The sequence below is a fragment of the Alteromonas oceanisediminis genome, assembly GCF_018474025.1.
Taxonomy (GTDB): domain Bacteria; phylum Pseudomonadota; class Gammaproteobacteria; order Enterobacterales; family Alteromonadaceae; genus Alteromonas_E; species Alteromonas_E oceanisediminis.
This window is the reverse complement of sequence record NZ_JAHCTA010000006.1, coordinates 313891-370766: the sequence shown is the minus strand read 5'-3', so window position 1 is coordinate 370766 and position 56876 is coordinate 313891. Positions and strand designations below refer to the sequence as shown.

Below are 56876 nucleotides of genomic sequence, written 5' to 3'. Positions count from 1 at the left end.
GGCTGGGGTAGCTGGACTCGAACCAACGAATCGCGGGATCAAAACCCGCTGCCTTACCAACTTGGCTATACCCCAATAAAAAATTTCTAAGAATGACATTCACGACACTGGTGCTGCGCTTCCTTGACCCACTGTGCTCAACGCCGCTACTAGTGGCGATTCTGATAGCCCTTGAGCAACAAAACCTGACCATTTAGACGGTAACTGCTTCAGCGTTTCTTCAGCCTCAGACTGGCTGTTAAAGACGCTAAACACACAGGCACCCGTGCCTGTCATTCGAGACGGGGCGTAGTGTACCAACCACTGTAATAAATTTGCAACTTCCGGATAGCGATCAATCACTAAATCCTGACAATCATTGCGTGTGGCGCCAAAATCGTAATCCTCAACCCGAATTGGGGGCGTGTTACGCGTCAGCTCTGGCGATTTGAATACATCAGCTGTCGCGATGTGGCAACGTGGATTGGCTACTAAATACCATTTTGAAGGAAGGCTGATTGGATAAAACTTTTCGCCTACGCCCTCAGCAAACACCGTTTTGCCGTGAATGAAAACAGGTACGTCAGCGCCTAATGTCAAGCCGAGTTTACACAGCGATTGCGGGTCGAGACCGCATTGCCACAATTGATTCAATACGCACAACACCGTGGCAGCATTGGAAGAGCCGCCGCCGATCCCCCCGCCCATAGGCAATTGTTTGCGGATCGAAATATTAGCGCCAAGCCGAGTGTGCGTTGCCTTCTGCAACAGAGCGGCAGCTTTGTAAGCAAGGTTCGCTTGCTCAGTAACGCCTTCAATGGGTGTCATGATATTTATCTGACCGGATGGGTTTACTTCAATACCGACTTCGTCACCGAAAGACAGCATTTGAAACACGCTCTGTAGCTCATGATAGCCATCGCATCGACGTCCGGTAATATGCAGAAATAAGTTTAATTTGGCAGGACTGGGCCACCAGCGCATCTGAGTATGGTGTTTAACATTATTCATCGATTGCTGTTGCTTCCCAATGATTCACTTTAAGTTTTAAGCTGAACGTTCGCGCCGTGGCACCGGCGTTTTGCTGAATGGTCAATTGACGTGGCAGCACCACACTGACAGGTTGTTTGTCGTTATTGTTACCGATCACTTCTCGCGAGTACCCACTGAAGTCAACGCGCCATTTGCTCGCTGAACCGCTAGGCAAGATTTGTGTCAGTAAGCCTTCGGATGTGCGTGTGGTTTTATCCTGAGGGCGGGCTAAACCTTTTACCCAAATTGGCAGAAGATCGACCGGTATCTGCCATCCACTGACGTCCTCAAGTAGGCGTTGAGGGTCGGTGTCGCGGTAGTTTTTGTCATCAATCGTCAGCTCAGCCAGTTGCCCATCAAACGTCAGCGTCAGTAAGGTCACGCCAAGTACATTGGTTAACGTAAATTCGAATTGGTCTTTTTGCTGATGCCAACGCACGTAGGCGCTCACTGATTCTTGGTCTGTTTTTATCGCCATCCTTCCACGCAACTCCCACTTAACGAGTTTGATAAGCTTGGCGTCATTTACGCTTTGATTGACGGTCTTAACCGGCTGGTAGGCTGTGGTACATCCGGCCAACACCGCCGCAATCGCCACATACAGTAAGCGCGTGATAAAGAGAAATCGCGTGTTGATTCGTGGTAGGTTGTTCAGCGTCTTCATGCCATTTTAGTGTTGTCGGTTAGCGCGTTATAGGAACACAAAAAACCTGATGCTTTCAATCATTTTGGCTTTTTCGTACAATGCGCACCAATTCAGTCACTCCAGTATTCAATGACACTAATCGCCTTCGGCATCAATCATAAGACTGCACCAGTCTCGTTGCGTGAGCAAGTCGCTTTCACCGCAGACAGCCTTGTCGCTGCATTGGTGTCGCTAAAGGATCGCAAGCGTGCGCGTGAGGCTGTGATTGTGTCTACCTGTAATCGTACCGAAATATACGCGTTACCTCATGATGGTGACGAACAGTCAACAGCAGAAGAGTTACGCACATGGCTGGCAGAATTCCATTCGCTGTCCGATACATCACTCGAATCGCACAGTTATACATATTTTGGTGATGAAGCCGTGCAACATATGATGAGAGTCGCCAGCGGTTTAGATTCTTTAGTGTTGGGCGAGCCGCAAATACTTGGTCAGGTTAAGCAGGCGTTTAACGACGCAAAGCACTCTGGCGCCGTTGGCAACGGTTTAGAGCGGTTGTTTCAATATACGTTTTCTGTGGCTAAAAAAGTTCGTACCGAAACGGATATTGGCAATAACGCCGTGTCGGTTGCCTATGCTGCGGTTCAACTGGCAAAACACATTTTTGCCAAGCTGGAACAACAAACCGTTTTATTAGTGGGCGCCGGCGAAACGATTGAGCTGGTTGCGCGCCATCTGCAAGAGCAAGGCGTGCAGCGTATTCTGGTGGCCAATAGAACGCTAGCCAGAGCAGAAGAGCTTGCCGACAAGCTTGCCGCGCGTCCATTGACGTTGTCGCAGTTACCCTCGCACCTGCACGAAGCGGATATTGTGATTTCCAGTACCGCCAGCCAATTACCCCTGATCGGTAAGGGAATGGTTGAGCAGGCATTAAAGCAGCGCAAAAACAGGCCGATTTTTATGGTCGACTTGGCGGTGCCCCGTGACATTGAAGCGGAAGTGAGTGATTTAGATAACGCGTACTTATACAGTGTTGACGACTTGCAGGAAATCGTAGAACAAAACGTTGCACATCGTGAAGTTGCTGCGCAAGCTGCCGAAAAGCTGGTTGTAGAACAGTCCAGGGCCTATGAAGCCTGGTTGCAAAGTCGCAATAGTATTGACTTAGTGCGTAGCTATCGCCAACGGGGTGAGCTGCAAAGAGAGGTATTGCTAACCGCTGCGCAACAGCAAATAGAAGATGGCAAAGCGCCAGATGTCGTGTTGCAAGAGCTAGCCCATAAACTCACTAACTATTTTATGCACGCTCCGACTAAAGCATTGAATCAAGCGATCGAACGCAAAGATGAAGAACTCAAACGCACGCTGGTTGATGCGTTTGAACTTGAGCCGCCACGCAGCGGCTTATCAAAAAAATAACCACAGGAATATCATGAAGCAATCAGTTGAAAACAAACTTACAACACTTGTTGAACGGTTTGAAGAAGTTCAGGCACTCCTCAGCTCTCCTGATGTCATTGCGGATCAAGAGCGATTCAAGGCGCTTTCTAAAGAATATGCGCAACTGGAAGACGTGGTGAAAGCATTTAATCGTTTTCAGGAGGCGCAAAGCAACCTTGAAGCTGCCACGGAAATGCTGAATGAAGACGATGCTGAGATGCGAGAAATGGCGCAGGATGAGGTTAAGCAAGCGAAAGCCGTTATTGAGCAGCTAGAATCTGACATTCAAATTCTGCTGTTGCCCCGCGACCCTAATGATGACTGTAACTGCTTTTTGGAAATTCGCGCTGGGGCCGGTGGCGACGAGGCCGCGATTTTTGCCGGCGATTTGTTCCGTATGTACAGCCGTTATGTTGAGGCCAATGGGTGGCGCATGGAGCTCATCAGCGCCAATGAGGGTGAGCATGGCGGGTTTAAAGAGGTCATCGCCAATATCATCGGCGACGGTGTATACGGTGTATTTAAGTTTGAATCAGGCGGGCATCGTGTTCAGCGTGTGCCTGAAACTGAGTCGCAAGGCCGGATCCATACCTCTGCCTGCACGGTGGCCGTGCTACCGGAAGTGCCTGAGTCAGAGGCCATTGAAATCAACCCGGCAGACCTGCGTATTGACACATTTCGTGCTTCTGGCGCCGGGGGGCAACACGTTAACAAAACCGATTCGGCAATCCGGATCACACACATCCCAACCGGGGTTGTGATTGAGTGTCAGGATGAACGTTCTCAACATAAAAATCGCGCCAAGGCGATGTCGGTACTCAACGCTCGCCTAAACCAGATGGAGCAGGATAAGCGTGCTGCTGAAGAGGCTTCAACGCGTAAAAGCTTGGTGGGCAGTGGTGACCGTTCAGAACGGATCAGAACCTATAATTTCCCGCAGGGCAGGGTAACCGACCATCGTATCAACCTCACTTTGTACAAGCTTGATGATGTGATCGAGGGCGGGTTGGGCGCGCTGCTGGAGCCTATTCGTCAAGAACATCAGGCCGATCTGCTCGCCTCACTGGCAGACGAGTAACGCGTCGATGAACATTGCGCAAGCGTTGACCTGTGCGCGAGATGCTTTGCGCAAGAGCGCCTCTGACTCGGTACACATTGATGCCAGAGTACTGCTTAAAACGGTGCTACAGTGTGATGATGTTATGCTGTTTACGCACCCTGAAATCGAACTGGACCAAACTCAGCAAGAGCAGCTTAATGCGATGTTAGCGCAGCGGGTTGCTGGCGTGCCAATCGCGCACCTCACTGGCCAGCAAGCGTTCTGGGATTTCAGTGTAGCAGTCAATGCCAGTACGCTGATCCCAAGGCCTGAGACCGAGCTGTTAGTTGAAGCTGCGCTTAAGGTAATGACAGCCGATAGCGGGCATGCGTGTGACTTGGGTACGGGCACCGGTGTGATTGCGCTGGCACTTGCGAAGGAACGGCCTCATTGGCAGGTAGTGGGCGTCGACAAAGCGCCTGATGCGATTGCATTGGCGAAAGACAATAAACACGCGCTGGCGTTAAGCAACGTTGAGTTTACACAGAGCGAATGGTTTAGCGCACTTCAACAGCGGCAATTTGATTGCATCGTCAGCAATCCTCCTTATGTTGAAGAAAACAGTCCGTACCTCGCCCAGGGGGATGTCAGGTTTGAGCCGCGCAGCGCGTTAACATCAGGGCAGGATGGCCTTGATGACATTCGCAAGATTGTCGATACAGCGTGCAACCATCTTGCCTGCGGCGGGTGGTTAATGGTAGAACATGGCAATCTGCAAGGTGACGCAGTACGCGATTTATACGCTAAGGCCAATTTTGGTCACGTCAGTACGTTGAAAGACATACAAGGGCACCCTAGAGTCACCATAGGACGCTGGCAAATAACCGGCGCGTAAAATAAGGCAGGGTTAACATGCACGATGAGTTTTTGTTCAGTGACGAAGATGATGATACTCCGGGCCTCACCCAAACCGATGAATCAGCGGGCAGTTGGAAGATTCTCATTGTTGATGATGAGCCAGAGGTTCACGCGGTAACCAAACTCGCGTTGAGTGACTTCACCTTCAATGGAAAACGGCTCACATTTGTCAGTGCTTACAGCGGTGAGGAAGCAAAACTAGCGATTGAAAATCATCATGACGTGGCTGTCGTACTGCTTGATGTTGTGATGGAACAAGATGATTCAGGCCTAAAGGTAGCTGAATATATTCGTGATCATCTGCACAACCACTTTTGCCGCATTATTTTGCGCACAGGGCAACCCGGCCAGGCGCCCGAAAAAGACGTCATCATTAACTACGACATTAACGATTACAAATCGAAAACAGAATTGACCGCGCAGAAATTGTTCACGGTGGTCATTTCGGCATTGCGTTCTTATAACGATATTATTGTGATTGAAGAAAATCGCGCTGGTCTTCAGAAAATCGTCGAATCATCGGCGGATCTGTTTTGCTCGCGCTCACTGGAAACCTTTATTCAGGGTATCATTCAGCAGCTGGCGTCCATACTGGGCTGTTCTAAAGACGCAGCGTATATTACCAGCGCGGTCGCTACTCCACAGCCTTTGCACTCAGTGAACAATGACCAACTGTTTATCTTTGCCGGTAACGGCGAGTATGCGCATTATGAAGGCAAGCCCATGGAGGAGGTGATTGATACCGTTAAGCTGGCTTCCTGTAAAAAAGCATTGGCACACAAAGAAATTGTGTATGGCGATGACCATCTTGTGGCGTTTTGCCACAGTAAATCAAAGCGTGGCTCGTTGCTGTATTTATCTGGATTACCGCGAAAGCTCAGTCGCGTGGATCGCAATCTGGTCGAAATCTTTGCCCAAAATGTGCAAATTGCCTTCGATAATGTATTGGCCACCAGAGACATTGAAGACACACAACAAGAAATCATTGAGCGGCTTGGTGTCGCCATGGAAGACAATATCAACGGTAGCGAACAACTACGTTGCATGCGTGAAATGTGTGAATTGTTAGCCATTAAGGTGGGTATCCCTGAAGATCGCGCCAAACTGTTTTCGCTGGCCGTACCGCTGCACGATGTCGGCAGTAGTAAACTGCCAAAGGGTTTATTACAAAAGCCCAGTGAGTTAACTGATAAAGAGCGCGAAAGTATTAAGTCGCACACCGAGTACGGCTACAAAATGTTGAAGGGGTCACAACGCCCTGTAATCCAAATGGCTGCGACCCTAGCGTATCAGCATCATGAACGCTGGGATGGCAGTGGCTATCCCAACGGCTTAAAAAGAGACAGTATCGTGCTGGAAGCGCGTATTACCAGCATCATCGATGTCTTCGATGCTTTGTATAACGAGCGCCCGCATAAACCCGCTTGGCCATTAGAAAAGGTCATCGATTATATCCAAACCGAGCGTGGCAAGCATTTTGATCCTGAATTGGTCGATTTACTACTTAAAGACATGGATGAATTTGTCGCACTGCAATCACGCTATGCAAAATCATAAAATCAACGCGGTTGTCGCGTTTAAATAATAGCCATCGCGCTAGGAGCACACAATGTACATGATGATGAAGCACCTTCACCTAACGGCAATCGTAATCAGCATCTCGCTGTTTATATTGCGGTTTATCTGGTTGCAAATGGGCTCAGCACAACGACATAAAAAATGGGTGAAAGTGGTACCTCACATCATTGACACGGTGTTACTGGGCAGCGCAATCGCTCTTTGTATTATTTTGAGTCAGTACCCCTTCGTACACGGCTGGGTGACTTTTAAATTATTTGGCGTGATTGCCTACATCGTTACAGGATTGTGGGCTTTAAAATGGGCGGCTTCACGTCCGGCACAGTGGCTTGCATTTGCCTGTGCGCTCGTGGTGTTAGCCTTAACGGCAAAAGTGGCGCTGATGAAACAGCCTCTGTTTTTTTAACTGGAACAAGATTTTATGATTGAGCAAGTTTCTGTTAACGGTATCACCGTTGCTAACCATCAACCCATGGTTCTATTTGGTGGGATGAATGTTCTGGAGTCGCGGGATTTAGCCATGCGTATCGCCGAGCACTATGTTGAAGTGACCAGCAGGCTAAATATTCCTTATGTATTTAAAGCGTCGTTTGATAAAGCGAATCGCTCTTCCGTGCATTCCTATCGTGGGCCAGGACTTGATGCGGGGTTGGCTATCTTCGAAGAAATTAAACAACAGTTCGGCGTGCCAATCATTACCGATGTGCATGAGCCTTTTCAGGCGCAACCGGTTGCAGACGTTGTCGACATTATTCAGTTGCCCGCTTTTTTGGCGAGACAAACTGATTTAGTGGTTGCCATGGCGAAAACCGGCGCGGTGATCAACGTGAAAAAGCCGCAGTTTTTGGCAGCCCATGAAATGCGTCACATTATTAATAAATTTGCCGAAGCCGGGAATGAGCAAATCCTGTTGTGTGAGCGCGGTACGAGCTTTGGTTACAACAATTTGGTTGTGGACATGCTCGGTATGGATGAAATGCGCGGTTTAGCGCCGGTTATTTTTGATGCCACCCATGCGTTGCAAAAACCTGGAGGTCGAACTGATTCTGCAGATGGGCGAAGAGCGCAAGCGGCTCAGTTGGCGCGTAGCGGAATGGCCTTAGGGATCGCTGGCTTGTTCATTGAAGCCCACCCTGATCCCAATGCCGCCAAGTGTGATGGGCCTTGTGCCTTGCCGCTAGATAAACTGGCGCCGTACCTTGAGCAGATGAAAGCGGTGGATGATTTGGTGAAAGGTTTTGCCCCGTTGGATACCAGGGCACTGCCCTAAGGCAGGTGGATAAACCACCTGCCTGTCATCTTTTACTCACCAACCACAGTGCGGAACTGATGAGAAGGCAACTCTCGTTTGGCCTCGTTCACAACGTTGTCTACTTTACGTTTAAGTTGGGCTTGCGACAGCGTGGCAGCAATATCACTGAACAGATTATCCTGCGCAATGTTGCTAAGGTCTGCTTTTAATTGCTGGCGCACTTGGTCGTGAATGTCGAGTGTATTCACGAGTTGTGATGCCTGATTCCCTGTACTGACCGATTCAGATGCAATGGCAGCAGCACTGGGTAAGATAACTGAGCATAGAATGAGTGATCGGATTACGGTATTCATTTGTCGATTGCCTTTGACGTAAATTGATTAAATAAATTGAGCTAAATTTGTTAATTTCATGCGTTATTTTTAACAAGTCACTGTCATATAAAGTTCATAAGATTAATGACTTAGTGATTTTGTTGAATGAATTATACCCAGTTTTCTAGTTTTTATAATTGACTTAATTTACAAATTAAGATTAGAAAAAGTAATGAATGTGACGCATAATTGTCATATTGTCAGTCACAACCGAACGGTTGATATTTATGCAGCGAAGATTACCCCCGCTGAATGCCCTAAAAGCGTTTGAAGCTGCGGCGCGCTATTTAAGCTTTACCAGAGCGGCCGAGGAGTTATTCGTCACTCAAGCCGCCGTTAGTCATCAAATCAAATCACTTGAAGATTTTTTGGGAATGCGCCTATTTCTGCGTAAAAATCGTGCCTTGCTGTTAACAGAAGAAGGTCAATCTTATTATCTGGAGTTACGTGACATTTTTAGGCATTTGCTGGATTCCACAGAGCGGCTCTTGGCGAAAGGGGCCAAGGGCGCGCTGACGGTGGCGACACCTCCGAGTTTTGCCAGCCAGTGGTTGATCCCGAGGATCAGCCGGTTTTCAGCGAGCAACCCCGATATTGATGTGAAATTAAAAGCGGTCGATCATGATGAAGGCTTTTTGCAGGCTGATACCGATGTTGCCGTTTATTACGGCCGTGGTCGCTGGACAGGGTTGCATTCTGATCCACTGCATGCGGAATACTTAACGCCGCTGTGTTCACCTATTGTGCTCACCGGTGACAAACCAATGGAAGTGCTTGAAGACCTAAAGTTTCATATCCTGCTGCATGATTCCAGTCGGGAAGGCTGGAGTAGTTACCTGAAACACTTTGGCGTGAAGGGGGTGAATGTCAATCAGGGCCCGATGTTTAGTCACTCCATGATGGTATTGCAGGCAGCGGCGCTGGGGCAGGGCATCGCCCTGGGCAATACCGTGCTTGCTCGCCCGGAAATTGATGCTGGTCGCCTTGTTATTCCGTTTGCAGAGAAAATTAAAAGTAAACATAGTTTTTATCTGGTGTGTGAGGAAGGGCAAGCGGAACTCGGAAAAATAGCAGCGTTTCGCCAGTGGATGATTAATGAAGTTAAGGCAGAAAACGATGCAGTGCTTTGATTGCGCGTCTGAGGGAGTAGCGGTTCGCGCACAACTGCTGTTAGCACATGGGGCGGGGGCAGGTTCTCAATCTGACTTTATGCAACAGATCGGCAAGGCCTTATGTGGTGCCGGTATTACCACTTGGTTGTTTGACTTCCCCTACATGCGCACGGTTTACGCAAGTGGTCAAAAAAGACCACCAGATCGTGCGCCGCTACTGATTGAGGCCTTTCATGAAGCCATTCGCGCCGTGACGACTAGCGACAATTACCACGCCGAATTGGGGTTGTGGGTTGGCGGAAAATCCATGGGTGGGAGAATGGCCACACATGTGGTTTCGGATGTGGCCCACCCCGATTGCGCAACAATACCACTTCATGGCGCAGTGGTGCTGGGGTATCCCTTTCATCCGCCCGGCAAACCTGACACACTGCGCATCGATCATTTTAGTGAAAGTGGGTTGCCTGTTTTTATTGTCCAAGGCGCGCGTGACACTTTTGGCAGCTTTGATGAGGTAGAGGCTTTGTCGTTACCAAGTACGGTGGAGATAGTATGGCTGAAAGAGGGTGATCATAGCTTTAAACCGCGTAAGCGCAGTGGAATTAGCGTTGAACAAAATAGGCTCGCTGCGGCTGAGCATGTAAGGGCTCGATTATGTATATAAAACAGGTTAAGTGGGTCGGCGTCACCGCTGCACTGCTGGCTATGTTCGCGGTTGCGATGGGCGCATTTGCTGCACATGGCCTGAAGGCTATTTTAAGCGAACCCCAATTGGCAACCCTGCGAACCGCCGTTCTGTATCAATTTATTCACAGTCTCGGCGCGCTTATCGCCATCGGGCTGAGCGCGTTGGCCCCGCTGACGGCTTTTCGTCCCTCATTGGTGGCAGCCAGCTGGCTGTTTATTGCGGGAGTGCTATTGTTCAGCGGTAGCCTATTCGGACTGGTGTTGTTTGAAGCGCGTTTCTTAGGGCCCGTCACCCCCATCGGTGGGGTGTGTTTCTTACTAGGCTGGGGAGTTCTGGTCAGCGTATTTGCCCGCGTTGGTGGGCAATCTGATAAAAAAGAGAATGTGCAATGAGCAAAAATGCATTTTCTTCTTCAGTCATTGCACTGTGTCGCGCGGGTTTTGAACGTGATTGCGCAGCCGAATTAGCTGCTTTGTCTGCTGAGCAAAACTGCTATGGATTTGCAAAACATCTACCCAGTCAAGGTTGGGTTGAGTTTCAGTTTTACACAGAAACAGATGCCAGTAAATTTGTGCAACAGAACCCGGTGGCACAACTGATTTTCGTGCGTCAAATGATGCTACTGATCGCCACCATAGAGCCACTGCCAGAAAAAGATCGCGTGGGCAGCGTGCTGAATGCGCTTGATGAACATCATGACTCGATAGCCGCCGTGTTAGGCAAAACCCTTTCCGCACTAAAGGTGGGGGGCATTTCAGTTGACTACCCCGACACCGAAGAAGGCAAAAGTGTCGCTAAATTTGCAAAGAAATTCGTGGTGCCGATGCGCCAGGCGCTGAGGTCTGAGCAGTTACTCAGCCGCAAAGAAAATCTTCTTGCGCCACAACTTCACGTGTTGTTACCGCATTTTCAACAGTGCCTGATTGGCGTGACATTCGCGACGGGGCGAAGTGATTATCACAATGGTATTCACCGTTTAAAGTTTCCGCCAGATGCGCCAAGCCGCTCTACGCTTAAATTGGATGAAGCCATTCTCGATCTGCTAACGTCGGAACAGCGAGCCAGTTTATTTCGGGAAGGCGCACGTGCAGTGGATTTAGGCGCATGCCCTGGCGGATGGACGTATCAACTGGTGATCCGCGGTATGTCTGTCGAAGCCGTCGACAACGGTGCGATGGCGGAATCGCTCATGCGTACTGGTCTTGTGAGCTATGCCGCCGCTGACGGGTTTAAGTATCGACCTGAGTTTGGTTCGGTAGAGTTAGTGGTGTGCGACATGATTGAACGCCCCGACCGTGTGGCAACTTTGATCACCGATTGGCTAATCAATGGGTGGGCGCGCGCCGCAATATTTAACTTGAAGCTGCCGATGAAGCAACGCTACGAGACAACCGCAGAATTGCTGACACAACTAAAACAGCGCCTTGCCAATGAGTCTAATACTGCGTGGGTAGTACGCTGCAAGCAACTTTACCACGACCGAGATGAAGTCACTGTATCGATAATTCCACGCTAAATGGGTTCAATTCAAAGTTTTTTTTCGGTTATTGCCTAAAAAAGTATAAAAGTCACTCAGAAATACTTTATAATCCACGCCGTTTTTTTCCTTGAACCAAAATGAAGTAGGGCTATGTCAGACTTATCCAAATACAGAAATATCGGTATTTTCGCGCACGTTGATGCCGGAAAAACCACGACAACAGAACGTATTCTTAAACTTACTGGTAAAATCCATAAAACCGGTGAAGTGCATGATGGCGAATCAACTACCGACTTCATGGAACAGGAAGCTGAGCGCGGAATTACTATCCAGTCAGCGGCAACCACTTGTTTCTGGAAAGATCACCGCTTCAACATTATTGATACCCCAGGGCACGTTGACTTCACCGTAGAAGTATACCGTTCATTGAAAGTACTGGACGGCGGTATTGGTGTGTTCTGTGGTTCAGGTGGTGTTGAGCCGCAATCTGAAACTAACTGGCGTTATGCTAACGAATCAGAAGTTGCGCGTGTCATTTTCGTGAACAAGCTTGACCGCATGGGTGCGGATTTTTATCGCGTTATCGGTCAGGTTAAGAAAGTATTGGCTGCAAATCCATTGGTAATGACGTTACCAATCGGTATTGAAGATGACTTCGTCGGTGTGGTTGACGTTCTTGAGCGTAAAGCCTACGTGTGGGACGACTCTGGTCTACCAGAAAACTACGAAGTCAAAGATGTTCCAGCCGACATGGTTGATAAAGTCGAAGAATACCGTGAAATGCTTGTTGAAACTGCGGTTGAACAAGACGACGACCTAATGATGGCGTATATGGATGGCGAAGAGCCGTCGATTGCTGATCTTAAGCGTTGTATCCGTAAAGGTACTATCAACCTAGATTTCTTCCCAACCTTCTGTGGTTCTGCGTTTAAGAACAAAGGCGTTCAGAACGTGTTGGACGGCGTTGTCGACTACTTGCCAAGCCCGACAGAAGTTGTTCCACAGCCTTTAACTGACGAAGAAGGTAACGAAACAGGTGAAGTCGCGACGGTTACTGTTGACGAGCCATTACGTATGTTGGCGTTCAAAATCATGGACGACCGCTTTGGTGCGTTGACGTTTGTGCGCATCTACTCAGGTACACTGAATAAAGGCGACACCATCCTTAACAGTGCGACAGGTAAAACTGAACGTATTGGTCGTATGGTAGAAATGCACGCGGATGAGCGTACCGAATTGAGTAAAGCCCAAGCTGGTGACATTCTCGCGATTGTAGGCATGAAGAACGTACAAACTGGTCACACACTGTGTGATCCAAAGCACCCTTGTACGTTGGAAGCGATGGTATTCCCAGAGCCCGTTATCTCGATTGCGGTTGCTCCGAAAGATAAAGGTTCAACAGAAAAAATGGGTATTGCTATCGGTAAAATGGTTGCAGAAGATCCGTCTTTCCAAGTTGAAACAGATGAAGATTCAGGTGAAACCATTCTTAAAGGAATGGGTGAGCTTCACCTAGATATCAAAGTAGACATCCTTAAGCGTACTTACGGCGTTGAGCTAGTTGTTGGTCAGCCGCAGGTTGCTTATCGTGAAACGATCACGCAGCCAGTTGAAGACAGCTACACGCATAAGAAGCAGTCAGGTGGTTCTGGACAGTTTGGTAAAATCGATTACCGTATCCGTCCTGGTGAGCCAGGCAGTGGTTTCAAATTCGAGTCAACGGTTGTGGGCGGTAACGTTCCTAAGGAATTCTTCCCTGCGATTGAAAAAGGCTTTAAAGGCATGATGGAGCAGGGCGTACTTGCTGGCTTCCCTGTATTAGACGTTGAAGTTGAATTGTATGACGGTGGATTCCACGCAGTTGACTCATCAGCGATTGCATTTGAGATTGCAGCGAAAGGTGCATTCCGCCAGTCTATTCCAAAGGCCGGCCCACAGCTTATTGAACCGATCATGAAAGTTGACGTGTTCACGCCAGACGATCACGTTGGTGACGTTATCGGTGACTTGAACCGTCGCCGTGGCATGATCAAAGACCAAGAAGCCGGTGCAACCGGTGTACGTGTCAAAGCTGACGTGCCATTGTCTGAGATGTTTGGTTATATCGGCCAGCTTCGTACAATGACATCAGGCCGTGGTCAGTTCTCTATGGAGTTCAGCCACTATATGCCATGTCCGCAGAACGTTTCTGAGAAAGTGATTGAAGAAACTAAGGCACGCAACGCGAAGAAATAGTCTTTGCGTAGCGCGTGAAAAGGCCGGTGATTATTCACCGGCTTTTTTGTAAGTGACGCTTAAGTTTGCTGTGTAAATGTTTGAATTGTTTTTCGCTCTCCGAGCGGGTTTCGGACGGTCGGGCATAGTGATGTTGCTGATATCGTTGAGTGAGCTCGCTGAAGCATGTTCTGGCCAGATTGGGGAGTTTATCCTGCACCGCCTGAAAGTAGTGAGAAGGCGGCAAATGGCCGCGTGGCGTTCCGGTAAACTCAACCACGAGATCAGCACTTTTTTGGTAGATCATGGTGAGCTTGTCACCCTGCTTTTTTCGCAACTGGGGCATGATGTACAGCGCTAGCAACAGACCCACCGTTAATACCACGGTGACACCGATTAGCGATAACTTCAGCGGTGTAAGGCGACCAAACAACTGCTCGAGCAAATCGTCTTGCCGGTTCGCGTCAAACCCCAATACCCATTTGCTCCACTCATAGTCTAATTGCGCGAACCACAGGCGAAGATTGTTAAATAAGGCCACATTTTTAAATCGCGCTAGCGACAATGGAGAGTCTGCTAGAAAGCTGCCTTCGTCGCGCATGGCTTGTTCCAAACCGAAGTCAATTCTGTCTGGAGACACCCACGCCGTTGGATCAATGCGAACCCAACCTCGTTCATCGTACCAAGCTTCCACCCATGCGTGAGCGTCGTACTGATAGATACTCATCACTCCAGATGCTTGTAATTCGCCACCTTGATAACCAGTGACCATACGTGCTGGAATGTTTGCCAGCCGCAATATGTAGGTTAACGTGCTGGCATAATGAGCGCAAAATCCAGCTTGCGCATCAAACATAAAGCGGTCTACGGGGTCGCTGGGCATAGGGTCTGGCCTCAACGTGTAACGAAATTGCTGCTGAGAGAAGTGATCACGTAGTTGCGCGAGTATATACTCGGCTCTCTCTCTGGGGTGAGCGCTAGCATCAAGCTCCGCCAGCTTATCTTCCACCCAGCGCTGAGTGAGCGAGTTGCCTGATTGCGGAAGCTGTAGATTGATTCGATGGTCAATACTCAACAGTGTATGATTGAGCGGTTCAGTGTAGTAGGACTCCACATCATACGATAAGGCTGACACCAGTGGCCTTTGTGCAAGTAGTTGATACTCATGCCCCTGAATAATGGCGTTATTGCCGTTGCTGTTCGCCTGCGCGATGTCGAGGCCAAACAGCCAGCGTTGATGACTAGGCTCCGCAATCACCTGATATGACCATGTGGGTCCAGCCAACGAAGGGCTGAACTGTTTGTTTAAACTACGGTATTGGCGGTTAACCTGCTTTCGAGTCGGGCTGATTTGCCAGGTTTTACCGTCAAACTGCTCCAACGTCATGACACGCCAGTAGCGTTGTGGTGGCGACGGTATCTCGCTTGCGAAGGTGGCTCTGAATGCTAATTCCGATGATTGGCTTAAATCGGCAATATCACCGGGCGTGACGCTGTCGCTTAATCCGGTTTTCGCGCCTTTCGCGGTGGGCATTTGCCACAATGGCGGGAGCTGCGGCAGCACCAGAAAAAGCAATATGGCAATAGGTAAACCTTGAACTAACTGAATAGCAACATAGCGTATAGAGTGCTTGAGGGACTGTTGAGGTGCATTAAACTGGAGCAGCGCGACGAGCAAGATCAGTGCAACACTGACGTAAAGTCCGGTGTATACCAAGCTTTGCTGGAAGATAAAGCCACACGCCGTTAAAAATAACAAGGTAACAAATAACTGTTTAACATCTTTCTCATGGGCGATATGCATCAGTTTGAAAGCGCATGCCATCACCAACAGGTTCACCATCGACAGTAACAGGCCGATCGATAAACTAAACCACGCTAGCGCCAGTGCGCCCAAAATCGCGAGTAAGTTGATGGTGCGCATACGCAGTGGAGCGGTCTGCCACCTCAGATAAAAACTGATGCGTACCACGCAAGCACAGGCCGCTAAAATGACAATCCAGATCATAACGGGAGTTGTCATACTGGCGACTAATATGGCATAGGCCATACTCAACAATAACACAGCAGCGCGAGGCTGCTTTTGTGTTTCGATGGGGGGCGAGGTTTGTGAAGTAATCGCCAGCATTAATGCAGCCTAAATTCTGCGAGCGCCCGAAGACAGGCATGCCGGTGCTGATCACCGCTAGCCGGAGCGATACGTTGCCGACCCAGCAGCAAACCGAACTGGATCCCTTCTCGCGTGCATTGGTTTATCTGAAAGGCGAGTTTGGACAAGGCCGTTTCCAGTTGTTCGGTAGATACCGTCGGTAGCACAAGCCACCCCGTCACCGCATGATGACTGTCGAAGGATTTACTCACCCAATTCTGCTGTTTGGCAACCTGTTTCCAGGCAATACGATTAAGGCTATCGCCGACCACATAGGGCGTCAAACCTGCGAAATCGTCGTGGCCGACAACGGTGGTCAGTCCGCTGGCATCTTCGTTATCTACCCCAGTCTGATGCAGTTGCAGCGTACAGGGCAATGGCGTTGGGTACACAACAATCTCACGGTCAAAGTCGAGGTGAGTCCAGCACCGATATAATCCAAGCGGGTAAAAGCTGGAAAGGGTAATACGAGGAAACTGAAAAACGCCTCGTTTAGGTAAGTCCACGCTAAGCTGACAGACTTGTGTTGGGTTACCGGGTTGCTGGGGAATAAGATCAATGCTCAGGCTTTGAGGCTGATTAAAATTAGCTATCTGTAACTTACCCACTGCCGCCTGCTTAGCATTGGTGGGGTGAATGCGCAGTTGCAGGGGGGATTGCTCACCGGCATACCCGCTCGCGATAGGGTCGATACTGATGTCCAATCGAGCAAAGTTCCAATAGCTGGCATGTAAATTAATGAGAAAAATCGCCACCAGCAAATAGCAAAGCAACAACATGATATTGTTCTGATAATTGGTACCCAGAATAAATAACCCGACGCACAACAGCAGAAACATCCAGCCAAAACGACTTGGCAGGATAAAAATGCTGCGCATGGTCAGGCGATGCCGATTCGCGGGCGGAATACGCTGGCTTAGCCAACGTTTCACAAACCCGTCAATATGCGGTTTGATTGAGCCCTTCAGGCGCATGGGTCAGGCAGCGAGTGGGTCAACGGCAGCCATCAGTTTGCCGCTAAACTGGCTATTCATGTCACTGTCGGTTGCTGAACCGCGCAACCGGTGCTCAGCCACCGCGGTAAACACTTCCTGCACATCTTCAGGTATCACATGATCACGGCCATGCAACCATGCCCAGGCGCGGGCCGATACGAGGATCGCTTTACTGGCACGGGGTGACAGAGGATTGGCGAACTCGCCGGATTCTCGACTGTAACTCACCAAACGTAAAATATAATCAATAATCGCATTGGCACTATGTACTTGCGTTATTTCCTGCTGCCAGGCAATAAGCTGCTGTTTACTCACCGGTTGCGATGATGCCATCACACCGCTGGTGGTGCCTGAACGTTTCAGCATGGTGCGCTCTGCTTCCCAATTGGGGTAGCCTAAGGTGATGCGCATTAAGAAGCGATCCAACTGCGATTCTGGCAGCGGGTACGTACCGGCCTGATGCATCGGGTTTTGTGTCGCAATAACGAAAAATGGTTGTGGCAGGGTGTGAGTGGTACCGTCCAAACTCACTTGTCGCTCTTCCATGGCCTCAAGCAGCGCACTCTGCGTTTTGGGACTTGCCCGGTTGATTTCATCCGCCAGCACCACTTCATTAAAAATAGGGCCTGGGTGAAATGAGAACTGCTGCTTTTGAACGTCAAAAATATTCGCACCCAGCATATCCGCCGGCAAAAGGTCGGAGGTGAACTGAATACGCGAGTAGGCTAACCCGAATGCTGAGGCTAACGCATGCGAAAGGCTGGTTTTCCCCATGCCGGGTAAATCTTCAATCAGCAAATGGCCGTTACTTAACAGGCAGGTGAGCGCGAGTTTAAGTTGTTCTGATTTGCCAATAATGGTTTTGCCCAGTACATCGAGCACAGGTGTTATCGATTTATTCATAACATCGCAATTGGTTTTTTATCCCTTAACTGTAGACGATTGAGCCAGACTATTCATCACTGTGGGTAATACTTAGGTATGAAGGCTAAATTCGTGCTCAGAAAAACACGAAAATGGCCTATTTACACCGCCATCTTTGCGTATAATACGCGTAAACATGAGGTAAGGTTTTGTATGAAAACACTGATTATTGATGATGAGCTATACGCCCATATTGCCGCTCAAACCCAATACATCGGCGAGAATGCATCAGACATTTTGCGCCGATTACTGCTGCCCGAGAGTGAACAGACTATCGCCGCGACACAAGCCACTGAAGCGCAGCATGCGCAAGCCGTGGCGCAAGCAAGACAAGAGGCCGCACAAGCGCTCTCAGCTCAATCGGACACTGCGCCGACTAAATACGTCGTAGACAAAGCGCAGATCCTGGCGTGCAACACGGTGGTTGAACGCTTTCTTGTGTTGTTGTCAGGTTTAGCCAGCCAAACCAATGATTTTTCTGCGGTACTTGCAATTAAAGGCAAAGGTCGCGATTATTTTGCCAACAGCAAAGAACAGTTGTTAGCCACTGGCAGTAGCACCAACCCAAAGGCGATCCCAGAGACTCAATTCTGGGTGGTAACCAACAATAATACTGCTAAAAAAGCCGCTATTTTGCGTCAGGTTGCTGATACCTTAGGTTACAACGAGCAAGAACAAGAAAGCATTTCGCAGGCACTTTTCATTCAATAAAAGGAAGATAAACGATGGCATTGCATCCTCAAGCAGGGCAAGAAGCGGACCCGCAGCAGTTGATTAACGTCGCAAAACTGGTCAGCAATTACTACGCACTGTCGCCTGATGCAACGGTTCCAACGCAAGCCGTGAGTTTTGGTACTTCGGGTCATCGCGGAGGCGCTGATCTGGTCTCGTTTAATGATGCACACATCGCTGCCATCACGCAGGCCCTGGTAGAATACCGGCAGCGAGCCGGTATTCGTGGGCCGCTGTTTCTCGGCAAAGACACACATGCGCTCAGTGAGCCTGCGCACACCACCGCTATCGAAGTGTTGATCGCGAACGATGTGGATGTTGTCGTTCAAAAAGATAACGGCTTTACCCCCACACCCGCTATCTCATTCGCAATACTCAATCACAACCGAGAGCAAGCCAGTAACCATGGAGTACTGGCTGATGGTGTCGTGATTACGCCTTCGCACAACCCACCAGACGACGGTGGCTTTAAGTATAATCCTCCTCATGGCGGTCCTGCTGACAGCGACGTAACCAGTATCATTCAACAACGTGCGAATGAGCTTTTGTTAACCGGTAATGCGGATGTTCAGCGTGTGGCAATTAGTGATGCGCTGCTCAGCGATAAATTGCATCAAACCGACTACGCCACTGCTTATATTGCTGGGTTGGACGATGTGATTGATATGCAGGCGATAGCCAATGCAAAAATTCGAATTGGCGCAGATCCTTTAGGCGGTGCAGGCCGGTTATATTGGGCACGAATTGCAGAGCATTACGGGTTAGACATTACGGTGGTTAACACCGAATTTGACCAGCGTTTTGCGTTTATGCGCCGTGATAAAGACGGGAAGCTACGGATGGATTGTTCATCGCCTTATGCGATGGCGGGGTTGATTGAAATGCGCGACCGTTTTCAAATTGCTTTTGGTAACGACGCCGATTTTGATCGCCACGGCATTGTAACGCCTAAGGCGGGGTTGATGAATCCCAATCACTATCTGGCCGTGGCGATTGACTATCTCTACACGCATCGCCCGAGCTGGCCTCAGTCACTGAAAGTCGGTAAGACTCTGGTTTCATCCAGCATGATCGACCGCGTTGCAGCGGATCTGGGGCGTGAGTTGGCGGAAATGCCGGTCGGTTTTAAGTGGTTTGTCTCCGGGCTGGTGGATCAGACACTCGGTTTCGCCGGCGAAGAAAGTGCCGGTGGTATATTCTTGCGCAAAGATGCAACGCCGTGGGCGACCGATAAAGACGGTTTCATCATGTGTTTGTTAGGCGCTGAAATGACCGCTGTGACCGGTGTCGATCCCGCGGAGCGCTACGAGCAATTGGTCACTGAGTTTGGTCGGCCACTGTACAAGCGCATTGACGTTGCAGCGTCACTCGAACAGAAAGCTAAATTAAGCAAAATGGACAAAAGCGTGGTCACTGCGACAACCTTAGCGGGTGACACCATTACGGCTATTCAAACACATGCCCCAGGTAACAACGCTGCCATTGGCGGCGTTAAAGTGTCTACTGCGCAAGGGTGGTTTGCTGCGCGTCCGTCGGGCACTGAAAACGTGTATAAAATTTATGCTGAATCCTTCGTTAATGAAAGTCACTTACAGGCGATCTTGTCAGAAGCAGAAGAATTAGTGGGGCGAGTGTTCACTACGGTCTGATTAGCTGCGTTTTAATGCTTAAAAAAACCGCACATTGCAAACGTATTCAATGGCTAAATGTTAATTTTGTGTAAAAATAGCTCGTTAATTGGTCGTTTTCGGTGTCATTTAACAAATAAATAACAATCAAGCGTTGATTTGACTGCTATATTTTGTTCACGTTCGTGTGTAGATGGTGTTTTATTACACCAAATTACTGAAACCCTGAGAGCAAATCATGACGACTAAAAAAGTAGCAGCAAAGAAGAACACGCCCGAGACGCCGCAGTTGAGTAAATCGGCATTAAAAAATGCTATTGTTAAACATCTGCATAGCACGCTCGGTACCGATGAAAATAAAGCCAATAATCACGCGTGGTGGAAGGCGACCTGTGCCGCGATTCAAGAGCTTGTGCTGGAAGGGTTACGCAAAACGCAAAAGTCTCACTACTTCAATGATACTCGCGCTGTTCATTACCTCTCTGCAGAATTTCTGATGGGCCGGTTGTTATCCAACAACATGCACAATTTAAACTTGTTCGAGACCGCTGACGGTGCATTGAATGAGCTAGGCGTAAGTTTAGCCGATGTACTTGAAGAAGAACCGGATATGGCACTGGGGAATGGTGGCTTGGGCCGGCTTGCGGCTTGCTTTATCGATTCTCTTGCGACCATGGAAATGCCAGCGATTGGCTATGGTATTCACTATGAGCATGGATTGTTTCGTCAGGAAATTAAAAACGGTGCTCAAATTGAGCGTCCGGACAGTTGGCGTGATTACGGAAACCCGTGGGAAATTTGTCGACCTGAGTCCACGCAGGAAGTGTCACTGTACGGTTATGTTGAGACCAAGTATGGCGACAACGGTCGGATCCAAAAAGAATGGCATCCGGGCAGTATTGTTAAAGGTGTGCCGTGGGATATTCCTGTGGTGGGTTATGCCGGTAAAACCGTTAACGTATTGAGGCTGTGGCAGTGCCAGTCGTCAGCGTATTTTAACTGGGATGTGTTTAACGCGGGCGGTTATGTTGATGCGCAGCGTGAAAACGTACAGGCGGAAACGATCTCGAAGGTACTTTATCCCAATGATGAAACTCAGGCCGGTAAAGAGCTGCGCTTAATTCAGCAATATTTTTTCTGTGCCTGCTCATTAAAAGATATCATTCGCCGCTACAAGCGAGCTCATGGCGACGATTGGAGCCGATTCACTGATCAGGTGGTTATTCAGTTAAACGATACTCATCCCGCCATCGCGATCCCTGAATTAATGCGTATTCTGGTAGACCGCGCTGAATTGGATTGGGACAAGGCGTGGGACATCTGTACCCGTACATTTGCTTACACCAATCACACGCTGTTGCCAGAAGCGCTGGAAAAATGGCCGGCCAGCATGTTGGAAAAAATCTTACCGCGTCATCTTGAAATCATTTATGAAATCAATCATCGCTTCATGGCGCAGGTTGAGAAAAAATGGCCGGGCAACAACGTGGTCAAGGCGAAACTGTCGATCATTGAAGAAAGCGGAGAGAAGATGGTGCGCATGGGCAATTTGTCTGTGATTGGATCATTCCGCGTCAATGGTGTGGCAGAAATTCACTCCAAGCTGGTGAAGCAGAATTTATTTCCTGAGTTCGACCAACTTTGGCCAGAAAAGCTGACGAACGTCACGAATGGGATCACGCCGCGTCGCTGGCTTAAAGCTTGTAACCCCGCACTTTCTGCTCTGGTAGACAAAAAAGTTGGGGCTGATTGGCCGACTAATCTTGATAAACTGAGTGGTTTAACGGCGTCGGCGTCGAATAAAGCGTTTCAAAAGCAATTTATGCAGGTAAAGCGAAACAATAAAATCGCTCTGGCAAAAACGATCAAAGAACTGACTGGAATCGATGTCAACGTGGATGCGATTTTTGATGTTCAGATCAAGCGCCTGCACGAGTACAAGCGCCAGCACCTGAATCTGTTACACATACTCGCGCTGTATCGCCGCTTGCTTGAAAATCCAAATTACGACATGCATCCGAGAGTGTTTATTTTTGGTGCGAAGGCAGCGCCCAGCTACACCTTAGCCAAAGATATTATCTATGCAATCAACCAGGTTGCTGAGAAGATTAATAACGACCCACGTGTGAATACCAAGCTTCAAGTCGTGTTTTTACCAAACTATCGGGTATCGCTGGCTGAGAAGATGATCCCCGCTGCTGATGTGTCTGAACAGATCTCAACAGCCGGAAAAGAAGCCTCAGGAACCGGCAACATGAAATTGGCGTTAAACGGCGCGGTCACTATCGGAACGCTGGACGGCGCTAATATCGAAATCGCCGAGGAAGTTGGCGACGACAATATTTTCATCTTCGGCTTGACGGTAGAAGAGGTTGAAGCGCTGAAAGCGAAGGGTTATAACCCGCATGACTACTATTATGCCAATGCGGAAATCAAGGCCGTGCTTGACTGGTTGGAAACCGATTTCTTTACGCCGGGTAAACCGGGGGCGCTCGCGTCCGTCAAACACAGCTTGTTGAGTGGGGGGGATCCGTACTTGGTGCTCGCTGATTTTGAGGCTTACAGCGAAGCCCAAAAAGCCGTTGATAAGGCATACCGTGATCCGGCGCGTTGGGCTGAGATGGCGATAATGAATACGGCAAAGATGGGCAAGTTCACTTCGGATCGCTCGATTGCTGATTACGTTAACCGGATTTGGAACCTCACTCCATGCAACGTGGATGACTAACCGTATCTGACTTTCGGCGGGCTTGCTGGTGACTGGCTAGCCCGATTTACTTCCATTTACACTTCGGTTGTAGTCAGCGCGTGCATTAATCTATACAATTCAAGGCAACAGAGCTTGAGATTAAACCGTCGTACTCATGAGCCGTGTTCACCATAATTTATCCGCTATTCCGAATCGCTATGCGTTTATTCATTGCATAGAGCGTCTGGCTGAAGAGTCGGATGCGATTTCGCTATTGCTTATTGACGTTGTGCGTTTTTCAGACGTCACGACGAGCTATGGTATGCACATTGGCGACGAGTTTTTACTCTCTATCGCTAATCGTATTGCTTTGTTGTTTCGGGAGTCTGCCAGTATTGGTCGTCTCAGTGGTGATGTTTTTGGTGTATTGTTCGATTGCCAGCTGACCGCGCAGGAACAAAATCAAAAGTTTGAACACCTCGTAGAACATTTTAAAACCCCCATTCAACACGACGGTAATGCGTTTATTGCTGATTTTAACGTGGGTGCGGTGTCATCTTCTTCGGCCGATTTCAAGCTAACGGACTTCATCGCACGCGCCGAGGCAGCCTTAAAGCAAGCCAAGCAAAATAAATATGAAAATTTTTCAACATCGGATGTGCGCAAACAAACTCGCACGTCGCGAACGCTGACATTAAAAGCGGATTTACAGCGAGCGTTGGTCCAGAATGAGCTGGAATTGTACTTTCAGCCGAAGGTTGATCTGCAAACCCTTGAGATCATCGGTGCGGAATGCTTGTTGCGTTGGAATCACCCGTTAGACGGCATTTTATTCCCCGGCCCACTCATCGAAGCGGCCGAGTCCTATAATATGATGAATGAATTAGGCTACTGGACGTTAGAAAATGCTTTCATTCATATGCGCAAATTCTTAATGGTTGGGCTAGACATTGTCTTGTCGGTCAACATATCTCCAACGCAGCTATACGACTCGCAGTTGGTGAATAATCTTTTGCTGTTCGCCAAGACTTATGAACTGCCGTTGAATCGGTTTGAACTGGAGCTGACAGAAGACGTTGCGCTGTCGAACTCTTTGATGGTGAAAGGGCAGTTGGATGCGTTGCGTAATTTGGGGTTGTCGATTTCTATCGACGACTTCGGAAAAGGCTATTCAAACTTGTCATACATTCGCGCTCTGAATATCGACACGCTTAAAATCGACAAAACCTTTACCTTGGATATTGACCAAGCGGCGGTTAATCGAGCCATCATTCAGGCGGTTAAAATCATCGGCGACGCCAAAGAATGCAAAGTGATTGCCGAGGGGATTGAAACACTCAGCCATCTGCACGTTTTGAGAGAAATTGGCATACCACAGGGGCAGGGGTATTTATTTACCAAGGCACTGCCAGCGAATGAATTTATTGCTTTTTCTCAAACTGACATCATCATAGGCACCTCTGCGCTGCACAAAACGGCGGGATAGTCACCCGCATCGCGTGATCGCTTAGCGTCAGCGTAAAAATGCGTTACCCTATTGTTACTTAGATTACGCAATAGGTAACCATGAACGACTTAGTTCAACTTCAGAAAACGGGCTTCTTAACGCTCTCACGTCAGCAACCCAGTTGGTTCGATACGCCCAAGCTGCTGACTTTACGTACGCACACCCGTGTGGCGATCACAGCGCCAGGTATTATTGAGTTCACGCCTAAAGACTATCACGGTAAGGCTATCGTCTTATCCTGCGGCATTCACGGGAATGAAACAGCACCGATTGAGATCCTCGACGAGCTGGTTAACGACTTACTGAATGAGCGGCGTCAACCAGCCCAGCGGCTACTTGTGCTGTTTGGTAACTTACCGGCGATGGATATTGGTGAGCGTTTTTGCGAAGAAAACATGAATCGATTGTTTTCTGGCGCTCACAGTTTACCCCCCGGCTGTGTCAACGCTGAGCGACGGCGCGCTAAAGCGCTTGAAAATGCGGTATCAACATTTTTCCTCGCCAATACCGATGCAGAAACGCGTTTGCATTACGATTTACACACCGCGATTCGTGCCTCTAAAAATGAAAAGTTTGCGGTCTATCCGTTACTGCATAAGCGCAGGCATAGCCGTTCGCAACTGGCGTTTTTGGCTGCGTGTGGCGTGAAAACAATTCTGTTGTCTGAAAGCCCTACCACGACCTTCAGCTATTTCAGCTCGACTGAATTTAATGCACACGCCTTTACGGTTGAATTAGGTAAGGTACGGCCGTTTGGTGAGAATGATATGCGTCAGTTTGCCGCCGCGAAAAACACGCTTACTCAACTTGTTTGCGACGCATCTTATGCGCCTGAACCCGTGCCCATGGACGACCTATTGATCTACCGGGTAAATCAGGTCATCAACAAACAGCACGATGACTTTGCCCTCGTATTTGATGATGATGAAGCGAATTTTACTGATTACTCAAAAGGCACAATACTGGCTGAAGAGTCTGGTAACACTTATGTAGCCGAATACGACGGAGAAGCCATCGTTTTCCCCAACGCTAACGTTGCAATAGGGCAGCGTGCGCTGCTGACGGTTGTACCTACCACGCTGGAGCGACTCAGTGAGTAGTGTGTTTGAGCTGGATCCGCGATTGGCGGCAGATACGTTTCAGTTAGGTAACCTCGGCTTGTGCGAGCTGTGCCTGATGAACGATGCAACTTACCCGTGGTTTATTTTAGTGCCGCGAGTTCCAAATGCGACTGAGCTGGTTGACTTGGATGAACAGCAACAGCATCGATTATGGCACGAGTCAAATCAACTGAGTCGATTTTTGCAGCAAGATTGGTCAATGGATAAGCTGAATATTGCGGTGCTTGGCAATGTGGTCAAACAATTACATATTCATCATGTTGTGCGACACACCGGTGATCCCGCTTGGCCTAAGCCAGTATGGGGGCACGCATCGCCCGTTGCCTATACCGATACGCAGCGAATGGCCATTACGCAGCGAGTTGAACAGAAGTTACTTGCCAATATATCGCGCGGATAACGTGTCAGTGAAAGAAAACGGCACTTAAGCGGTCTTAACGATGAGAGCGACAATCGCAGAACAGTGTTTATTTACAGAGGAGTGATCATGACGACCAGTTACACGCCACCCAAAGTATGGGAATGGGATCAGGACAGCGGCGGCAAATTTGCCAATATTAATCGCCCGGTGTCTGGAGCAACACATGAAAAGCCATTACCTCGTGGTCAGCATGCGTTGCAATTGTATTCACTGGCGACTCCAAACGGCGTGAAAGTTACCGTCATGTTAGAAGAGTTGCTTGAACGTGGTATTGAGCAGGCTGAATATGACGCGTATGTGATTGATATCATGGAAGGCGATCAGTTCGGCAGTGGGTTTGTGGACGTGAACCCGAACTCAAAAATTCCGGCGTTGATGGATTTTAGCACGGCACCGCCAACACGCGTGTTTGAATCTGGCTCTATCCTAGTGTATCTGGCTGAAAAGTTTGGTCACTTGCTGCCAGCGGATCACGCTAAGCGCACGGAGTGCATGAACTGGTTATTCTGGCAGATGGGTAGTGCACCCATGCTAGGGGGCGGTTTTGGGCATTTTTATGCCTATGCACCCGAAAAATTTGAATACCCGATAAATCGTTTTGCGATGGAAGTGAAACGGCAGCTTGATGTGCTGGACAAAAGACTGGCTGAGCACCTGTTTTTAGCGGGCGACGAGTACAGCGTTGCCGATATAGCCGTATGGCCATGGTATGGCGCATTAGTGCTGGGGTACCTGTACGAAGCTGCAGAGTTCCTAGACGTTACCTCCTATGGGCATGTGCTACGTTGGGCGAAAAACATTGCCGAGCGTCCAGCGGTAAAGCGTGGCAAAATTGTAAATAAAACCTGGGGTGAGCCAGAGAAGCAGTTGCATGAAAGGCACTCTGCGTCTGACTTCGATTCCCGCACTGAAGACAAACGCTAAGCGTTAACTATTGCGACTTGGTTACCAGCAAACCGGCTTCTTTTTGCGGAGTGGGTTTGCCAGTGTAATAACCTTGAACCCGATCTATGCCAAGTAGCTTGCACAGTTCAAGTTGTTCTTGCGTCTCTATTCCTTCAGCGATAACCACGAAGCCTAATTTTTGAACCATGAGGGCGATTGCTTCAAAAATGGGGACTCGGTCGTTCGTTCTATGACTGGTTTGCATGGACTTATCGAGCTTTACCGTGTGAATTGGGTACTGCATTAAATGGCTTATGGAGGAAAAACCCATCCCGAAGTCGTCCAACGCGATCCGACATCCAAAGTTGGCTAAGTCATTCAATGCGACGCGAATCTTCTTATCATCTTCAAACAATGCAGTTTCGGTAACTTCAAGGGTGACGGCTCCGGGTTTAAGGTCAAGGCGGGAGATTTCTCGTTTCAGATAGCCAACGAGATCGCTGTGCATCAGCTGAACGGGCGATATGTTAATTGACATTGACAATGCCTCATTGTGCTGTTGCCACTGGCTGAGTTGGGTCAGTGCTGTAGTGACAATCCAATTGCCAATTTGATTGATAACCCGCGTTTCCTCTGCGACTGGTATGAACTCGTCTGGAGTGAAATAGTCATCCGTATCCCGCGGCCACCGGATAAGTGCTTCAAAGGAAACAGGCTGCTCTTTATTGTGATCAAATATTGGTTGATAATGGAGAGAGAATCTATTCTCACTTAGCACTTTATTCAGTTGAGTCTGGATCGTAAAGCGCCGGTTAAATTCAACCTGAAAGGCTTTTTCATAGAAACACACCTTGTTCTTACCACTTTGTTTCGCACGATACATCGCAATATCCGCGTATTTCATAAGCTCTTCGCTGGTGCACGCGTCTGCAGGATATAAAGCTGCACCGATACTGAGACTGCAAATAAAGGTATGCTCGCCAACCGCGAATGGCGCTTCCATCGCAGTTAGGATCCGGTTTGCGATATTGCTCACTTGGCCCACTCCAGTGATCGCGCCCAATATAATAGCGAATTCATCGCCGCCAAGTCTTGCAAACCCCTCATTACTACGCAGTAAGGCATTAATTCGAGATACGACCTTCTGAAGAAGAATATCGCCTGCTTCATGTCCGAGCGAATCGTTGACGTGCTTAAAATTATCAATATCCATCGCAATCAGTGCGACACTGTGCTGTGAACGCTTATTATTCGCTAACATCACTTTAAGTGTTTCTTCGAAATGGTAGCGATTCGATAGCCCAGTCAGAGAATCCTTTTCTGCCATATTCTTTACAGCGATATAACTAGCGTGCATTTTTCGTTCGATTTCGAAGCGCTTTTTTGCGTGTAGTATCGCTTTACTTAGCTTGCTATGAGAGATTTCACTTTTAGCCAAGAAGTCTTGTGCACCGGCTTCGATACATGACAACGCTAAGTCGTTTTCTTCGGCGGCGCTCATCATCACAATGGCAGCGTCGCCAAGGTTGGGGCGAGAACGAAGTTCAATGACCATTTCAATGCCATTGGCTCGTGGCATTTTGTAATCGAGCAGGACGACATCGAACTGTTTCTTGGCAAGAACTTCAAGGCCCTCGCCAACTGATTCCGCTTCAACCACTTCAATCGAACCCGGCTGTTCATCAAGCAGACGACGGATAATTTTTCTATCCGCCCGATCATCGTCAACAATAAGTATTTGCATCACATTACCTTGGTCACGGGACGGTTTGACTATAACCGTCAATCACTTTTACCACACACTCTACGATCTCATCAGTGTATTCGTTCAAAAATTGCTTGCCGCGTATTGTTTACCACTATCGGCTACATCATTTTCACCATTAGAAGTTATACAAACAAACCTGATTGATTGTGCGAACTCAGCAATGTTTCACCACGCGGTTAAAATTTCTCTACCGTTCGTGTATGGCATATTCAGGTTACCCAGATAAAGCGTAAACATCGTCCAACGCTTGAGTAAATAGTAGCCTGTTATAGCGTCGTCGTATTCAACGATTAACAGGGAGATTGGGTGCCGGTGCATTCTCCTGCCTCTGTCAAGACGTGCGATGATCAAACTTCAAGAATGTCTTCGGCCATTTAATCGTAAAGGTCGACCCCAATTTGCCATTTGAAGCAACCGTGATACTGCCCCCGAACGTGTTCATGTATTTATCAACTACAGAAAGACCAATTCCACTTCCTTCCTGCTGATCGCGAGATTTTAACGTCTGAAAAACACCAAAAATTTTATCAAAATATTGAGGCTCTATACCTGGCCCATTATCCGTTACGGAAACAATATAATCATGCTTGGTTTCGTAACCCTTAACAGAAATTTCTATTGCGTTTTTATCGTTATGCTTAATCGCATTGGAGATTAAGTTCAATAGTACCGTTGAAAAAGGCATTTCGGGTACTTTCAACGTTAGATCATTCACCTTAATCTGACAATGTTTTGGTGTATCCAACAACTGTTGCAAATCGTTCACTTTCTGCTGCAATTGCAACTCAACGGGCGGCGTTGATTCGCGTCCTGCCCGCGCATAGGTCAGTAAGTCACTTAATAGCTGATGCATACGATTGGTGCGATTCACTACCAGTTGGATATTTTCTTTAGACTCTTCAGGTAACAGGTCATAACAGTCTTCCTGTATCCACTCTAACAAACGCTTAATCGCGTTTAGTGGTGCTTTTAAATCGTGTGAAGCAATATTCGTGAATTCGTCTAGGTCGTTATAGGCACTTTCTATATCGCGAATAAGCATCTCTTTTTGCGTGATGTCGCGGCAAACACACAGTATAAACGGCTCTTGGTTGGCATCATGAAAACGCTGTTTTACAGTATTTACAATAATGCTGGTTCCGTCGGGCATGTGGATGTCTTCAATCGTTTCGCTGCGTCCAGACTCAAACGCTATTTTGTCGTGCTCCAAAAACTGCTCTACCTCGATAGCTTCGTACTCTTCAAATGTCGTGTACCCGATCACTTTATTACGAATGTTTTTAGGATAAACATTGAGGAACGATTCATTGGCATAGACAATGCGAAAATCTTTATCTTTGACGAATATCCAATCCTGATTATGCTCAAGCGCCAGAGTCAGCAGTTCGCTGTTTTCAATCAAGTGGGCAGCGCGCCGGCGAAGCTTTAACTGATTACTGATATCGCGGCGAAGCATGTCGATCAAGCGTTCTTGCTTGGCATCCAAGCCAGTCTGATTGACATGTTCGATGGCCAAAATACATGTTGGCGTGGCGGAATGACTGCTCAGGTTGGGTAATTCAATGGCGTACGTACAGTAGCGAGCTTGACCTATGGCCACATCAACAACGGACGAGTTACCGCTAGTGTCTTGATTGGTATAGTGTTCATGTGCCCGTTGTACTAAGGTTTCGTAATCAGCGATTGGCATGGCACTGTTACTGGCGACGACGATAGGTTCTACCGACATTTCGCCTTGAGAGCAGTGTGCATCAGCCCAACTTAAAATGCTGCCGGACGTTCCCTCCGAGACATACACGGCCATCTCCGTTAAGTCCAGTAGCAACTGGTGTTCTTCAGGCGTGAGACTAAGTTGATAGCAGTCTAGTTCTCGATTTTTTTCAATGTCGCCAAAGTAGGGGTGTTTGATCATTAGGCTTAATGCTCGGTGTCATTGTCTGAATCATCGGGCTTCTTCATTCCCCATGAGGCTGAATGTTTAACTAACATAATATTGCCGACGATGATGCCAAACACCAGCAGAACGATGATTATTTGCCAAAACGTGCTCACAACACAGGTATTCCTTTGTTTTGCACGTAGCGGAAAAAGATTTCATCAAAGTGCGCCAAAATACACGGTTTGCCGGGAAGGTGGCTTTCTTCAATTAACTGCTTAAGTTCCGCAGGATCGAACATTTTTTCAATTGCCTCAGCCGATTGCCGATGGCTAAGGTGCCAGGGTTCAGCACCAATCCCCCCGCAATATGTTGCATACGGGCGGTAGAAACCGAACTCATGCGCTCGCTCATCCAGCCATGACGATAGCGCGCCACACGGCCCACCCTGTGCGTACTCGGAATCAGTCAATTCGAATGGTTTGGGCCAAGCCTCTACCGCTGTTTTGTCGTACACATCAAAATCGGTACCCCAGTGGTGACGGCTTGCTCCGGGCAGTGCCGACCAGCGTAGGATGCTGTGCATTTTGTCAATATCGCTTAACGTGTGCGGATCCAGCGGCTGATTGTCAGCCGACAAAATAGGCAGGTGTCCATCCCACTTTCGCGCCCAAATACTCGACTGTTTTTCGAAACTGCGAAAACTGCTGAACAATTGAAGGTCGATACCATCCTGTTGCGCGGCTGATTGCATGTTGCTAAAGGGGGCAACTACCGCATGAGCCAATGCATGTTCGGAACCGATGGGGGTTAAATGCGATGAGGTCAGGCCAAGCCATTCTTTGTGGTTCATGAAGATAATAACTCCGTGAGAATGCCGCAATAAAGTACTGAGAGGGTATCTAGATCAGCGATACTGACGCACTCATCGACCTTGTGTATCGTTGCATTCACAGGCCCCAGTTCAACGACTTGTGCGCCGGTAGGCGCGATAAACCGTCCGTCTGACGTACCTCCGGCGGTTGAACATTCCGGCGCGTTGCCGGTAACGCGCTTAATGACCTTGCGCGTAGCGTCAATCAACTCCCCTTGACGCGTTAAAAACGGTAAGCCATTGAATGTCCATTGCAGTGAATAGTCAACCGCATGTTCAGCCAAGATGGCTTCCGTTCTTTGAATAAGCTGTTCAGCGGTGACCTCTGTCGAGTAGCGAAAGTTAAAACAGATATCGCAGTGCCCGGGGATCACATTCCCGGCACCTGTACCGGCGTGGATATTTGACACCTGAAAGCTTGTCGGTGGAAAATCCGCATTGCCCTTGTCCCACTCGGTTGAGCTCATCTGCGCCAAAGCGCCCGCCACAGCGTGAACCGGGTTATTCGCAAGGTGAGGGTAGGCCACGTGTCCTTGCACGCCATTGACCACCATATTGCCAGTGAGTGAACCACGGCGGCCGTGCTTAACCACATCACCGACATGGTGGGTGCTTGAGGGCTCCCCGACAATACACCAGTCAATTTTCTCGTTACGCGCTTCAAGCGTGTCAATCACACGCGTTGTGCCATTGATAAAGGGCCCTTCTTCATCACTGGTGATTAACAACGCGATTGAACCCTGATGATCCGGGTTTTGGTGTATAAAATGTTCCAGTGCTGTCACCATGGCCGCCAGGCTGCCTTTCATATCCGCCGCGCCACGACCGTGTAAATAACCGTCTTTTTCCGTGGCCTCGAAGGGGGGCGTCTGCCAACGCTCCTCCGGCCCGCTTGGCACAACATCGGTGTGCCCCGCAAAGCAAAACAGCGGCGCTTGAGTGCCGCGACGAGCCCAAAGATTGGTGATGTCTTCAAAGACAAGCGTTTCCAGCGTAAAGCCAAGCTTTTCCAGCCGCTCCCCCATCAACTGCTGGCAGCCTGCATCTTCAGGGGTTACCGAGCGGCGTTCGATAAGTGCTTTCGCCAAGGCCAGCGTATCACTCATGGTTTGAATTCCTGTTCATAGTGGTCGGCTTTAAAGCCGACAACCACTTTTTCAAGTTCCCCGTGCACAACCACAGGGCGCTTTATGAGAGTAGGGTGCTGACTCATCAACTGCAGTGCCTTTGCTTGCGTTAAAGCGGATTTGTTTGCATCGTCCAATTCACGAAATGTTGTGCTCCGTTTATTGAGCAAGGTTTCCCAACCTACTTTTGCTTCAACCTGAACGAGCCATTCGCTGCTTAGGCCGTCTGAACGAAAATCATGGAACTGGTATTCAACTCCATGCTGTGCGAACCATTTCTGCGCTTTCTTAACGCTGTCACATTGCTTGATGCCGTAAACGGTAATACTCATGTTGTCCTCTAAATATACAATGTCATCAGGGTATCCACATTACTCTGAACGCGCGCGATGCCACTGGCACTTGGCGCTTTGGGTACGATAGCGGTCAGTTTATTCGCATTGACGATAGTCAGCGCGCAGCGTAACTCCGGACTGGCAAGTTTAACTTTATTTTTGTCGATATGACAAAGCAGCGTGCCTGCCTCCACGCTATCTCCTTGGTTGACGTAGCGCGTGAAGCCGCAGCCATGCAATGAGGATAAGTCATCTTCAAAGGTGAGCCGCGCTACCAACCCATTGGATGCTCGCCATTCGACGATTTGAAGCGTGGGCAAAAAACAGCTCAGCGATGCGTTGAAAGGTGCATAAATCGCAGTACCTGTCAGTTTTATCAGTACCCCGTCACCCGCCATTCGCATCGCCAATAAAGGGCTCGTACTGTCGCTGAGTGGTTGCAGTTGGCCTGAAACAGGCGCGTTGAGCGCAATGGCGTGGCGAAATTGTTGCGGCGCTGAATCGCTAATTTTCGGCTTAAGGCAGTGCACTACCGAATAACCGTGTAACCGTCCTGCTCGAGCGCTTTCACCGCAGATTCGAGACTGGCATTTTTGACCAAGAAAAAATCAGTTTCAAATGTGCTGACCACGAAAATGCTCACTTTTGCCTGAGCTAGTACTGCACTGATACCTGCCATGATCCCTACCATGGATAAACTTAGCGGACCGAGCACTTCCAATGCTCTCCAACCGCCATCGAACTCGTCGGAATCAATCGCAATGGTTTCCGGCACAACAACAGACAGTTCTTCCGCTGTTTTGCCAATAAAAAAGAGCGGCGCCTGTAACACTTTGCTCGGGATTGGTGAATTTGCGGGTAGGCTGTGAACAGCCATTATTTCAGCCACAATCGCAAGCGTCTGTTTGGGCATAGCACTCTCTCACACATCAGTTGATACCCTCAAGACTAGCACAAATCCGTTGACGCAAAGAAGCAACAATGCATTGCAAACTGTTCGGGAAACTAAAATGAGAGCATCGGGCGGAGTTGAATATTGCTCTGCCATTTGGCGAAGTCATCGGCCAATTTTTCTGTTTCATCAAACACGGTTGACCAATAACGTAAGCGCTGTTCTGCTTTCATTTTTGTGAAGTCTTCACGGTCGGGTATCTTGCCATAAGGTAGCGAGGCAACAAATTCGCGCGACGGTACCAGCATGACCACACGGTCATAGTGTTTTGGATTGATAGGTCTTTTGAGTGATTTGTCAAACCAACCCGCTTTGGGGGCATGGCTAAAATGCGGGTAAAGGATTAAACCCTGATTACTCGGAAAGTCGATGTCAAAATGGTAATCAATAATCCCACCATCCCGATACATTCCCATGGGCGCACCGGGGATGTCTCGAATGCCCTGCATTACCAGTGGAATAGAGCCTGAGGCGAGCAGGGCTTCAGTCAGATTATTCGGTGTGAGCGGGATATGTTCAGTTGGAAATTGATAGCTATCGGCAATCTCAAGGGCGCTAAGCGGGTTTTTGAACACGACCCTGGTGTATTGACGGCTGATAAAACGTCGGTGCATGCGATTTGCAACGAGGCTTTTAGTCAGTCCAAGCATTTGCGAAAGCTTTTTTTCTGACGCGGCTAACCCATTCACTCTGGCGACAATGAAGTGAGCCCTGAAAACCGGGTTAGCAATAATGTCGTCAACGCCGTCAGTGCCAAGCACCTGAACCAGCAGTTCGCGGGCTTTATGAGTAATTTCTGCTGGTGTGACCTTATCACTATAGGTTGTTTCAGAATGATGCTTTGCCAGGCGCTCAATGGCAGCAACCGGATCCGATTGTGCAAAACATGCGGCGCGGAATGCGCCCGCCGATGAACCGATAATGTCTAATGGGGTGGTGCGGTGTTTGAAAAACTCGCCAAATAGATATTTGTCTAGACCGAATAACGTAAACCACTTGGGGCCGCCAGACGCTCCCAGCATCGCGGTAAACAATTCGGGCTTTAGGCCATGTTCAAGGAGCGTGCGGCGTGCGGTTTCACCGGCATAAAGTGTGAGCATTGAGGGCGGTTCCGTACTTTTATTATAGGTATACCATACTTGAAACAGCGATTCGACCATTCACGCATTGAAGCGCTTGCAGCCTAGCCGGAGTAGGGTATTATAATAGAAAAAAGAGTGTGTTGTTATGACCAAGCACCTAATTCTGATCGTTGAAGATGATCCCATCAATATCAATGCACTGGTTGCCGTTTTACGTGATGAGTATACGTTACTGATTGCGAAAACGCAGGCCAAAGCGCTTGAGATCCTATCGACCAACACCGTCGATGTTATGCTGCTCGACCTGAATCTACCTGACGGTAGTGGGTTTGATATATGCAAGGTAGTGCGCGGTGATCGCGAACAATACGGTTCCCCCGCGATTATTATGATGACCGGCAGCCACTCAGCCGATGACGAACTCACTTCCCTCGAACTCGGTGCAAGCGACTTTGTGACCAAGCCGCTGAATAATCAAATTCTAAAAGCGCGCATGAATATTCAAATTGAATTGCTGCGAAAAACGCGCTTGCTCAATAAACTAGCCCGCATAGATGGGTTGACTGAAGTCGCTAACCGTCGTTCGTTCGATGAAACTCTTGTACGCGAATGGCACCGCTGTAAGCGTGCCGGTCAGCCGTTATCATTGCTGCTGGTTGATGTCGACGAATTCAAAAAGTTTAACGACCTGTACGGGCATGCCATGGGTGATCGCTGTTTGCGCAGTGTAGCTAAAGTGTTAGTTGACGTTTTCAAACGCGCTTCTGATTTAGTCGCCCGATTTGGTGGCGAAGAATTTGCCGTTATTATGCCGAATACCACGCAACGGGATGCTGTTGCGCTGGGCAATGTGGCATTGCAGAAGATGGTTGAGCAGGGCATCGTGCACGAACAATCATCGGTGCATAATGTGGTTACCTTCAGTGGTGGATTGATCACCACATTTCCCGTGGATGTTGACTTGACCGCTGAGGAAATCATTCAACAGGCTGATCGTCAACTCTATGCGGCGAAACATGAGGGCAGGGCGCGTATCATGCCCGCGCTCACGCAGGCTGCCGCGCTAGCGGTGTGACAAATTGTTGGAAAATACGTCGATATCTTCTGGCTCGTGTAGGCCGAAACCCTGTAGGTAATCAATGTCGAGTGTCTCCAGCAGTGCTTTCGCGGCCTGGGTTTCGACACATTCTGCGACGACACGAATCGATTTCGCTTTTGCAATTGCCACTATCGATTCGATCATACGCCGGTTCACGGCATCGGTTTCGACATCCCGAACGAACATGCCATCGATTTTGACAATATCGATGGCTAATTTTTTGAGGTACTCATAGGATGACGTGCCAGTACCAAAATCATCCAGCGAAAACTCGCAGCCCAGCGGTTTAAGCCGAGATATGAATTCGATCGTGGCGTCTAAATTACTGATAGCGGAAGATTCTGTGATCTCAATACACAGCTGTGACGGATCGGCGGCATTCGACGTTAACAGCCCAGTGATAAAATCGACAGCGCCTTCTTTACCAATAAATTCGCCGCTGATATTAACCGACAACTGAAATTTTTCGGGGAGCGTTTTTAGCGCTTCAATTGATTTGGTCAGCACATATTTGTCAATCGCATCGATAATGTGAAACTTCTCAGCGACGGGAATAAAGTAACTGGGGGGCTGTAACCGGCCCGTGCCGTCGCGCATTCGACTGAGTACTTCCGCTTTAGTAATGGTGTCGTTTTGGGTACAGTGAATAGCTTGCACATGCAGTTTTATTCGCTCTTCTTCCAGCGCCTGACGGATCAGCGGTACTAAGCGCATTTGCTGTTGCGTTTTGTCAACGTGAGCGCGAGTGACGTTGTACACTGAAATTTCGCCACCACCCTTAAGCTTACTTTGATAGCAGGTGCGTTCGGCAACGCTGATCAAATGAGAAACTGAATCGATACTTTCGTCAATCTCTACCAAACCCATACTGACACTGTGTTTGAATCGGTCGCCCATCCATTCAAACTCAAAGTTCTCCAGTGCTGACTTGACCGCTCTTACTTTGGCAATCGCAAAACCCATGTCGGCGGAACGGAAATACACGGCAAACTCATCGCCGCCGATACGGGCAGCAATATCGTCTTTGTCTAACTGACCGCGCAGTACCTCGGCAAGCTGACGCAAGATCTCGTCACCGGCGAGGTAACCACAGGTATCATTAACAATTTTAAATTGGTCCAAATCGGTCAGGCACAAAAAGCCTTTAGTACTGTTAGTCTCTGCTGATGCCATTTGCTCGGTAAGCTTTTCTTCCAGTGCAAAGCGATTGTACATGCGCGTGACAAAATCATGGTGAGACAAAAACGACAGTTTATCCTGCAAGCTACGCCGTTCATTGATTTCTCGGCGCAGATTTGCATTTGTGTTTACCAGCTCGCGAGTACGCTCCTCAACTTTTTTTTCTAAACGTTCGTTCGCGGAACTGAGCAACAGGTTGGTCTCATCCAGCGCCTTCAGGCTGGCGGACAAATGCAGGTGCGTGCACACCCGTGCCTGTAGCGCATCGCTGTCGACCGGTTTAACAATGTAATCAACACCGCCTACACTGAATGCTTCTGCGGTATCCTGTTCACTGCTGGTCAAAAAGATGATGGGGATATCCGCTGTTTTTTCTGACTCTTTGACCGCCCGGCACACGTCTAAACCGGACATACCGGGCATGTTAATATCCAACAGAATGAGGTCGGGCAGTTCACGCTGCGTAACTGATAACGCCGATTGCCCATCCGTTGCCACCAGTAATCGAGGTGCAAGGGGCGCTAATTGCTGGGCAATAACGCGTAAGTTAATTGAGTCATCATCGACGGCCAGAATGGTAAAACGGGAGAGATCACGCATGGTATTTCCTTATCACTGCAAGGGCAGCTTCATAATCAAACTGATCAAGCGTGTTGATGAGTGTTTGGCGAACCGACGCAGGTAAACCATTTTCCATGTTGTCGAGTTCATCGAGTAGCTTCTGGGGAATAATTTCACTGCGCTCGAGCAGCGGAATAAGCTCGCTCAACAGCCCATCGATCGGACGTACTTCGCCGCTGGGTTTTTCCGTTTGATTGGCCGCGAGCAACTGCTCGGCATCCTGTAACGACAATTTCAAAACCGCATCGAACGCCACGGCGTGTTGAGTTTCCAGAGAATCTTCTTCGAGTCGGGCTTCAATGCGCTTAGCTTCCTCAAACACAGCGAGAAATCCCATGTTCCCGCTGGTTCCTTTCAACGTGTGCACGACAGAGGCCAGCTGGCTTTGCGCACTACCTTCATCGGTTAGCAGCGCCGCCAGAGACAAATTTTGATATTGGCGCAAGTAAACCTGCAAGGATTTTACAAACAGTGCTGGTTTTTCTGCCAGAGCAGGAGGCGAAGCCTGCCAATCCATCGTGTGCAGCGTGGAGGGCAGTTTGACCGTCAATTCTGGACGCGCGCTCGCCGTGCTCTCAACGGATTGAGCTGAACGAGGCAAACGCTCGGTTGTTTTGATGAATTTACGCAGCTTTGTGCGTAGCGTTGATATCACGATGGGTTTAGGAATATGGTCGTCCATGCCGGCAGCGAGACACTTTTCGCGGTCGCCTTTCAACGCATTGGCTGTCATGGCGATAATCGGTATGGTCCGGTATTGGTCGCCACATTGCCCCTCACGGATCTGGCGCGTTGCCTGATAACCATCCAGTACCGGCATTTGGCAATCCATGAGAATAGCCGTGTAAGGTGCTTCTTTTGCGTCGCTTAGCATCTGCAAAGCAATTTGCCCATTTTCTGCGTGATCGCAAGACAACCCAATCGACAACAGCAAACCTTCTGCAACCATTCGATTAACGTCATTGTCTTCAACTAACAGGAGCTTGGTATCTTCATGCCACGCGCATTCAGTCGCCCCTTCGCGATTAATGGAATGCAGGGAGTGCTCTGAAATAAACAGTCGCTCGCTACTTAAGTGTTTATTGGCTGCCACCATCGCAATAGCGTTAAACAAATCCGACGTGACCACCGGTTTGGTCAGGCAGCCATCCAGACCAAGCCGAGCCAGATCAGCCGTTGGGATCTGACTCGACATGCTGCTTAACATCAGAATAGGGAGCTTGGCACCATCCACATATCGACGCACTTCTTCGGTCAAATTTAACCCGTCTTTTTCGGGCATGTTCATATCGGTGATGATCAAATCAAACGGAAGTACATGTTCGATGTCGTCGGTATTGGCGGAGTTCAACGAAAGACAATCAGTGGCTTCATCAACACTGCTTACGCAGGTGGGCGTGGCTCCCCAACTCTCTAGATGGGCACTGAGAATATCCAGATTTGTTTGATTGTCATCCACCACCAAAATACGCCAGTCTGTGAGGCTAATATTGGGCAGCTCAACAATCGGTTTGTCATTTGCTTCAACGAAAATACTGAATACAAAGCAGCTCCCTTTGCCCATCTGACTGTCTACCGAGATATCGCCACCCATTAACTCAACCAGTCGTTTTGCGATGGCGAGGCCCAAGCCGGTTCCGCCGTAGTGTCGGGTGGTCGAGCTATCGACCTGCGAGAACGATTCGAACAGAGTATCTATCTGTTCAGGGGCGATGCCAATGCCGGTGTCGCGCACTTTGCAATGCAGACGTAAACCTTCGGGTTCTTCTTCAAGGCGCGCTTCAATATACACTTCACCGTTGGCGGTAAATTTAACCGCATTGCCAATCAGGTTCATTAATACCTGTCGTAAGCGCAGGGGATCGCCACGCACGGATTCAAAGGTGACTTTTGACACATCCACCAGGATCTCGGTATTTTTATCATCGGCTTTCAGTGCCAACGCCTGAGCGCTTTCTTCAATCAACTGGCGTGGATTAAAATCCACCCGTTCGATTTGCAGCTTTCCGGCTTCAATCTTGGAAAAGTCAAGAATATCATTGATGATTGAGAGCAAACCTTCGGCGCTGCTTTTGGCGACGGATACTTTCTTTTTCTGATCCAGTGTCAACGTGGAGCGGTTAAGCAATTCGAGCATACCCAGCACGCCGTTCATCGGGGTACGTATTTCATGTGACATGCGCGCCAGAAACTCACTTTTTGCGGCGTTGGCTCGATTGGCTACTTTAGACGCTTCCTGTAATTGTTCTTCAAATTTCTTACGCTGAGTAATGTCACGGCTCACACCCAGTATGCCCTGTTCGCATTCATCGTTTAAACGCACCGCTGACTTACGCGTTTCAAACAGCAAGTGACGCCCGTCATGGTGAGTTGTCCAGCGTTCCATAACGCGTGGTTTACTCGACGCCAGCGTTTCTTCATCATCTAATTTGAAGGCTTTAGCTTCCGCCGCTGAATAGAGTTGCTCGTCGTGATAGCCCTCAACCTCATCAATGCTACGGCCCTGTAACTGAGCGAACGCTTTATTCACTCGAAAATAAACGCCGTTTGCGGTTTTGCAGAAAATGGGGTCGGGCACCGCATCAAATACCGTTCGTATAAGTTCGCGTTCGTCGCGAAGCGTATCTGCCGTCTCTTGCAGTTCTTTCGTGCGCAGCTTAACTTTTTCATCGAGCAGGTCGGCAGCACGACTGAGCGCGCGCGAGGCTTTATGCGACATAACATAAAATAGATAACCCAAACCCAGCGCCAACCCCGTGATAATCACTAACAGCGTGATGACGGTGACGCGTGCTCGAGTATAAGCGCGCATCGCTTCCACGTGATCAATTTCGACGGTGATCCCTGCGTTTAGAAAATCGAGCCAATCCCACACGCCAATCACTTCAACCCCGCGATAATCGCGATAGCCCTCTAACTGTGAACCGGCTTGCCGGGCAAGTGCGCTCTCAGCCATTAACGTGAATGACTGTTCGTTGCGCGGCAGCGTGGCTCGTTGGTTGTGGGTTAAATCAACGCCGGGGTCACGTACATCCACATTCAAAATAGCGCTTTGTAACGCGTTATCGAGCAGCCCTGTGTTGAGTAAATCGTCGGTGAAGCGACTTTCTGATATGAGCACGCCCCGCTCATTGAACAGATAGGTTTCACCGGATTCGCCAATTCTCCCTAACTGTGCAATTCGGCTAAGCTGCTGCTCCGGGAAATGATGCGAAGCTAATACGCCGACAACCACATCGTTGAGTACCACGGGCGCTAGAAAGTGCGACATGACCCGGATCCCCTCTATGGTAGGCTCGCGGGTAGGGGGAACAAAGTGGGGTGTTTTCGTTGTAATGACTTTCTTAAACAGCGCGTTATAGCGCGAAACAAAGGCAGGTGTTTGATCTGAAATGGTCGAGGCCGTGGTGATCAGGCGCACACCCTCTTTATTGAGTAAATCAAATCCTTGATGACCTTGTAGACGTTGTAACTCGAACAAACGAGTATGCAATAGCTCATCCATCACAGCTTTGCTGGCAGCGCTGGCACTGTCATCGGTAATAACCCCTACCGCTTGAGTAACACCGGGTGTATTGGCTGCCTGAGAGATTTCATTAATGTTACCTTCATGCCACAGCATCAGCGCGGCTTGAGTGGTATCCATGAGGGCGGAAAGGGATGCGCTCACTTCTGCTCGCACGTCCTGCTGGATGGTGCGAAGGGCGAAATGCGCCAATACAGTCGATATTGCAACTAATATAATGGCTGCAATGATAGCTGTTCTAACGAGTTTTTTACTGGATGAACCTAAAGCACGTGCTTTCAAAGCATAACCGCTATTTTAATTCTACACTTTACTGAAGTGGCTAGGGGAGGCTTTGACAAGCATTGGTGCGCCGAATACCCAACTGTTTATATAGCGCTCAATCAGACGAAAAGAATGCAAAAATATCTTGCAGTACACGATGTCAATGGATAACATACGCGCCGCTTAAACAAGCACTTGCATGCGTCTATAGCTCAGTTGGTTAGAGCGCTACCTTGACATGGTAGAGGTCCCCTGTTCGAGTCAGGGTAGACGCACCAACATTTCATTCCGTAATATCCCAAAAAAGCGTTAATCCTGGTAAAACAATGCATTGAGCTGTTTAGGTTCAGTCGCGTTGGATAACACACCGATACCTACAGGTTGTAAAAGCCATTCGAGCCAGAATAAGATAGCGTGCGCCCTTTAATCCGCTAGCTCTGGTTTAGTGATAAATAGAATATCCATAATGATGGATGGATCCCATTGACGCATGTCGGCTTCGCATTTTAAGCGAATATCATCCAATTCGCTGATAGTGGCGATGGAAAACGAGTCATCGACAATAATGTGCACCAACAGGTATAAATCTCTACCGCTCTTACTGATGCGCACTTCCACATGTTTGTACGGGACATCACTCAGGGTTTTCTTCAGTTTTTTCTCAATCACCGCAGTCACTGCTTCAGGCGGTGCTTTGTTGATCACTTCTTTAAGGCTATCCAACATGATTTTAACCGGGATAGGGAGTATCGCAACGCCCAGCACAATCAACAATATTGGGTCGACATAAGGCGATAAACTTGCCCAGCCGGATTGATCCAGCGCATAGGCCATGGCGAAGCCCGCAAGAATGGATGCGCTTAATACGCCATCGACAAACCAGGTATGTGCGTCCACGCCGACCAGGTCGGAACGCAGCGCTTTGCCATGGTGTTTCATATAGCCAGAAACCGCAAAGCAGCCCACGGTAGCGATAATGCCGTAAACCATGGCCAGATCGTATTGCGCACTATTGCCGCCCGACATTAAGGTGTTGATCGAGTTCACTACTGCATACAAACAGGTTGCAATGATGATGAGCGATTTGAACAAATTGAGTGTGGGTTCAATCGCGGTATAGCCAAAATGAAAACGATCATCGTCGGGCAGTTGCACGAGGTTAGCCACCTTTAACGTCAACAGTGCCATAAAAAAGGCAATCAGCGAGTAGATGCCGTCAAACAGAATGGCGCTTGAATGGGTATAAAGGGCGAAGCCCAGCGCAATCACAACGAACAAGGCTGCCGCATAGAAAGAGACTTGAAGCAGTTGTTTCTCTTTCTTTTCATGAAAACCGATGGTCATTATTTAAGCACGCAGAGTTTGATTGGGCGCGGATTGTACGCCGCTTTTGCAAATAAGAAAGAGGTTACTCAAAATAAATTTAGGGCATTGACTAAATCGCTCAGACTGTTCTAATGCGTGCAGATATTCTGTAAGGCAAATGACTTTAAAGGCGTTTCATTGAAAATCTTTACCTGCCAGTGTGGTAACACATTGCACTTCCCGAACAGCGAATGCGTGAGCTGCGGTTTAATGCTCGGTTTTGTGCCCGATGAAGTTCGGCTGAGTGCGTTTACTAAAGATGATGAGGGAAAGTTTCGTGCTGCCATCAATGGCAAGGCGTATCGCCAATGTCAGAATTACAGCGAGCATGACATCTGTAATTGGATGGTGCCGGAAGAAGATAGCAACGTGTTCTGCCAGTCCTGCCGATTGACCGAAATTATTCCCAACCTATCTGAGCCCGAAAATAAAAAACTGTGGTTCCGTTTAGAGCAAGCCAAACGTCGCCTGCTGTATACCTGTATTAGTTTGGGTTTACCTATTGTAAATCGCTTTATTGCGCCTGACACGGGGTTGGGTTTTGCGTTTTTAAAAAACCAAGAGACTGATCAGTGGGGCAATGAGCTGTTCATTAAACAATATGTGTCGACAGGGCATGCCAATGGCTTGATTACCATTAATCTTGACGAAGCTGACCACAGCATGCGCATGGAAACCCGTGAGAAAATGGGCGAACGATATCGTACGCTACTGGGGCATTTTAGGCATGAGTCTGGGCATTATTACTGGGACCGATTAATTGCCAACCGCCCTGAAATTGGAGAATTCAGACGGCTGTTTGGTGATGAACGCCTCGATTACATGAGTGCAATGCAAGGCTATTATGACAACGGGCCGGCTGAAAACTGGCAAAATGTCTGGATCAGCGCTTACGCCAGCATGCACCCGTGGGAAGATTGGGCGGAAACCTGGGCACACTATCTGCACATGGTTGACACACTGGAAACCGCGAACGCGTTCGACTTTAGCATTGCGGGTAATTTAATTGCGAATCCGGCGACCAAAGCCAAGCCTCAGAATAATGCGTATACCTCTGTTAGCTTTACGCATTTGTTCAATGATTGGTGTCAACTAACGAAAGTGCTTAATGGCCTCAATCGCAGCATGGGCCATGAAGATGCCTATCCCTTTATCATCTCAATCAGTGCGTTGGATAAACTCAGGTTTGTGCATGAAATTGTGATGAAAAATAGCCACGAGGTCGTGGCGTAGGTCGCAACGCTACGCCACGGCTATCACGATGGGTTCGGTTTTTCCCACTCAAAGCGGGGCAGGCGCTTGAATGCGCGTTTCAGGCCTTCATTCCATTGCTTTTGCACCGACTTGTACATCATGCTGTTTGGCCCCATCACACTGTGATAAAGCGGCTCGATAACACCGTCGCGATGAATAGCCAATTCGACGGGCGGGCCAACCGAAATATTACTACGAATGGTTGAATCCAGTGACACGATGGCGCAACGTGCAGAATCCTCGAGTGATGTTGACGCGGTGATCAGTCTGTCTAGAATAGGTTTACCGTATTTGTTTTCGCCAATTTGCAAATACGGCGTTTCAGCGGAGGCGGAAATGAAATTACCTTGCGGGTAGATCAGGAATATTTCGTTGCGTTGACCCTTTATCTGCCCACCTAAAATAAAGCTTGATTCGTTACTAGATTTCGAGCGCTGCATAGCGTCGGTATGGCGCTGCTGTTCCTGTTGGCTCAATCGGCCAATGTATTCTGCAACTTCATGCAAGCGCTTACCCCTGCTGATATCAAACTCGGCTTCTGGATCGTCCAAATCACTTTGGATGGCGTTAACTACCGCCTGCGATGTGGCCAAACTCCCCGACGTTAACAACACCAACGTGCGATTATCCTCAAATACAAAACGGCTCATCTTACTGTAGGTTGCCACATAATCGACGCCCGCATTGGTGCGGGAATCCGAAGCGAATACGATGCCTTTATTCACACAGATGGCTAAACAATATGTCAAATTTGTACTCCAAGATGCTATGGTAATAATTAGATTGATGGACTCACATTGCAGTATCGACTTTATTTTAGTATCGAGTTGTGTGGAAAGACAACCATCGTTAGTAGCATGTTATAGGAGATAGCAATATGGCAATAACGTGGGACAACTACGACGTCGGGCCTTTTTACGATGAACTGGTGATTACGGCAGGGGAACCGCGACCGTACGCAAAAGACTTAAATGAGTATTTACATAATTTGAGTGATGCCGAAGTCAAAGAATACAAGATAGCGGCAGATTCAGCGATCAAGGTGATGGGCATCACATTTCGTGTTTACAACGACGAAGAGGGCTCTATTGACCGAGCCTGGCCCTTTGATATCGTACCACGGCTTATTCCTCTATCGGAATGGCAACATATTGAGGAAGGGCTTGTGCAGCGTGTCAAAGCCCTCAACATGTTCATTGATGATTTGTACAACGAACAGCGCGTCATCAAAGATGGCGTGTTTCCCGCTGACATGCTGAAAAAATCGAAAAATTTCTTGCCGCAGTGTCAGGGGTTTAGCCCGAAGAACGGCGTGTGGGCACATATTTGCGGCAGTGATTTGGTTCGCGACCAACACGGCACAGTGTATGTGCTGGAGGATAATTTACGTGTGCCTTCTGGCGTGTCTTATATGCTTGAGAATCGTCAGGTGATGAAACGCGTTTTTCCGGAAATGTTTGAAAAATATAACATTTTACCGGTAGATGATTACCCTTCTGATTTGTACGATATGCTGGCAGAACTCTCTCCCCGCGACATTGAAGAGCCCGAAATTGTTGTGTTGACGCCGGGCATTTACAACTCTGCGTATTTTGAACATGCTTATCTGGCTCAGCAAATGGGGGCAGAATTGGTGGTCGGCTCCGATTTGGTGGTTGAGGATGACGACTGCGTGTATATGCGTACCATACACGGTTTGAGTCGAGTGGATGTGATTTACCGCCGTATTGATGATGCGTTTCTTGACCCTGAAGCGTTTAATCCAGAATCAGCCTTGGGCGTGCCGGGGGTAATGCGGGCGTGGAAAGCCGGCAATGTTGCGCTTGCGAATGCGCCGGGATCTGGTGTTGCTGACGATAAAGTGGTGTATAGCTACGTACCGCAATTGATTGAGTATTACCTAAAAGAAGAAGCCATATTACCGAATGTACCCACGTACCGCTGCATCAATGATAGCGAGCGGGAGTACGTTCTGGATAATATTGAAAAAATGGTGGTTAAACCGGCCAACGAGTCGGGCGGTTACGGCATGCTGATAGGCCCGCATGCATCAAAGAAAGAACATGATGAATTTCGTCAGTTAATCCAATCTGATCCGCGCAACTATGTGGCGCAGCCTATGCTATTGCTTTCTACAGCGCCGACCATGGTGGATACGGCAGTTGAAGGCCGACACCTTGACCTGAGACCGTTCATTTTGAGTGGTGAAGAAGTGAAAGTCACGATGGGGGGCTTGACGCGTGTAGCCATGGTTAAAGGTTCCACCGTAGTCAATTCATCTCAGGGTGGCGGTAGCAAAGACACCTGGATTGTAGACATGGAGGGCCAGTAATATGTTATCACGCGTTGCGAATAATTTGTGTTGGTTAGGCCGCTATCTAGAGCGTACAGAAAACACCGCAAGGTTGATTTCGGTGAATGCGAATTTGCTGCTGGACTTGCCTAAAGTCATCGTGTTGGGCTGGGAGCCTATTGTCGAAATTGTTTCTGGGCATGATGAATTTTATGCGCTGCATGACAAAGCCGATGAAAAGAGTGTTATTCACTTCATGGTCAGTGAAGAAGCCTATCCCGGCTCCATTCTGAAATCGTTAGAATTTGCGCGCGAAAATGCGCGAACTATTCGGGAAATCATTCCAAGAGAAGTGTGGGAGCAGATCAATGAATTGTATCTGTTTGCGAAGGAGAATGGGCATAAGTCACTCCAGCGCCGCAGTCGCTATGAGTTTCTGACGGAAATTATTGAGTCGATCCAAAAGATCACGGGTATTTTGTCTGGCACAATGACCCATGATGAGGGCTATCAGTTTTTACGTATTGGGCGGAATCTGGAACGTGCCGACATGACTACACGTATTATCGATGTACGCTCTGCGTCACTGTTGCAAGAAACTGAAACTGAACAGGCAGCGTTTGAGAACCTGCAGTGGATGAGCGTGTTAAAATCATTGACCGCGTATCAGATGTATCGGCGTGAGGTGCGCTTACGCATTCGTCGGCCCGACGTGTTGAAGTTTCTTCTGTTGGAAGAGAAGTTTCCGCGTTCGCTGAGCCATACCTTTGGTCAGGTGAAACACTGTGTTCAGGCGTTGCCTAATTCGGCCAACGTGGTCGCTGCTATCGGCGCCGTTGAGGCACAGTTGCACAACGCCAATCCTCAACGTTTGATCCAGGATAAATTGCATGAATTCATAGACGATATGCAATTTGGCATTATTGAAGTGTTTAATCAGTTGGAGCAGACGTACTTTTAGCGTCAGTAAACTGTTTAAAACCGATAAGTAGGCAGACGTTTCTTGCCATTCGGTGCGTCGTACACATGGCAATAAGTTGCCATGTGTACCTGCTACATTGGCTGTTTAGGCCAATTTAAGCTCAAGCGCAGTGCCGTTACTCTAGGTTTCAGGTTGCCATCTGCACATTCTGTCGCTAATGGCACGTTACCTGCTAAATCAATGCATGTCACGGCATTTACGTGTAAAGGTGCAGAGTCCATGGTGTGTAGCAAGTATCAACGCATATTCAATTTAAAAACCGCGGTTTCTCCCGTGCTAATTGCGGCAGGCGCTTGTGTGATGGCGGGTTGTGCCAGTTCGGTTGACCCCAGTTACGTCGAGCAAAGCACACCGGAAAAGCCAGTTGCCCATTCAGCGTCGCATCAATCCTCACCCCGCAGTGACAATGGACGTTCACCCAGTGCTTCTGGCTTACACTATCAATCTGAAACCTTCGATTCGGCGTTACGTCAGCCGTCGAGTGACAATCGGCTACACCATTACGTTAAAGATATGGTGTCGCAGATGATGGCGAATACAAAGGGGATGGAAGCCGATAGTACCGTGATCATCACGCACTTCACCGAAGCGGACTCGGATTATAATGCAACCAACAAACTGGGGTTTGCGCTCGCTGAGTCGTTTTTAGTTGAACTACATCAGGCCGGGTTAAATACCATTGATTACAAGGTATCTAATTCAGTCAGAGTGACGCCTTCAGGCGATTTTGCCCTGTCGAACGATTTTTTAGAATTGAACAGTGAAATACAAGCCAATTACGTGTTAGTTGGCACTATGGTTGACCAGCACCACGGGGTAGTTGTGAATGCGCGCATCGTGGATCTCACTAACAATGTGATTTTAGCGGCGAGTAGCCGACTTATTCCGCGAGAAGCGCTGAATATGCTTGCCGCGACAGTTCGACAGCTGGGCAGCAAGGGGGCTGCGGTATGAGAAATCTGGCAATGAACAGTGTATTGGTCAGCATCATCTTATCCGCTCTGTTGGGGTGTTCAACGGTTATGCCTGAACAAAATTTCTGGTTTTCTGCCACAGAAACGCCTGAAATGACTCAGCCCATCGCGCACTCGCAGGAACAAAGCGGCTTACGGGATTACGCATCATTCTCGGCCAGTCGGCACAACAAATCGTTAGGGGATTATGTGCAGCAAATGGTGATGGAACTCGACACACAGAAAGCTATTGACGGCACTATTGCTGTTGCGTCTTTCGTCGACTTTAACGAGACACTGGCAGACACACACCGCTTGGGGAATCAGATCGCTGAAGCGGTGCTTATTGAAATGACTCAATTTGGTTATCCGGTCACCGATGTCAGCACAATGCAAGCCGTGGAGTCGTCCGTAAATGGCTTTTTTGCGTTTAATCGCAAACCTAAAAACAAGGCAAAGGACTATTGCTGCGTGATTTCAGGCAATCTGGTGTATGAGCCTAACGGCGTGCGCGTGAACACTAAACTGGTCGAATTTGAGGGCAGTAAGGTGCTGGGAGCGTCATCAGTCACCATTCCCTATTTTGTGGTTGAGCATTTAGCTAATTAGGCCGTGCTCAATCGTACTGTTCCTGCCTGATCCAAACTCGCTTACAATCGCTAACTACTTAGCTAAAGTCTATACCCGCGTTTGAACCAACCTGAGTCAACGCTATCACGCTAAGGGAAGCCTAACATGCGCAACACCACCACAGAAACGGTGACAGCGGTTCATCATTGGAACGACACGCTGTTTAGCTTCAAAACGACCCGCGGTGGGTCATTTACGTTTGAAAACGGTCAATTTGTGATGATCGGCTTGCAAATTGAGGGAAGGCCGCTGCTCAGAGCTTACAGTATCGCCAGTGCAAACTACGAAGATGAGCTTGAGTTTTTTAGCATCAAAGTGCCCGATGGCGCATTAACATCCCGATTACAGTCGTTGCGAGTGGGTGATGAAATTATCCTCACCACACGGCCTACCGGCACTCTGGTTCCGGGTTACCTCAAACCCGGCAAACATTTGTATTTACTCTCCAGTGGTACTGGGTTGGCGCCTTTTTTGAGTATTATTAAAGACCCTTTTATCTACGACGCGTATGAAAAAGTCGTTCTGGTGCACAGCGTGCGAACGACTTCTGAACTAGCCTATCAGCAATACATCGAGCAAGAGTTGCCCGCCAATCCCTACTTTGGTGACGCTGTGTCGCGCAAGCTGATTTACTATCCCATCGTTACACGCGAACCATTCAAATACCGCTCTGCGGTTGACGTCAATGACTCGGTACCTTTAAACGGCATGGAAGAGCACAGCGAGCGGATCACAACATTGTTGCGCTCAGAAAGGCTTATTGCGGCCTTGGATATGCCGTTGCTTAATTGTGACGATGACCGGTTTATGATTTGTGGGAACAACGATATGTTGCAGGAATTGATGTCGATCTTAGATGCAAAAGGGTTTCAGAAGGCAACATCGCGTTCGCAAGGCGAGTACGTTATCGAGCAAGCTTTTATTGAGAAATAGAGGGTGGTGGACGACGGTGAATAACTGTCAGGATTTTTAACAGTGTTACGACCTATAACATGGTCGATGAATATAACTTAATGATACTTATGTGAAAATAAAGATGGCTCGTTTTTTGCCGATGATTTTATCATCAGGTAGTTCGCACAAGTAAGTGCAACTCAGTTTTGTTGTTAGTCTGTAAGGATAAGTCATGAAGTTTTTAAAACCGGTTAAAGTTTTTGCCGCCGCAATGGCACTGGGTGTTTCGGCGATGTCGCACGGTGCGGTTATTCTTTCCACTGATTTTGATGGCCGCGTGGTGTCAGGTGATACCGCGTCGAATATCACGTGGGTGGCGAATGGTGTCAGTGATGCCGGTGATTTGACCGCGCAGTTTAATTTCTTACAGAATGGTCTTGCTTCACAACAATCTCTGTTCGATACAACCGCTGCGCAAAGTCGCTTTGCGGTAAACCATAATCTGCATGAAGAAGGTAGCTGGTTCGTTGATGTGGCGTTAAACGTTCTGGGCGGTAATTCTATTGCATTGTCTATGATTACTCTCGACGCATTCATCTTCAACAACGGTGGTAATCTTCAGACCAGCCAGCGTGACTTAGATCTTACGGTGAGTTTATTCGATATGAACTTCTCTGAGTTGTTTTCAGAAAGTTTTGACAACGTTCGCGTTAGGCGATAGCCCACAGCGCTCAAAGAATTGCTGCCATACAACGATATGCTCTCGAAACGCGACTTTGTAGTGCTGATGGTCATTGATATAGCGCTGAACCAGCGCTGATTGCCAGTCGTTTGACAAGCTCGGCATTGTAGCCAGTGTTTCGAAATTGCCCGCTAATCGATAATGGTAGTGATTCAGTTGGCTGGCGATGGGCTGGATTTTGTTGGCAAAAAATAGCCGAAAAACATTGCCTAGGATGACGGCTTTTTCTTCCCCAGACGCCGTAGCGCACGGCAGCTTTTTCAATTCGCCTTCAAGCCATGGCGTGCTGCTTTCAAACATTTGTGACAGAAGTCGCTGAGATCGCCACAGGCGAACCGGTAGGCGAAATTGATTGAGTTGCTGTAAGTTTGCCTCAAGCTCACTGCTGGTGGGGAGGTCAGTAGAGCCCGGCGCGTGTGACAGCAAGTAATCCAATGCGGCCCGAGTGGCTTGCAATCCGTCGCTACTATCACCGCTTACATAGCCGCTCGATTGATTAAATGCTAACCAGATATCGTCACTGGTTTGGATTAGATTGGCATAACTGTCGCTAATTTGCTCTGCTTTAAGTTCAATGGCTTGCTGAATGGCTGTGTGGACCGGTAAACCTTCGGTGATATCGGCGCATTCTGATAGGGCGGACAACAGGTTACGTTCATAAACGTAACGCTGCGAAGGATGCTGCATTTTTCCCATACCGGTGTTGCGCTCAGCGACCAATGTTGCCAGACGACATTCTGATAAGGCAAAAAATTCTCGGACATTGACGCTAAGTGCAGTTGGCTCGCGAAACAGCGAACTTTTGCTGGGAAATTTTGGCATGCTGGAGGCAATTTCATCGGCGGAATCAGGCGCGTGCCGATCAGAGGCTAAAACACGTTCAAGCCGCTCGTGATACTCATCTAACGTATCAGGAAGTTGCTGATGTTCGGCGCAGCCAAACAAACCAATCATTAACACAGCAACTAGGCCCGGCCGTGTTTTGGTTGACAAATTACAGAGTGAAAACAAAGCGATTACCATTTTTCTGATTGATGACGTTACTGTTCAATCTGTTTATAACGTGTGCGTCAATGAATAGTTCAATGTGCTCGACACTCCTCCAGCAGAGCGAGTACCTGCGCACGATAGGTGTCTCCAAATAGGAGAAGATGATTGAGCATGGGATACAACTGATACAGTGGCAAACGTCGTTCAACGCCTTCATTCAAAGGCCATGTGGCAGCGTACGCTTCGAAGAACGAAGAAGCAAAACCCTGAAACAATCGCGCCATAGCAAGATCAATCTCTCGGTCACCAACATACACTGCGGGATCAAACACGACAACATGAGATCGAGTAAATCCTAGATTGCCACGCCACAGGTCGCCATGCAGTAAGCAGGGCGTCGGCTGGTGCGAATGTAAAACATGCGTTAACTCAAAGGCATCTTCTAATGACAGCTCTCGCAGTTTATCTTGAGCATGTAAAGCATCCAGCAGTGGTTTGAGGCGCTGGTTAAAATAAAAATCTCTCCAATGGGCATTGGTTTTATTGAATTGCGGCGTACTGCCCACCCAGTTATCCGTTGGCCATCCGTAGTCGGTCGTACCCTTGGGTGGGTGTTTATGCAGTGTCGCCAACGCTTCACCCGCGTGTTTCCATAAAGCGTTACTCGGCGGTTTAAAGCCAACGAACTCAAGTATAAGGTATTCATACGACACGGTTTCTTCATCGCACCAGCCTACGCAAATCACCTCTGGCACTTTGAACGAATCACTGCAACGTAATGCATTTAAGCTGTCGGCCTCAGCATGCAGTTGCGCTGTGTCTCGCTCAGACTTCTGATGCGTGCCTGTTCTGATTTTAGCAAAGTAACGTTGATCACCGCTTCTGATTTGATAGCTCGCACACTCATGTTGCTGATGAAGGGGCTTTACACTGTCACATATAAACTCGCGATGCTTTGCCTGACTAACGTGATCGCTGATGAAATGCCACATACCTCTAAAACCTCGTGGTTTGTCTGCTCGTGTTAAGTATGGTCAAGATCAAACAACTCGTTAAGCCTGTTTGCTATTAACCTTCGGATTTTTATACCCTTGCATTGCATCCCGTTGAGTGCTCGCTATAATGCTCGACTGACCTAGCACCCGCAGACGGGTGTTTTTTATTGCTTTTATTTATGACAAGTGGCGCAGAGTAGGCGTCACCACTGTGTAGGAACCAACATGCCAGTAATTACCCTTCCCGATGGAAGCCAACGAGAATTTCCCAGCGCCGTTTCTGTGTTAGATGTTGCCAATGACATTGGTCCTGGTTTAGCAAAAGCGACCATTGCCGGTAAAGTAGACGGCAGGCTGGTTGATGCGGTTGATATGATTGAGCAGGATGCAAATCTCAGCATCATTACCAGTCGCGATGAGGAAGGGTTAGAAATCATTCGCCATTCTTGTGCGCATTTGATCGGGCATGCCATTAAGCAGCTTTATCCCGATGTGAAAATGGCGATAGGCCCGACGATTGATAACGGCTTCTACTATGATGTCGATTTGCCGGAGCCACTGTCTAACGACGATCTCGCCAAACTTGAAAAACGCATGTTAGAACTGGCCAAAAAGAATTATGACGTGGTTAAGAAAACCGTGTCGTGGCAAGAGGCTCGCGATACGTTTGAGGCGCGTGGTGAACCTTACAAAATTGAAATTCTGGATGACAATATTGAAAAGTCAGACCGTCCGGGACTTTATCATCATGAAGAATATGTCGATATGTGCCGCGGGCCGCATGTGCCCAATATGCGATTCTGCCAGCACTTTAAGCTTATGAAGGTGGCCGGTGCATACTGGCGCGGTGATAGCGACAATAAAATGCTCCAGCGTATTTATGGCACGGCATGGGCTGATAAAAAGCAGCTTAAAGGCTATTTACAACGCCTGGAAGAAGCGGAAAAACGCGACCATCGTAAAATCGGTAAGGCGCTCAATCTGTGGCATTGGCAGGAAGAAGCACCGGGCATGGTGTTTTGGCACAATGATGGTTGGTCTATTTACACCGAGTTGGAAAAGTTTGTTCGCCAGAAGCTTCGCAGTTACGACTATGATGAAGTGAAAGGCCCATTGATGATGGATCGCTCTCTATGGGAAAAGTCAGGTCATTGGGACAAGTACGCGGAAAACATGTTCACCACAGAATCGGAAAAACGTGAGTATGCCATAAAACCGATGAACTGCCCGGGGCATGTGCAAATATTCAATCAGGGCTTGAAGTCGTATCGTGATTTACCACTGCGTATGGCGGAGTTTGGGTGTTGTCACCGTAATGAGCCATCAGGCGCGTTACATGGTTTGATGCGTGTGCGTGGTTTTACTCAGGATGATGCGCACATTTTCTGTACCGAAGCGCAAATTCAGGATGAAGTCAGCGGGTGTATCAAAATGGTTTATGATACTTATGCCGCGTTTGGTTTTGAGAAAATCGTTGTGAAGCTCTCCACGCGTCCAGAAAAGCGAGTGGGCTCAGACGACGTATGGGACAAGTCCGAATTAGCGTTGGCAGAAGCATTGAAAGCCAACGATATTGAATTTGGCTACTTGCCCGGTGAAGGGGCATTTTACGGCCCTAAAATTGAATTCACATTGTATGACTGCCTCGAACGCGCTTGGCAGTGCGGCACCATTCAACTTGATTTCTCAATGCCAGGCCGATTGGGTTCAACGTACGTTGCGGAAGATGGCGAGCGTAAGACACCGGTGATGATACACCGTGCGATTTTGGGTTCACTGGAACGTTTTATCGGAATTTTAACGGAAGAGTACGCCGGGTTTTTCCCGACGTGGTTAGCACCGACTCAGGTCGTTTTGATGAACATTACCGACAAACAAGGCGAATATGCCCAGAATGTGGTAAAAAAACTGCAAGAAAACGGCTTTAGAGCAAAGTCTGACTTGAGAAATGAGAAGATAGGCTTTAAAATCCGCGAGCACACGCTACAGCGCGTGCCGTTTATGTTAGTTGTAGGCGACGCCGAAATGCAGGAAGATGCAGTGGCAGTTCGCACCCGACGCGGAGAAGATCTCGGCAAAATGTCGTTAGACGCGTTTATTGCTTTAATGAATGACGATATTCAGGCGAAAGCAATTAAGTAACATAGCATGACAACAGCGCTCCACCTTCGATAAGACAAAGCGATGGTGAGAGCATACGATTTGGTTTTTGGAGGAATAGCACATTAAAGGCGCTAATAATAAGGCTCAGGGTGATAAAGCCCGCATCAACGATGAAATTACTGCGAGAGAAGTCCGATTAATTGGAAGTGAGGGAGAACAGGTTGGCGTGGTTACACTGGCTGAAGCCCAGCAAGCCGCCGAATCAGCCAGTCTCGATTTAGTAGAAATTAGTCCAAATGCTGAGCCGCCTGTCTGTAAAGTTATGGACTATGGCAAGTTCCTCTTTGAAAAAAGTAAAGCTCAGAAAGAGCAAAAGAAGAAACAAAAGCAAATTCAGGTCAAGGAGATTAAATTTCGCCCTGGCACTGATGAAGGCGATTACCAGGTAAAACTGCGCAACCTGCGTCGCTTTCTAGAAGGTGGTGATAAAGCCAAAGTTACGATCCGTTTCCGCGGACGTGAAATGGCGCACCAAGACATCGGTATTGATCTACTCAATCGCGTTAAAGGCGACTTGGAAGACATTGCCAATTGCGAGTCTTTCCCACGTCGTGTGGAAGGCCGTCAGATGATCATGGTGCTCGCCCCAATTAAGAAGTAGTTAAGGTCTACAAGTATACTGGGCTCTGCAATCTGGTATCACCTTGCTGCAAACATCAACAAGTGATTTATGACTGCACATAATCACTGTATTTAACAATGCGGAGTTTTAGCAATGCCTAAAATGAAATCCAACAGTGGAGCAGCCAAGCGTTTTCGTAAAACCGCGTCTGGCCGTTTCAAGAGTAAACAGTCTCACTTACGTCACATTTTGACGAAAAAGAGTACTAAGCGTAAACGTCACCTGCGTGGCAAAAAATTGGTTCATGACTCGGATACTAAGCTTATCCAACGCATGTTGCCGTACGTTTAAGACAAGGAGACTGAATAATGGCTAGAGTTAAACGCGGCGTCGTAGCACGCGCACGTCATAAAAAAGTACTGAAGCAGGCTAAAGGTTACTACGGTGCCCGCAGTCGTGTGTATCGCGTAGCTGTTCAGGCAGTTACTAAAGCAGGTCAATACGCTTATCGTGACCGCCGTCAGCGCAAACGTCAATTCCGCCAGTTGTGGATTGCACGTATTAACGCTGCAGCGCGTCAAAACGGTATGTCTTACAGCCGTTTTATCAACGGTTTGAAGAAAGCGTCTGTTGAGATCGACCGTAAAATCCTAGCGGATATCGCGGTTCACGACAAAAACGCATTTAGTGCACTTGTTGAAGCTGCCAAAGGCGCTTTAGCATAATCTATCAACCCGCGATTAGACTTTAGGGTTTAATCCACGGTTTAAGTTCTTTCGGAAAACGGTGAGCAGGAAGCTCACCGTTTTTTTTTGTTTCAACGATTTGCACAGCATCCTGCTTATTTTCACCCTCAAAGCCTTAAAATACCGCTGATTAAACCGAACTACCACTGGTATTAGGTTGATTTTATTGTGTAAAATGTCGGGTTTACTACTGCACAAAAATACGCGCCAAACGTGCGCGATGACAGCCAGAGGGTTTTATGGATCTTGACGCAATAATCAGTGAAGCGCAGTCACTGATTGATGCCGCGAACGACGTGGCGAGCCTTGATACGATACGTGTCGAATTTATGGGCAAAAAAGGTAAACTGACTGAGCAGCTAAAAGGCCTCGGCAAACTGAGCGCAGATGAACGCCCTGCGGCTGGGCAGCGGATCAATCAGGCAAAACAGGTCATTCAAGGCTTATTGAGTGACAAGACATCAGCCCTGAAAGCGGCTGAAATGAATGCGAAATTGGCGTCTGAAACGATTGATGTCACATTGGCAGGCCGTGGTCAGCAACCCGGTAATTTGCACCCAGTATCACGCACGATAGCGCGGATTGAATCTTTTTTTGGTGATTTAGGCTTTGCCGTAAAAACGGGCCCGGAAGTCGAAGATGGCTTTCATAACTTTGATGCGTTAAACATTCCTGCAAATCATCCGGCACGTGCTGATCACGATACTTTCTATTTCTCACCGAACATCATGTTGCGTACACAAACATCGGGTGTACAAATTCGTACCATGGAGGCCGAGAACCCGCCACTACGCATTATTT

At 48.4% G+C, this 56876-nt stretch carries 53 protein-coding genes and 2 tRNA genes; 32 read left to right on the top strand and 23 right to left on the bottom strand.

The annotated features are described in order from the left end of the window. Positions 1 to 2 precede the first annotated feature (2 nt). The 3 genes from KIU71_RS12955 to lolB form a co-directional block, all read right to left on the bottom strand. Positions 3 to 75, bottom strand: a tRNA-Gln gene (locus KIU71_RS12955). 24 nt (positions 76 to 99) lie between these two features. Further along, complete coding sequence (gene ispE, locus KIU71_RS12950; RefSeq protein WP_214131696.1) at positions 100 to 990, bottom strand: 4-(cytidine 5'-diphospho)-2-C-methyl-D-erythritol kinase; 891 nt, start codon at positions 988 to 990, stop codon at positions 100 to 102. Next, positions 983 to 1675: a lipoprotein insertase outer membrane protein LolB gene (gene lolB / locus KIU71_RS12945; protein ID WP_214131695.1), complete on the bottom strand. Its 693-nt coding sequence runs from the start codon at positions 1673 to 1675 to the stop codon at positions 983 to 985. The genes ispE and lolB overlap by 8 nt, the downstream gene beginning before the upstream one ends. A gap of 111 nt (positions 1676 to 1786) precedes the next feature. Here lolB and hemA point away from each other — a divergent pair, with 111 nt between their 5' ends. The 6 genes from hemA to kdsA are packed head-to-tail and all read left to right on the top strand — an operon-like array spanning position 1787 to position 7902. Next, positions 1787 to 3076, top strand: a complete 1290-nt coding sequence (gene hemA, locus KIU71_RS12940; RefSeq protein WP_214131694.1) for a glutamyl-tRNA reductase — start codon at positions 1787 to 1789, stop codon at positions 3074 to 3076. A 13-nt stretch (positions 3077 to 3089) separates the two neighbouring features. Then, positions 3090 to 4175 (top strand): peptide chain release factor 1, encoded by a 1086-nt coding sequence (prfA, locus tag KIU71_RS12935; RefSeq protein ID WP_214131693.1) that lies wholly within the window; start codon positions 3090 to 3092, stop codon positions 4173 to 4175. 7 nt (positions 4176 to 4182) lie between these two features. Further along, positions 4183 to 5031, top strand: a complete 849-nt coding sequence (gene prmC / locus KIU71_RS12930; RefSeq protein WP_214131692.1) for a peptide chain release factor N(5)-glutamine methyltransferase — start codon at positions 4183 to 4185, stop codon at positions 5029 to 5031. A gap of 17 nt (positions 5032 to 5048) precedes the next feature. Next, complete coding sequence (locus tag KIU71_RS12925; RefSeq protein ID WP_214131691.1) at positions 5049 to 6611, top strand: DUF3369 domain-containing protein; 1563 nt, start codon at positions 5049 to 5051, stop codon at positions 6609 to 6611. Between the two features lie 52 nt (positions 6612 to 6663). Beyond that, positions 6664 to 7038, top strand: a complete 375-nt coding sequence (locus KIU71_RS12920) for a SirB2 family protein (protein WP_214131690.1) — start codon at positions 6664 to 6666, stop codon at positions 7036 to 7038. Between the two features lie 15 nt (positions 7039 to 7053). Further along, complete coding sequence (kdsA, locus tag KIU71_RS12915) at positions 7054 to 7902, top strand: 3-deoxy-8-phosphooctulonate synthase (RefSeq protein WP_214131689.1); 849 nt, start codon at positions 7054 to 7056, stop codon at positions 7900 to 7902. 32 nt (positions 7903 to 7934) lie between these two features. On the opposite strand, the gene KIU71_RS12910 is transcribed toward kdsA, so the two are convergent. Further along, positions 7935 to 8237, bottom strand: coding sequence for a hypothetical protein (locus KIU71_RS12910; protein WP_214131688.1), 303 nt, complete (start codon positions 8235 to 8237; stop codon positions 7935 to 7937). Positions 8238 to 8485: 248 nt separating this feature from the next. Between KIU71_RS12910 and KIU71_RS12905 the strand changes: the two genes are divergently transcribed. The 5 genes from KIU71_RS12905 to fusA all read left to right on the top strand — a co-directional run bounded on the left by KIU71_RS12905 (position 8486) and on the right by fusA (position 13773). Continuing rightward, positions 8486 to 9388, top strand: a complete 903-nt coding sequence (locus tag KIU71_RS12905; protein WP_214131687.1) for a transcriptional regulator GcvA — start codon at positions 8486 to 8488, stop codon at positions 9386 to 9388. After that, positions 9375 to 10034 (top strand): alpha/beta family hydrolase, encoded by a 660-nt coding sequence (locus KIU71_RS12900; RefSeq protein ID WP_214131686.1) that lies wholly within the window; start codon positions 9375 to 9377, stop codon positions 10032 to 10034. The genes KIU71_RS12905 and KIU71_RS12900 overlap by 14 nt, the downstream gene beginning before the upstream one ends. Then, positions 10025 to 10450, top strand: coding sequence for a DUF423 domain-containing protein (locus tag KIU71_RS12895; RefSeq protein WP_214131685.1), 426 nt, complete (start codon positions 10025 to 10027; stop codon positions 10448 to 10450). The genes KIU71_RS12900 and KIU71_RS12895 overlap by 10 nt, the downstream gene beginning before the upstream one ends. Further along, positions 10447 to 11574, top strand: a complete 1128-nt coding sequence (gene rlmM, locus KIU71_RS12890; protein WP_214131684.1) for a 23S rRNA (cytidine(2498)-2'-O)-methyltransferase RlmM — start codon at positions 10447 to 10449, stop codon at positions 11572 to 11574. Before KIU71_RS12895 ends, rlmM begins: the two co-directional genes overlap by 4 nt. Before the next feature lie 114 nt (positions 11575 to 11688). Continuing rightward, a complete protein-coding gene (gene fusA, locus KIU71_RS12885; RefSeq protein ID WP_214131683.1) occupies positions 11689 to 13773 on the top strand; it encodes an elongation factor G in 2085 nt (694 codons plus the stop codon). A 34-nt stretch (positions 13774 to 13807) separates the two neighbouring features. On the opposite strand, the gene KIU71_RS12880 is transcribed toward fusA, so the two are convergent. From KIU71_RS12880 to KIU71_RS12870, 3 genes are read right to left on the bottom strand one after another with little or no spacing between them, the layout of a single operon-like run. Continuing rightward, positions 13808 to 15880 carry a transglutaminase family protein gene (locus KIU71_RS12880; protein WP_214131682.1) on the bottom strand — a complete coding sequence of 691 codons (2073 nt, stop codon included), beginning with the start codon at positions 15878 to 15880 and terminating at the stop codon, positions 13808 to 13810. Then, complete coding sequence (locus tag KIU71_RS12875) at positions 15880 to 16833, bottom strand: DUF58 domain-containing protein (RefSeq protein ID WP_214131681.1); 954 nt, start codon at positions 16831 to 16833, stop codon at positions 15880 to 15882. The genes KIU71_RS12880 and KIU71_RS12875 overlap by 1 nt, the downstream gene beginning before the upstream one ends. A gap of 45 nt (positions 16834 to 16878) precedes the next feature. Then, positions 16879 to 17799: an AAA family ATPase gene (locus KIU71_RS12870; RefSeq protein WP_214131680.1), complete on the bottom strand. Its 921-nt coding sequence runs from the start codon at positions 17797 to 17799 to the stop codon at positions 16879 to 16881. Positions 17800 to 17973: 174 nt separating this feature from the next. Here KIU71_RS12870 and KIU71_RS12865 point away from each other — a divergent pair, with 174 nt between their 5' ends. From KIU71_RS12865 to yghU, 7 genes are all read left to right on the top strand, one after another. Further along, on the top strand, positions 17974 to 18531 hold the full coding sequence (locus KIU71_RS12865) for a hypothetical protein (RefSeq protein WP_214131679.1): 558 nt from the start codon (positions 17974 to 17976) through the stop codon (positions 18529 to 18531). Positions 18532 to 18545: 14 nt separating this feature from the next. Further along, complete coding sequence (gene pgm, locus KIU71_RS12860) at positions 18546 to 20201, top strand: phosphoglucomutase (alpha-D-glucose-1,6-bisphosphate-dependent) (RefSeq protein WP_214131678.1); 1656 nt, start codon at positions 18546 to 18548, stop codon at positions 20199 to 20201. Positions 20202 to 20418: 217 nt separating this feature from the next. After that, positions 20419 to 22908 (top strand): glycogen/starch/alpha-glucan phosphorylase, encoded by a 2490-nt coding sequence (locus KIU71_RS12855; protein WP_214131677.1) that lies wholly within the window; start codon positions 20419 to 20421, stop codon positions 22906 to 22908. A gap of 136 nt (positions 22909 to 23044) precedes the next feature. Beyond that, on the top strand, positions 23045 to 24355 hold the full coding sequence (locus KIU71_RS12850) for a putative bifunctional diguanylate cyclase/phosphodiesterase (protein WP_214131676.1): 1311 nt from the start codon (positions 23045 to 23047) through the stop codon (positions 24353 to 24355). 80 nt (positions 24356 to 24435) lie between these two features. Further along, entirely contained in the window at positions 24436 to 25476 is a 1041-nt protein-coding gene (gene astE, locus KIU71_RS12845) for a succinylglutamate desuccinylase (protein ID WP_214131675.1), read from the top strand. Then, entirely contained in the window at positions 25469 to 25897 is a 429-nt protein-coding gene (locus KIU71_RS12840; protein ID WP_315853291.1) for an HIT domain-containing protein, read from the top strand. The genes astE and KIU71_RS12840 overlap by 8 nt, the downstream gene beginning before the upstream one ends. Before the next feature lie 87 nt (positions 25898 to 25984). Beyond that, the gene (gene yghU, locus KIU71_RS12835) at positions 25985 to 26842 is read left to right on the top strand and encodes a glutathione-dependent disulfide-bond oxidoreductase (protein WP_214131674.1); all 858 of its coding nucleotides are present in this window, start codon (positions 25985 to 25987) and stop codon (positions 26840 to 26842) included. A gap of 7 nt (positions 26843 to 26849) precedes the next feature. On the opposite strand, the gene KIU71_RS12830 is transcribed toward yghU, so the two are convergent. The 10 genes from KIU71_RS12830 to KIU71_RS12785 form a co-directional block, all read right to left on the bottom strand. Further along, a complete protein-coding gene (locus KIU71_RS12830; protein ID WP_214131673.1) occupies positions 26850 to 28547 on the bottom strand; it encodes a putative bifunctional diguanylate cyclase/phosphodiesterase in 1698 nt (565 codons plus the stop codon). Between the two features lie 189 nt (positions 28548 to 28736). Next, positions 28737 to 28889, bottom strand: a complete 153-nt coding sequence (locus KIU71_RS12825; RefSeq protein WP_214131672.1) for a hypothetical protein — start codon at positions 28887 to 28889, stop codon at positions 28737 to 28739. Positions 28890 to 28902: 13 nt separating this feature from the next. Beyond that, a complete protein-coding gene (locus tag KIU71_RS12820; protein ID WP_214131671.1) occupies positions 28903 to 30483 on the bottom strand; it encodes a sensor histidine kinase in 1581 nt (526 codons plus the stop codon). A gap of 5 nt (positions 30484 to 30488) precedes the next feature. Continuing rightward, positions 30489 to 30623 carry a DUF2897 family protein gene (locus tag KIU71_RS12815; protein WP_214131670.1) on the bottom strand — a complete coding sequence of 45 codons (135 nt, stop codon included), beginning with the start codon at positions 30621 to 30623 and terminating at the stop codon, positions 30489 to 30491. Then, a complete protein-coding gene (locus tag KIU71_RS12810) occupies positions 30620 to 31300 on the bottom strand; it encodes a M15 family metallopeptidase (protein WP_214131669.1) in 681 nt (226 codons plus the stop codon). The genes KIU71_RS12815 and KIU71_RS12810 overlap by 4 nt, the downstream gene beginning before the upstream one ends. Continuing rightward, positions 31297 to 32427 carry a succinyl-diaminopimelate desuccinylase gene (gene dapE, locus KIU71_RS12805; RefSeq protein WP_214131668.1) on the bottom strand — a complete coding sequence of 377 codons (1131 nt, stop codon included), beginning with the start codon at positions 32425 to 32427 and terminating at the stop codon, positions 31297 to 31299. The genes KIU71_RS12810 and dapE overlap by 4 nt, the downstream gene beginning before the upstream one ends. Continuing rightward, complete coding sequence (locus KIU71_RS12800) at positions 32424 to 32780, bottom strand: ArsC family reductase (protein WP_214131667.1); 357 nt, start codon at positions 32778 to 32780, stop codon at positions 32424 to 32426. Before KIU71_RS12800 ends, dapE begins: the two co-directional genes overlap by 4 nt. A gap of 8 nt (positions 32781 to 32788) precedes the next feature. Next, positions 32789 to 33313 carry a PTS glucose transporter subunit IIA gene (locus tag KIU71_RS12795; RefSeq protein WP_214131666.1) on the bottom strand — a complete coding sequence of 175 codons (525 nt, stop codon included), beginning with the start codon at positions 33311 to 33313 and terminating at the stop codon, positions 32789 to 32791. Continuing rightward, positions 33313 to 33696 carry an ACT domain-containing protein gene (locus KIU71_RS12790; RefSeq protein WP_214131665.1) on the bottom strand — a complete coding sequence of 128 codons (384 nt, stop codon included), beginning with the start codon at positions 33694 to 33696 and terminating at the stop codon, positions 33313 to 33315. Before KIU71_RS12790 ends, KIU71_RS12795 begins: the two co-directional genes overlap by 1 nt. A gap of 92 nt (positions 33697 to 33788) precedes the next feature. Beyond that, positions 33789 to 34835 carry a patatin-like phospholipase family protein gene (locus KIU71_RS12785; protein WP_214131664.1) on the bottom strand — a complete coding sequence of 349 codons (1047 nt, stop codon included), beginning with the start codon at positions 34833 to 34835 and terminating at the stop codon, positions 33789 to 33791. A 127-nt stretch (positions 34836 to 34962) separates the two neighbouring features. Here KIU71_RS12785 and KIU71_RS12780 point away from each other — a divergent pair, with 127 nt between their 5' ends. After that, complete coding sequence (locus KIU71_RS12780) at positions 34963 to 35892, top strand: GGDEF domain-containing response regulator (protein ID WP_214131663.1); 930 nt, start codon at positions 34963 to 34965, stop codon at positions 35890 to 35892. Here KIU71_RS12780 and KIU71_RS12775 read toward each other — a convergent pair. Both KIU71_RS12775 and KIU71_RS12770 read right to left on the bottom strand, forming a co-directional pair. Continuing rightward, positions 35881 to 37695 carry a putative bifunctional diguanylate cyclase/phosphodiesterase gene (locus KIU71_RS12775; protein WP_214131662.1) on the bottom strand — a complete coding sequence of 605 codons (1815 nt, stop codon included), beginning with the start codon at positions 37693 to 37695 and terminating at the stop codon, positions 35881 to 35883. The genes KIU71_RS12780 and KIU71_RS12775 overlap by 12 nt on opposite strands. Then, the gene (locus KIU71_RS12770; protein WP_214131661.1) at positions 37688 to 41524 is read right to left on the bottom strand and encodes a response regulator; all 3837 of its coding nucleotides are present in this window, start codon (positions 41522 to 41524) and stop codon (positions 37688 to 37690) included. The genes KIU71_RS12775 and KIU71_RS12770 overlap by 8 nt, the downstream gene beginning before the upstream one ends. Before the next feature lie 183 nt (positions 41525 to 41707). Between KIU71_RS12770 and KIU71_RS12765 the strand changes: the two genes are divergently transcribed. Continuing rightward, a tRNA-Val gene (locus KIU71_RS12765) sits at positions 41708 to 41784 on the top strand. A gap of 145 nt (positions 41785 to 41929) precedes the next feature. On the opposite strand, the gene KIU71_RS12760 is transcribed toward KIU71_RS12765, so the two are convergent. After that, the gene (locus KIU71_RS12760) at positions 41930 to 42850 is read right to left on the bottom strand and encodes a cation diffusion facilitator family transporter (protein ID WP_214131660.1); all 921 of its coding nucleotides are present in this window, start codon (positions 42848 to 42850) and stop codon (positions 41930 to 41932) included. A gap of 159 nt (positions 42851 to 43009) precedes the next feature. Here KIU71_RS12760 and KIU71_RS12755 point away from each other — a divergent pair, with 159 nt between their 5' ends. Beyond that, positions 43010 to 44104, top strand: coding sequence for a zinc-binding metallopeptidase family protein (locus KIU71_RS12755; RefSeq protein WP_214131659.1), 1095 nt, complete (start codon positions 43010 to 43012; stop codon positions 44102 to 44104). Positions 44105 to 44127: 23 nt separating this feature from the next. Here KIU71_RS12755 and KIU71_RS12750 read toward each other — a convergent pair whose 3' ends face one another. Continuing rightward, entirely contained in the window at positions 44128 to 44874 is a 747-nt protein-coding gene (locus tag KIU71_RS12750) for a peptidase (RefSeq protein ID WP_214131658.1), read from the bottom strand. A 128-nt stretch (positions 44875 to 45002) separates the two neighbouring features. On the opposite strand from KIU71_RS12750, the gene KIU71_RS12745 reads away from it, so the two are divergent. The 6 genes from KIU71_RS12745 (at position 45003) to KIU71_RS12720 (ending at position 50598) form a co-directional block, all read left to right on the top strand. Beyond that, entirely contained in the window at positions 45003 to 46457 is a 1455-nt protein-coding gene (locus tag KIU71_RS12745) for a circularly permuted type 2 ATP-grasp protein (RefSeq protein ID WP_214131657.1), read from the top strand. Position 46458: 1 nt separating this feature from the next. Beyond that, positions 46459 to 47379, top strand: coding sequence for an alpha-E domain-containing protein (locus tag KIU71_RS12740; protein WP_214131656.1), 921 nt, complete (start codon positions 46459 to 46461; stop codon positions 47377 to 47379). An 81-nt stretch (positions 47380 to 47460) separates the two neighbouring features. Beyond that, complete coding sequence (locus KIU71_RS12735) at positions 47461 to 48354, top strand: FlgO family outer membrane protein (RefSeq protein ID WP_214131655.1); 894 nt, start codon at positions 47461 to 47463, stop codon at positions 48352 to 48354. Continuing rightward, entirely contained in the window at positions 48351 to 48962 is a 612-nt protein-coding gene (locus tag KIU71_RS12730) for a FlgO family outer membrane protein (RefSeq protein ID WP_214131654.1), read from the top strand. The genes KIU71_RS12735 and KIU71_RS12730 overlap by 4 nt, the downstream gene beginning before the upstream one ends. A 126-nt stretch (positions 48963 to 49088) precedes the next feature. Continuing rightward, positions 49089 to 49916, top strand: a complete 828-nt coding sequence (locus KIU71_RS12725; protein WP_214131653.1) for a ferredoxin--NADP reductase — start codon at positions 49089 to 49091, stop codon at positions 49914 to 49916. 193 nt (positions 49917 to 50109) lie between these two features. Further along, positions 50110 to 50598, top strand: coding sequence for a hypothetical protein (locus tag KIU71_RS12720; protein WP_214131652.1), 489 nt, complete (start codon positions 50110 to 50112; stop codon positions 50596 to 50598). Here the strand turns inward: KIU71_RS12720 and KIU71_RS12715 are convergent. Next, complete coding sequence (locus KIU71_RS12715) at positions 50563 to 51630, bottom strand: DUF3080 family protein (protein WP_214131651.1); 1068 nt, start codon at positions 51628 to 51630, stop codon at positions 50563 to 50565. The two genes, KIU71_RS12720 and KIU71_RS12715, sit on opposite strands and share 36 nt — an antisense overlap. A 71-nt stretch (positions 51631 to 51701) precedes the next feature. Further along, entirely contained in the window at positions 51702 to 52601 is a 900-nt protein-coding gene (locus tag KIU71_RS12710; RefSeq protein ID WP_214131650.1) for a fructosamine kinase family protein, read from the bottom strand. Between the two features lie 228 nt (positions 52602 to 52829). Here KIU71_RS12710 and thrS point away from each other — a divergent pair, with 228 nt between their 5' ends. From thrS to KIU71_RS12685, 5 genes are all read left to right on the top strand, one after another. Next, positions 52830 to 54746 carry a threonine--tRNA ligase gene (thrS, locus tag KIU71_RS12705; protein ID WP_214131649.1) on the top strand — a complete coding sequence of 639 codons (1917 nt, stop codon included), beginning with the start codon at positions 52830 to 52832 and terminating at the stop codon, positions 54744 to 54746. Positions 54747 to 54828: 82 nt separating this feature from the next. Then, positions 54829 to 55368, top strand: a complete 540-nt coding sequence (gene infC / locus KIU71_RS12700) for a translation initiation factor IF-3 (RefSeq protein WP_214131719.1) — start codon at positions 54829 to 54831, stop codon at positions 55366 to 55368. 114 nt (positions 55369 to 55482) lie between these two features. Beyond that, entirely contained in the window at positions 55483 to 55680 is a 198-nt protein-coding gene (rpmI, locus tag KIU71_RS12695; protein ID WP_010177813.1) for a 50S ribosomal protein L35, read from the top strand. Positions 55681 to 55697: 17 nt separating this feature from the next. After that, the gene (rplT, locus tag KIU71_RS12690; RefSeq protein ID WP_214131648.1) at positions 55698 to 56054 is read left to right on the top strand and encodes a 50S ribosomal protein L20; all 357 of its coding nucleotides are present in this window, start codon (positions 55698 to 55700) and stop codon (positions 56052 to 56054) included. A 260-nt stretch (positions 56055 to 56314) separates the two neighbouring features. After that, on the top strand, positions 56315 to 56876 hold a 562-nt coding region (locus KIU71_RS12685; RefSeq protein ID WP_449224075.1), incomplete at its 3' end, for a tRNA ligase subunit PheS family protein.

What these genes read in the sequence shown, in the direction of transcription:
- KIU71_RS12850 (WP_214131676.1), top strand. Translation starts at nt 23,045, where the DNA reads ATGAGCCGTGTTCACCATAATTTATCCGCTATTCCGAATCGCTATGCG.
- dapE (WP_214131668.1), bottom strand. Translation starts at nt 32,427, where the DNA reads ATGAGTGATACGCTGGCCTTGGCGAAAGCACTTATCGAACGCCGCTCG.
- lolB (WP_214131695.1), bottom strand. Translation starts at nt 1,675, where the DNA reads ATGAAGACGCTGAACAACCTACCACGAATCAACACGCGATTTCTCTTT.
- KIU71_RS12865 (WP_214131679.1), top strand. Translation starts at nt 17,974, where the DNA reads ATGAAAACACTGATTATTGATGATGAGCTATACGCCCATATTGCCGCT.
- KIU71_RS12905 (WP_214131687.1), top strand. Translation starts at nt 8,486, where the DNA reads ATGCAGCGAAGATTACCCCCGCTGAATGCCCTAAAAGCGTTTGAAGCT.
- KIU71_RS12910 (WP_214131688.1), bottom strand. Translation starts at nt 8,237, where the DNA reads ATGAATACCGTAATCCGATCACTCATTCTATGCTCAGTTATCTTACCC.
- KIU71_RS12810 (WP_214131669.1), bottom strand. Translation starts at nt 31,300, where the DNA reads ATGAACCACAAAGAATGGCTTGGCCTGACCTCATCGCATTTAACCCCC.
- KIU71_RS12925 (WP_214131691.1), top strand. Translation starts at nt 5,049, where the DNA reads ATGCACGATGAGTTTTTGTTCAGTGACGAAGATGATGATACTCCGGGC.
- KIU71_RS12790 (WP_214131665.1), bottom strand. Translation starts at nt 33,696, where the DNA reads ATGCCCAAACAGACGCTTGCGATTGTGGCTGAAATAATGGCTGTTCAC.
- KIU71_RS12920 (WP_214131690.1), top strand. Translation starts at nt 6,664, where the DNA reads ATGTACATGATGATGAAGCACCTTCACCTAACGGCAATCGTAATCAGC.
- kdsA (WP_214131689.1), top strand. Translation starts at nt 7,054, where the DNA reads ATGATTGAGCAAGTTTCTGTTAACGGTATCACCGTTGCTAACCATCAA.
- KIU71_RS12760 (WP_214131660.1), bottom strand. Translation starts at nt 42,850, where the DNA reads ATGACCATCGGTTTTCATGAAAAGAAAGAGAAACAACTGCTTCAAGTC.
- yghU (WP_214131674.1), top strand. Translation starts at nt 25,985, where the DNA reads ATGACGACCAGTTACACGCCACCCAAAGTATGGGAATGGGATCAGGAC.
- KIU71_RS12825 (WP_214131672.1), bottom strand. Translation starts at nt 28,889, where the DNA reads ATGCACCGGCACCCAATCTCCCTGTTAATCGTTGAATACGACGACGCT.
- fusA (WP_214131683.1), top strand. Translation starts at nt 11,689, where the DNA reads ATGTCAGACTTATCCAAATACAGAAATATCGGTATTTTCGCGCACGTT.
- pgm (WP_214131678.1), top strand. Translation starts at nt 18,546, where the DNA reads ATGGCATTGCATCCTCAAGCAGGGCAAGAAGCGGACCCGCAGCAGTTG.
- KIU71_RS12720 (WP_214131652.1), top strand. Translation starts at nt 50,110, where the DNA reads ATGAAGTTTTTAAAACCGGTTAAAGTTTTTGCCGCCGCAATGGCACTG.
- KIU71_RS12855 (WP_214131677.1), top strand. Translation starts at nt 20,419, where the DNA reads ATGACGACTAAAAAAGTAGCAGCAAAGAAGAACACGCCCGAGACGCCG.
- KIU71_RS12730 (WP_214131654.1), top strand. Translation starts at nt 48,351, where the DNA reads ATGAGAAATCTGGCAATGAACAGTGTATTGGTCAGCATCATCTTATCC.
- KIU71_RS12870 (WP_214131680.1), bottom strand. Translation starts at nt 17,799, where the DNA reads ATGAATAAATCGATAACACCTGTGCTCGATGTACTGGGCAAAACCATT.
- KIU71_RS12900 (WP_214131686.1), top strand. Translation starts at nt 9,375, where the DNA reads ATGCAGTGCTTTGATTGCGCGTCTGAGGGAGTAGCGGTTCGCGCACAA.
- KIU71_RS12735 (WP_214131655.1), top strand. Translation starts at nt 47,461, where the DNA reads ATGTGTACCTGCTACATTGGCTGTTTAGGCCAATTTAAGCTCAAGCGC.
- KIU71_RS12745 (WP_214131657.1), top strand. Translation starts at nt 45,003, where the DNA reads ATGGCAATAACGTGGGACAACTACGACGTCGGGCCTTTTTACGATGAA.
- KIU71_RS12775 (WP_214131662.1), bottom strand. Translation starts at nt 37,695, where the DNA reads ATGCGTGATCTCTCCCGTTTTACCATTCTGGCCGTCGATGATGACTCA.
- rplT (WP_214131648.1), top strand. Translation starts at nt 55,698, where the DNA reads ATGGCTAGAGTTAAACGCGGCGTCGTAGCACGCGCACGTCATAAAAAA.
- KIU71_RS12895 (WP_214131685.1), top strand. Translation starts at nt 10,025, where the DNA reads ATGTATATAAAACAGGTTAAGTGGGTCGGCGTCACCGCTGCACTGCTG.
- astE (WP_214131675.1), top strand. Translation starts at nt 24,436, where the DNA reads ATGAACGACTTAGTTCAACTTCAGAAAACGGGCTTCTTAACGCTCTCA.
- hemA (WP_214131694.1), top strand. Translation starts at nt 1,787, where the DNA reads ATGACACTAATCGCCTTCGGCATCAATCATAAGACTGCACCAGTCTCG.
- ispE (WP_214131696.1), bottom strand. Translation starts at nt 990, where the DNA reads ATGAATAATGTTAAACACCATACTCAGATGCGCTGGTGGCCCAGTCCT.
- prmC (WP_214131692.1), top strand. Translation starts at nt 4,183, where the DNA reads ATGAACATTGCGCAAGCGTTGACCTGTGCGCGAGATGCTTTGCGCAAG.
- KIU71_RS12710 (WP_214131650.1), bottom strand. Translation starts at nt 52,601, where the DNA reads ATGTGGCATTTCATCAGCGATCACGTTAGTCAGGCAAAGCATCGCGAG.
- KIU71_RS12800 (WP_214131667.1), bottom strand. Translation starts at nt 32,780, where the DNA reads ATGAGTATTACCGTTTACGGCATCAAGCAATGTGACAGCGTTAAGAAA.
- KIU71_RS12820 (WP_214131671.1), bottom strand. Translation starts at nt 30,483, where the DNA reads ATGATCAAACACCCCTACTTTGGCGACATTGAAAAAAATCGAGAACTA.
- KIU71_RS12780 (WP_214131663.1), top strand. Translation starts at nt 34,963, where the DNA reads ATGACCAAGCACCTAATTCTGATCGTTGAAGATGATCCCATCAATATC.
- KIU71_RS12740 (WP_214131656.1), top strand. Translation starts at nt 46,459, where the DNA reads ATGTTATCACGCGTTGCGAATAATTTGTGTTGGTTAGGCCGCTATCTA.
- rlmM (WP_214131684.1), top strand. Translation starts at nt 10,447, where the DNA reads ATGAGCAAAAATGCATTTTCTTCTTCAGTCATTGCACTGTGTCGCGCG.
- prfA (WP_214131693.1), top strand. Translation starts at nt 3,090, where the DNA reads ATGAAGCAATCAGTTGAAAACAAACTTACAACACTTGTTGAACGGTTT.
- rpmI (WP_010177813.1), top strand. Translation starts at nt 55,483, where the DNA reads ATGCCTAAAATGAAATCCAACAGTGGAGCAGCCAAGCGTTTTCGTAAA.
- thrS (WP_214131649.1), top strand. Translation starts at nt 52,830, where the DNA reads ATGCCAGTAATTACCCTTCCCGATGGAAGCCAACGAGAATTTCCCAGC.
- KIU71_RS12725 (WP_214131653.1), top strand. Translation starts at nt 49,089, where the DNA reads ATGCGCAACACCACCACAGAAACGGTGACAGCGGTTCATCATTGGAAC.
- KIU71_RS12785 (WP_214131664.1), bottom strand. Translation starts at nt 34,835, where the DNA reads ATGCTCACACTTTATGCCGGTGAAACCGCACGCCGCACGCTCCTTGAA.
- KIU71_RS12830 (WP_214131673.1), bottom strand. Translation starts at nt 28,547, where the DNA reads ATGCAAATACTTATTGTTGACGATGATCGGGCGGATAGAAAAATTATC.
- KIU71_RS12880 (WP_214131682.1), bottom strand. Translation starts at nt 15,880, where the DNA reads ATGCTGGCGATTACTTCACAAACCTCGCCCCCCATCGAAACACAAAAG.